The organism is Pseudothioclava nitratireducens (assembly GCF_029210495.1).
GTDB lineage: Bacteria > Pseudomonadota > Alphaproteobacteria > Rhodobacterales > Rhodobacteraceae > Pseudothioclava > Pseudothioclava nitratireducens.
On record NZ_JARGDK010000001.1, the window covers coordinates 321,801 to 377,699 of the forward strand.

General features: G+C 65.3%; 53 protein-coding genes (2 of these 53 running past the window's edge). 25 read left to right on the forward strand and 28 right to left on the reverse strand.

The window, feature by feature from the left end; all coding sequences use genetic code 11:
* Nucleotides 1-860: the 3' portion of a LysR substrate-binding domain-containing protein gene (locus P0X85_RS01585; protein WP_275807422.1), read on the forward strand. The gene continues 31 nt to the left of window position 1, outside the view; 860 of the gene's 891 nt are visible here — the last part of the coding sequence; its start codon lies beyond the left edge, outside the window; it ends in the stop codon at nt 858-860.
* On the opposite strand, the gene P0X85_RS01590 is transcribed toward P0X85_RS01585, so the two are convergent.
* On the reverse strand, nt 857-1,870 hold the full coding sequence (locus tag P0X85_RS01590) for an AraC family transcriptional regulator (RefSeq protein WP_275807424.1): 1,014 nt from the start codon (nt 1,868-1,870) through the stop codon (nt 857-859). The genes P0X85_RS01585 and P0X85_RS01590 overlap by 4 nt on opposite strands.
* Nucleotides 1,871-1,973: 103 nt before the next feature.
* Here P0X85_RS01590 and P0X85_RS01595 point away from each other — a divergent pair, with 103 nt between their 5' ends.
* From P0X85_RS01595 to metG, 4 genes are all read left to right on the forward strand, one after another.
* Nucleotides 1,974-2,741, forward strand: coding sequence for an SDR family NAD(P)-dependent oxidoreductase (locus P0X85_RS01595; protein ID WP_275807426.1), 768 nt, complete (start codon nt 1,974-1,976; stop codon nt 2,739-2,741).
* A 24-nt stretch (nt 2,742-2,765) separates the two neighbouring features.
* The gene (locus P0X85_RS01600; RefSeq protein WP_275807428.1) at nt 2,766-3,953 is read left to right on the forward strand and encodes an acetyl-CoA C-acyltransferase; all 1,188 of its coding nucleotides are present in this window, start codon (nt 2,766-2,768) and stop codon (nt 3,951-3,953) included.
* Nucleotides 3,953-5,080, forward strand: coding sequence for an acyl-CoA dehydrogenase family protein (locus P0X85_RS01605; protein ID WP_275807430.1), 1,128 nt, complete (start codon nt 3,953-3,955; stop codon nt 5,078-5,080). Before P0X85_RS01600 ends, P0X85_RS01605 begins: the two co-directional genes overlap by 1 nt.
* Before the next feature lie 611 nt (nt 5,081-5,691).
* The gene (metG, locus tag P0X85_RS01610; RefSeq protein WP_275807432.1) at nt 5,692-7,401 is read left to right on the forward strand and encodes a methionine--tRNA ligase; all 1,710 of its coding nucleotides are present in this window, start codon (nt 5,692-5,694) and stop codon (nt 7,399-7,401) included.
* Nucleotides 7,402-7,452: 51 nt separating this feature from the next.
* Here metG and P0X85_RS01615 read toward each other — a convergent pair whose 3' ends face one another.
* The 6 genes from P0X85_RS01615 to P0X85_RS01640 all read right to left on the reverse strand — a co-directional run bounded on the left by P0X85_RS01615 (nt 7,453) and on the right by P0X85_RS01640 (nt 14,479).
* A complete protein-coding gene (locus P0X85_RS01615) occupies nt 7,453-7,938 on the reverse strand; it encodes a holin family protein (protein ID WP_275807434.1) in 486 nt (161 codons plus the stop codon).
* Nucleotides 7,929-8,540 carry a holin-associated N-acetylmuramidase gene (locus P0X85_RS01620; RefSeq protein ID WP_275807436.1) on the reverse strand — a complete coding sequence of 204 codons (612 nt, stop codon included), beginning with the start codon at nt 8,538-8,540 and terminating at the stop codon, nt 7,929-7,931. Before P0X85_RS01620 ends, P0X85_RS01615 begins: the two co-directional genes overlap by 10 nt.
* Nucleotides 8,541-8,611: 71 nt before the next feature.
* The gene (ccmE, locus tag P0X85_RS01625; RefSeq protein WP_275807438.1) at nt 8,612-9,055 is read right to left on the reverse strand and encodes a cytochrome c maturation protein CcmE; all 444 of its coding nucleotides are present in this window, start codon (nt 9,053-9,055) and stop codon (nt 8,612-8,614) included.
* Nucleotides 9,056-9,119: 64 nt separating this feature from the next.
* Nucleotides 9,120-10,148, reverse strand: coding sequence for an N-acetyl-gamma-glutamyl-phosphate reductase (gene argC, locus P0X85_RS01630; RefSeq protein WP_275807440.1), 1,029 nt, complete (start codon nt 10,146-10,148; stop codon nt 9,120-9,122).
* 29 nt (nt 10,149-10,177) lie between these two features.
* On the reverse strand, nt 10,178-10,990 hold the full coding sequence (gene murI / locus P0X85_RS01635; protein WP_275807442.1) for a glutamate racemase: 813 nt from the start codon (nt 10,988-10,990) through the stop codon (nt 10,178-10,180).
* Between the two features lie 90 nt (nt 10,991-11,080).
* Nucleotides 11,081-14,479, reverse strand: a complete 3,399-nt coding sequence (locus tag P0X85_RS01640; protein ID WP_275807444.1) for an indolepyruvate ferredoxin oxidoreductase family protein — start codon at nt 14,477-14,479, stop codon at nt 11,081-11,083.
* Nucleotides 14,480-14,636: 157 nt separating this feature from the next.
* Here P0X85_RS01640 and P0X85_RS01645 point away from each other — a divergent pair, with 157 nt between their 5' ends.
* The 4 genes from P0X85_RS01645 (at nt 14,637) to grxD (ending at nt 18,911) form a co-directional block, all read left to right on the forward strand.
* Nucleotides 14,637-15,548 carry a LysR family transcriptional regulator gene (locus tag P0X85_RS01645; RefSeq protein WP_275807446.1) on the forward strand — a complete coding sequence of 304 codons (912 nt, stop codon included), beginning with the start codon at nt 14,637-14,639 and terminating at the stop codon, nt 15,546-15,548.
* Nucleotides 15,549-15,911: 363 nt separating this feature from the next.
* Complete coding sequence (gene purL, locus P0X85_RS01650) at nt 15,912-18,074, forward strand: phosphoribosylformylglycinamidine synthase subunit PurL (RefSeq protein WP_275807448.1); 2,163 nt, start codon at nt 15,912-15,914, stop codon at nt 18,072-18,074.
* Between the two features lie 157 nt (nt 18,075-18,231).
* Entirely contained in the window at nt 18,232-18,474 is a 243-nt protein-coding gene (locus P0X85_RS01655; protein ID WP_275807450.1) for a BolA family protein, read from the forward strand.
* 74 nt (nt 18,475-18,548) lie between these two features.
* Nucleotides 18,549-18,911: a Grx4 family monothiol glutaredoxin gene (gene grxD / locus P0X85_RS01660; RefSeq protein WP_420851758.1), complete on the forward strand. Its 363-nt coding sequence runs from the start codon at nt 18,549-18,551 to the stop codon at nt 18,909-18,911.
* Between the two features lie 58 nt (nt 18,912-18,969).
* Here the strand turns inward: grxD and P0X85_RS01665 are convergent, their stop codons facing one another.
* Nucleotides 18,970-19,308, reverse strand: a complete 339-nt coding sequence (locus P0X85_RS01665; protein WP_275807452.1) for a hypothetical protein — start codon at nt 19,306-19,308, stop codon at nt 18,970-18,972.
* 219 nt (nt 19,309-19,527) lie between these two features.
* Here P0X85_RS01665 and deoC point away from each other — a divergent pair, with 219 nt between their 5' ends.
* Together deoC and P0X85_RS01675 are read left to right on the forward strand one after the other, a co-directional pair.
* Complete coding sequence (gene deoC / locus P0X85_RS01670; RefSeq protein WP_275807453.1) at nt 19,528-20,484, forward strand: deoxyribose-phosphate aldolase; 957 nt, start codon at nt 19,528-19,530, stop codon at nt 20,482-20,484.
* A gap of 7 nt (nt 20,485-20,491) precedes the next feature.
* On the forward strand, nt 20,492-22,834 hold the full coding sequence (locus tag P0X85_RS01675) for an aldehyde dehydrogenase family protein (RefSeq protein ID WP_275807454.1): 2,343 nt from the start codon (nt 20,492-20,494) through the stop codon (nt 22,832-22,834).
* A gap of 12 nt (nt 22,835-22,846) precedes the next feature.
* Here the strand turns inward: P0X85_RS01675 and P0X85_RS01680 are convergent, their stop codons facing one another.
* The 8 genes from P0X85_RS01680 to P0X85_RS01715 form a co-directional block, all read right to left on the reverse strand.
* A complete protein-coding gene (locus P0X85_RS01680; protein ID WP_275807455.1) occupies nt 22,847-23,401 on the reverse strand; it encodes a hypothetical protein in 555 nt (184 codons plus the stop codon).
* Nucleotides 23,398-24,072 (reverse strand): DUF1523 family protein, encoded by a 675-nt coding sequence (locus P0X85_RS01685; protein ID WP_275807456.1) that lies wholly within the window; start codon nt 24,070-24,072, stop codon nt 23,398-23,400. The genes P0X85_RS01680 and P0X85_RS01685 overlap by 4 nt, the downstream gene beginning before the upstream one ends.
* Nucleotides 24,073-24,079: 7 nt before the next feature.
* Nucleotides 24,080-24,361, reverse strand: coding sequence for a hypothetical protein (locus P0X85_RS01690; RefSeq protein ID WP_275807457.1), 282 nt, complete (start codon nt 24,359-24,361; stop codon nt 24,080-24,082).
* Nucleotides 24,358-25,731, reverse strand: coding sequence for a DUF6638 family protein (locus P0X85_RS01695; protein WP_275807458.1), 1,374 nt, complete (start codon nt 25,729-25,731; stop codon nt 24,358-24,360). Before P0X85_RS01695 ends, P0X85_RS01690 begins: the two co-directional genes overlap by 4 nt.
* A gap of 9 nt (nt 25,732-25,740) precedes the next feature.
* Nucleotides 25,741-26,049, reverse strand: a complete 309-nt coding sequence (locus P0X85_RS01700; RefSeq protein WP_275807459.1) for a hypothetical protein — start codon at nt 26,047-26,049, stop codon at nt 25,741-25,743.
* Nucleotides 26,046-27,998 carry an AAA family ATPase gene (locus P0X85_RS01705; protein WP_275807460.1) on the reverse strand — a complete coding sequence of 651 codons (1,953 nt, stop codon included), beginning with the start codon at nt 27,996-27,998 and terminating at the stop codon, nt 26,046-26,048. Before P0X85_RS01705 ends, P0X85_RS01700 begins: the two co-directional genes overlap by 4 nt.
* A 75-nt stretch (nt 27,999-28,073) precedes the next feature.
* Nucleotides 28,074-29,210, reverse strand: a complete 1,137-nt coding sequence (locus P0X85_RS01710; RefSeq protein ID WP_275807461.1) for a hypothetical protein — start codon at nt 29,208-29,210, stop codon at nt 28,074-28,076.
* 51 nt (nt 29,211-29,261) lie between these two features.
* Entirely contained in the window at nt 29,262-30,338 is a 1,077-nt protein-coding gene (locus P0X85_RS01715) for a hypothetical protein (protein WP_275807462.1), read from the reverse strand.
* Nucleotides 30,339-30,486: 148 nt separating this feature from the next.
* Here P0X85_RS01715 and P0X85_RS01720 point away from each other — a divergent pair, with 148 nt between their 5' ends.
* Complete coding sequence (locus P0X85_RS01720) at nt 30,487-31,767, forward strand: acetylornithine deacetylase/succinyl-diaminopimelate desuccinylase family protein (protein ID WP_275807463.1); 1,281 nt, start codon at nt 30,487-30,489, stop codon at nt 31,765-31,767.
* Between the two features lie 152 nt (nt 31,768-31,919).
* Here the strand turns inward: P0X85_RS01720 and panC are convergent, their stop codons facing one another.
* Together panC and panB are read right to left on the reverse strand one after the other, a co-directional pair.
* Nucleotides 31,920-32,759, reverse strand: a complete 840-nt coding sequence (gene panC, locus P0X85_RS01725; protein WP_275807464.1) for a pantoate--beta-alanine ligase — start codon at nt 32,757-32,759, stop codon at nt 31,920-31,922.
* Nucleotides 32,756-33,580: a 3-methyl-2-oxobutanoate hydroxymethyltransferase gene (panB, locus tag P0X85_RS01730; RefSeq protein WP_275807466.1), complete on the reverse strand. Its 825-nt coding sequence runs from the start codon at nt 33,578-33,580 to the stop codon at nt 32,756-32,758. Before panB ends, panC begins: the two co-directional genes overlap by 4 nt.
* A gap of 210 nt (nt 33,581-33,790) precedes the next feature.
* Here panB and P0X85_RS01735 point away from each other — a divergent pair, with 210 nt between their 5' ends.
* Nucleotides 33,791-35,263: an ABC transporter substrate-binding protein gene (locus P0X85_RS01735; RefSeq protein ID WP_275807468.1), complete on the forward strand. Its 1,473-nt coding sequence runs from the start codon at nt 33,791-33,793 to the stop codon at nt 35,261-35,263.
* A gap of 67 nt (nt 35,264-35,330) precedes the next feature.
* Here the strand turns inward: P0X85_RS01735 and P0X85_RS01740 are convergent, their stop codons facing one another.
* On the reverse strand, nt 35,331-36,311 hold the full coding sequence (locus P0X85_RS01740) for a L,D-transpeptidase (RefSeq protein ID WP_338030510.1): 981 nt from the start codon (nt 36,309-36,311) through the stop codon (nt 35,331-35,333).
* A gap of 169 nt (nt 36,312-36,480) precedes the next feature.
* Nucleotides 36,481-37,686: an aminopeptidase P family protein gene (locus P0X85_RS01745; RefSeq protein WP_275807470.1), complete on the reverse strand. Its 1,206-nt coding sequence runs from the start codon at nt 37,684-37,686 to the stop codon at nt 36,481-36,483.
* Nucleotides 37,687-37,998: 312 nt separating this feature from the next.
* Here P0X85_RS01745 and P0X85_RS01750 point away from each other — a divergent pair, with 312 nt between their 5' ends.
* The 7 genes from P0X85_RS01750 (at nt 37,999) to P0X85_RS01780 (ending at nt 46,227) form a co-directional block, all read left to right on the forward strand.
* Nucleotides 37,999-38,943, forward strand: a complete 945-nt coding sequence (locus P0X85_RS01750) for an ABC transporter permease (RefSeq protein WP_275807473.1) — start codon at nt 37,999-38,001, stop codon at nt 38,941-38,943.
* Nucleotides 38,940-39,758 (forward strand): ABC transporter permease, encoded by an 819-nt coding sequence (locus P0X85_RS01755; protein ID WP_275807475.1) that lies wholly within the window; start codon nt 38,940-38,942, stop codon nt 39,756-39,758. The genes P0X85_RS01750 and P0X85_RS01755 overlap by 4 nt, the downstream gene beginning before the upstream one ends.
* Nucleotides 39,755-41,362 carry an ABC transporter ATP-binding protein gene (locus tag P0X85_RS01760; protein WP_275807478.1) on the forward strand — a complete coding sequence of 536 codons (1,608 nt, stop codon included), beginning with the start codon at nt 39,755-39,757 and terminating at the stop codon, nt 41,360-41,362. The genes P0X85_RS01755 and P0X85_RS01760 overlap by 4 nt, the downstream gene beginning before the upstream one ends.
* Entirely contained in the window at nt 41,340-42,785 is a 1,446-nt protein-coding gene (locus tag P0X85_RS01765) for an aldehyde dehydrogenase family protein (RefSeq protein ID WP_275807481.1), read from the forward strand. Before P0X85_RS01760 ends, P0X85_RS01765 begins: the two co-directional genes overlap by 23 nt.
* Nucleotides 42,786-42,859: 74 nt before the next feature.
* A complete protein-coding gene (locus P0X85_RS01770) occupies nt 42,860-43,600 on the forward strand; it encodes a glucose 1-dehydrogenase (protein ID WP_275807484.1) in 741 nt (246 codons plus the stop codon).
* A gap of 61 nt (nt 43,601-43,661) precedes the next feature.
* Nucleotides 43,662-44,651, forward strand: a complete 990-nt coding sequence (locus P0X85_RS01775) for a P1 family peptidase (RefSeq protein WP_275807487.1) — start codon at nt 43,662-43,664, stop codon at nt 44,649-44,651.
* A 97-nt stretch (nt 44,652-44,748) separates the two neighbouring features.
* Nucleotides 44,749-46,227: an NAD-dependent succinate-semialdehyde dehydrogenase gene (locus P0X85_RS01780; protein ID WP_275807490.1), complete on the forward strand. Its 1,479-nt coding sequence runs from the start codon at nt 44,749-44,751 to the stop codon at nt 46,225-46,227.
* A gap of 123 nt (nt 46,228-46,350) precedes the next feature.
* Here the strand turns inward: P0X85_RS01780 and P0X85_RS01785 are convergent, their stop codons facing one another.
* The gene (locus P0X85_RS01785) at nt 46,351-47,103 is read right to left on the reverse strand and encodes a DUF1013 domain-containing protein (protein WP_275807493.1); all 753 of its coding nucleotides are present in this window, start codon (nt 47,101-47,103) and stop codon (nt 46,351-46,353) included.
* Between the two features lie 132 nt (nt 47,104-47,235).
* On the opposite strand from P0X85_RS01785, the gene P0X85_RS01790 reads away from it, so the two are divergent.
* A complete protein-coding gene (locus tag P0X85_RS01790; protein ID WP_275807495.1) occupies nt 47,236-47,874 on the forward strand; it encodes a ribonuclease T2 family protein in 639 nt (212 codons plus the stop codon).
* Nucleotides 47,875-48,019: 145 nt separating this feature from the next.
* Here P0X85_RS01790 and P0X85_RS01795 read toward each other — a convergent pair whose 3' ends face one another.
* Nucleotides 48,020-49,009 (reverse strand): NAD(P)H-quinone oxidoreductase, encoded by a 990-nt coding sequence (locus P0X85_RS01795; protein WP_275807498.1) that lies wholly within the window; start codon nt 49,007-49,009, stop codon nt 48,020-48,022.
* Entirely contained in the window at nt 49,006-49,677 is a 672-nt protein-coding gene (locus tag P0X85_RS01800) for a COQ9 family protein (RefSeq protein ID WP_275807501.1), read from the reverse strand. Before P0X85_RS01800 ends, P0X85_RS01795 begins: the two co-directional genes overlap by 4 nt.
* A 105-nt stretch (nt 49,678-49,782) precedes the next feature.
* Here P0X85_RS01800 and rpsU point away from each other — a divergent pair, with 105 nt between their 5' ends.
* Entirely contained in the window at nt 49,783-49,989 is a 207-nt protein-coding gene (gene rpsU, locus P0X85_RS01805; protein ID WP_255330390.1) for a 30S ribosomal protein S21, read from the forward strand.
* A 75-nt stretch (nt 49,990-50,064) separates the two neighbouring features.
* Here the strand turns inward: rpsU and P0X85_RS01810 are convergent, their stop codons facing one another.
* Complete coding sequence (locus P0X85_RS01810; RefSeq protein ID WP_275807505.1) at nt 50,065-50,523, reverse strand: Lrp/AsnC family transcriptional regulator; 459 nt, start codon at nt 50,521-50,523, stop codon at nt 50,065-50,067.
* A gap of 150 nt (nt 50,524-50,673) precedes the next feature.
* Here P0X85_RS01810 and ald point away from each other — a divergent pair, with 150 nt between their 5' ends.
* Nucleotides 50,674-51,792, forward strand: coding sequence for an alanine dehydrogenase (gene ald, locus P0X85_RS01815; RefSeq protein WP_275807508.1), 1,119 nt, complete (start codon nt 50,674-50,676; stop codon nt 51,790-51,792).
* Between the two features lie 50 nt (nt 51,793-51,842).
* Here ald and mscL read toward each other — a convergent pair whose 3' ends face one another.
* Nucleotides 51,843-52,271, reverse strand: a complete 429-nt coding sequence (mscL, locus tag P0X85_RS01820) for a large conductance mechanosensitive channel protein MscL (RefSeq protein WP_275807511.1) — start codon at nt 52,269-52,271, stop codon at nt 51,843-51,845.
* A gap of 117 nt (nt 52,272-52,388) precedes the next feature.
* On the opposite strand from mscL, the gene P0X85_RS01825 reads away from it, so the two are divergent.
* Entirely contained in the window at nt 52,389-53,084 is a 696-nt protein-coding gene (locus P0X85_RS01825) for a glutathione S-transferase family protein (RefSeq protein ID WP_275807515.1), read from the forward strand.
* Between the two features lie 12 nt (nt 53,085-53,096).
* Here P0X85_RS01825 and P0X85_RS01830 read toward each other — a convergent pair whose 3' ends face one another.
* The 3 genes from P0X85_RS01830 to P0X85_RS01840 all read right to left on the reverse strand — a co-directional run bounded on the left by P0X85_RS01830 (nt 53,097) and on the right by P0X85_RS01840 (nt 55,617).
* Nucleotides 53,097-53,651 (reverse strand): hypothetical protein, encoded by a 555-nt coding sequence (locus tag P0X85_RS01830; protein ID WP_275807517.1) that lies wholly within the window; start codon nt 53,649-53,651, stop codon nt 53,097-53,099.
* Between the two features lie 115 nt (nt 53,652-53,766).
* Nucleotides 53,767-54,558 carry an inositol monophosphatase family protein gene (locus P0X85_RS01835; protein ID WP_275807520.1) on the reverse strand — a complete coding sequence of 264 codons (792 nt, stop codon included), beginning with the start codon at nt 54,556-54,558 and terminating at the stop codon, nt 53,767-53,769.
* A gap of 153 nt (nt 54,559-54,711) precedes the next feature.
* The gene (locus tag P0X85_RS01840) at nt 54,712-55,617 is read right to left on the reverse strand and encodes a LysR family transcriptional regulator (protein WP_275807522.1); all 906 of its coding nucleotides are present in this window, start codon (nt 55,615-55,617) and stop codon (nt 54,712-54,714) included.
* A 94-nt stretch (nt 55,618-55,711) separates the two neighbouring features.
* Here P0X85_RS01840 and metF point away from each other — a divergent pair, with 94 nt between their 5' ends.
* Nucleotides 55,712-55,899, forward strand: the 5' portion of a protein-coding gene (gene metF, locus P0X85_RS01845) for a methylenetetrahydrofolate reductase [NAD(P)H] (protein ID WP_275807525.1). 679 nt of this gene lie beyond the right edge of the window; only the first 188 of its 867 coding nucleotides appear in the window; it begins with the start codon at nt 55,712-55,714; the stop codon falls past the right edge of the window.

The following is a 55,899-nucleotide window of genomic DNA, read 5'->3' on the forward strand; positions in this document are numbered from 1 at the left end:
AACTCGAAGCCTTCACCGCCTGCGCGCGCGAAGGCACGACCGTGATGGCCGCGCGTCGACTCAACCTGACGCAAAGCGCGGTATCGCGCTCACTGGCCACGCTTGAGGACCGGCTGGGGGTTGCGCTGTTCAACCGGGTGCGGCGGCGGCTGGTGCTGGCGCCCGCGGGCGCAGCCTTTCTTGAACGCGCCGAGCGGCTTCTGGCAGACCTGAGCGACGCGACCGCCTCGGCCATTGCCTTCGGGGGCGAGCGCACCGTGCTGCGGATGGCGGTTTTGCCGAGCTTCGGGCGCAGTTGGCTGATCCCGCGCCTGCACCGTTTCGCCGCCGAGGCCCCCGAGGTGACCGTCGATCTTGCCGCGCGGCTGACGCCGGTCGATTTCGCCCACGAGCCCTTTGACCTCTCAATCATGCGCGCGCGTCATGAGGCGGCGGTCGCGGCCGAGCCGATCCTTGCCGAAGAGCTGGTGCTGGTGGCCGCGCCCGCGCTGATGGCGGGGCGGTCGGAACTCTCGCCCGAAGACGTGCTCCGCTTGCCGCTCCTCCAACAGTCCACGCGGGCGACGCTTTGGCTCGACTGGTTCCGCGAGACCGGGGCCGACGCGCGGCTGATCCTGCGCGGGGCGCGGTTCGATCATTTCGACATGATTATCGACGCGGCCGCCGTGGGTCTGGGCGTGGGTCTCGTCCCCGAAATCGTCGCGCGCGAGGCGCTGACCTCCGGGCGGCTGATGCTGGCCGCGCCGCGTCGGTTCCGCACCGGCGACGACTACGCGCTGTTCCTGCCCGAGCACAGCGCCCCCGCGCCCCATGTCACCGCCTTCCGCGACTGGCTCCTGCGCGAGATCGGCGCGGGCTAACCACCCAGCCGAAACGCGCCGGGGCTTTGGCCCGACCATTTGCGAAAGGCCCGGTGAAAGGCGCTCGGTTCGCTATAGCCGAGATCGGCGGCAATCTGCGCGACGGGGCGGTCGGTGTCCCGCAAGAGCCTTTGCGCCCGCACGAAACGCAACTCATCCTTGAGCGCGCCGTAACTCTGCCCCTCGGCGCGCAGACGGCGACGAAGCGTGGCGGGCGGCAGATGCCATTGCCGCGCAAGGTCGTCAAAGCGCGGCCAGTCCGTGGCAGGCAGGTCACGCAAGAGCGCGCGCAGACGGGCCGTGACCCCCTCGTCGTGACGATAGCGCACGAGGAAATTCGCCGGCGCCCCACGCAGGAAGACCCGCAGCGCCGCCTCGGTGCGGATCACCGGCAGCGCGAGATAGGCGGCATCGAAGGCCAGACGGCTTTGCGGCGCATCGAATTGCACGGGCGCGCCGAAGAACACCCGGTAGTCGGCCCGATGCGCGGGCGGCGGGCAGGCGAAATCGACGCGGCGCAGCGGAATCCGCCGCCCGACCAGCCAGCAGGCCAGCCCGTGCAGGATCAGCCAATAGGTCCGGTAGGCAAAGGCCCGGCGCGGCCCGCCTGCATCGCGCAGCCGGATTTCCGCCTGCCCGTCATGGGCCTCCAGAACCCCCGCCGGATCGTCGAGCACCACCCGCAGAAACCGCAGCGCCCGGTTCAGCGCCTGTTCGAGCGTGCGCGCATGCAGCACCGCATGACAGAGCAGCGCGAAGCTTCCCGGCCGCATGGCGCGCGCGGCGAGGCCGAAGAACTCGTCGTCCAACTCTTCCGCCATGGCGAGCCAGAGCGCGCCATATTGCTCGGCGGTGACCGGTTCCGTGATCGGATCGGGCAGGCCCAGCCGATGCAGAAAGGGCGTCACCTCCCGCCCCTGCGCGCGCAGGCAGTCGAGCGCATCCTCGACAAAACCCGGCGAAATCATGCGCCGCTCCATGGCCAGCACCTGCATTGCAAAACCGATCATTCTATTAGACCCGCAATGTCATTGTTTGCAATATGACGTCGGACTAGCACAGAAGGCGGAGGCCTCGCTAAGCTGAGGCGTGCGGATGCACTGGGAGGACAGGATGCAGATCAAGGATCGGGTATTTCTGATCACCGGCGGCGGCTCGGGTCTGGGCGCGGCCGTGGGGCAGATGGTGGTCGAGGCGGGCGGCAAGGCCGTGCTGCTCGACGTGAATGCCGAAGCGGGCGCGGCGCAGGCCGAAGCGCTTGGACCGAACGCGCTCTTTTGCAAAACGGATGTCACGAGCGATGCCGACGGACGCGCTGCAGTCGCCGCCGCGCAAGAGGCCTTTGGCCGGATCGACGGGCTCGTGAATTGCGCGGGCGTCGCGCCGGGCGCAAAGATCGTCGGGCGCGAGGGGCCGCATGCGCTCGACAGCTTCGCGCGGGCGATCTCGATCAACCTGATCGGCACCTTCAACATGCTGCGCCTTGCCGCCGACGCGATCTCCAGGCAGGCGCGCGCCGAGGGCGAGGATGGCGGCGTGATCGTCAACACCGCCTCCATCGCGGCCTTTGACGGGCAGATCGGGCAAGCGGCCTACGCGGCCTCCAAGGGCGGCGTCGCCTCGCTCACCCTGCCCGCCGCGCGCGAACTCTCACGGTTCGGCATCCGCGTCGTCACCATCGCACCGGGGATTTTCGGCACACCGATGATGTTGGGCCTGCCGCAAGAGGTGCAGGACAGCCTCGGGGCCTCGGTGCCGTTCCCGCCGCGTCTCGGGCGGCCTGCGGAATATGCGGCGCTGGTGCGCCAGATCATCGAGAACCAGATGCTCAACGGCGAGGTGATCCGCATCGACGGCGCGCTTCGCATGGCGCCGCGCTAAGGCGCCTTTCAGGGAGGATAAACCATGCAGGACGATCCGATTGTCATCGTGGGCAGCGCCCGCACGCCGATGGGCGGGTTTCAGGGCGATCTCGCCGGGGCGAACGCCGCCGAACTGGGCGCCAGCGCGATCCGCGCAAGCCTCGCAGGCGCGGGCCTGTCGCCCGAGGCCGTCGAAGAGGTGATCTTCGGCTGCGTGCTTCCCGCCGGTCAGGGTCAGGCCCCGGCGCGGCAGGCGGCGCTTGGCGCGGGCCTTCCGCTTGGCGCCGGTGCGACCACAGTCAACAAGATGTGCGGCTCGGGGATGAAGGCGGCGATGCTCGCCCATGACCTGATTCTTGCGGGCAGCGCCGATGTGATGGTCGCGGGCGGCATGGAGAGCATGTCGAACGCCCCCTACCTGCTGCCCAAGGCGCGCGGCGGCTACCGCATGGGTCACGGGCAGGTGATGGACCACATGTTCCTCGACGGGCTCGAAGACGCCTATGACAAAGGCCGCCTGATGGGCACCTTCGCCGAAGACTGCGCCGAGGCCTATCAGTTCACCCGCGAGGCGCAGGACGATTTCGCGATCACCTCACTGAAGCGCGCGCAAGCCGCGATCGAGGGCGGCAAGTTCACCGCCGAGGTCGCGCCCTTCACCGTGAAGACGCGCAAGGGCGACGTGCTGGTCGAGATCGACGAGCAACCCGGCAAGGCGCGGCTCGACAAGATCCCCGGCCTCAAGCCCGCTTTCCGCAAGGACGGCACCGTCACGGCGGCCAATTCCAGTTCGATCTCGGACGGGGCGGCGGCACTGGTGCTGATGCGCCGCTCCGAGGCCGAGAAGCGCGGCCTCACCCCGCGCGCGGTCATCCACGGCCACGCCACCTTTGCCGACAAGCCCAACCTGTTCCCGACCGCCCCCATCGGCGCGATGCGCCGCCTGTCGGAGCGGATCGGCTGGGCAATGGGCGATGTCGATCTCTTCGAGATCAACGAGGCCTTCGCGGTCGTCACCATGGCGGCGATGCGCGATCTCGACCTGCCCCATGACAAGGTGAACGTGCATGGCGGGGCTTGCGCGCTTGGCCACCCGATCGGCGCGTCCGGCGCGCGGGTGATGGTGACGCTGCTCGCCGCGCTGGAGACCTACGGTCTTTCGCGCGGGGTCGCATCGCTCTGCATCGGCGGCGGTGAAGCGACGGCCATCGCAATCGAACGGGTGTCCTGATGCTGCTGACCGAAACGCAAGAGCAGGTGCGCGACATGGTGCGCGCCTTCGCCGCCGAGCGGCTGGCGCCCGGCGCTGCCCAACGCGACCGTGACCACGCCTTCCCGCGTGCGGAACTGCGCGCGATGGGCGAGTTGGGCCTTTTGGGGATGCTGGTGCCCGAGAGCTATGGCGGCTCGGATCTGGGCGCGGTGGCCTATGCGCTGGCGCTTGAGGAAGTGGCGGCGGGCGACGGGGCCTGCTCGACCATCCTCTCGGTCCACAGCTCTGTCGGCTGCGCGCCGATCCTGCGCTTTGGCACCGAGGCGCAGAAACAGCGCTTCCTGCCGAAGATGGCGGCGGGCGAGTGGATCGGCGGCTTCGCCCTGACCGAACCGCAAGCCGGATCGGACGCCTCTGCGCTCAAGACCCGCGCGCGCCGCGATGGCGATCACTACGTCATCAACGGCGCGAAGCAGTTCATCACCTCGGGCAAGAACGGCGATGTCATCATCCTTTTCGCGGTGACCGACCCCGACGCCGGCAAGCGCGGCATCTCTGCCTTTATCGTGCCGACCGACACCCCCGGCTATGAGGTCGTCTCGGTCGAACACAAGCTCGGCCAGCATAGTTCGGACACCTGCGCGCTCTCCTTCACCGACATGCGCGTGCCGGTCGAAAACCGCCTGGGCGAGGAAGGTGAGGGCTACAAGATCGCGCTGGCGAACCTTGAGGGCGGGCGCATCGGCATCGCCGCGCAATCCGTCGGCATGGCCCGCGCGGCCTTCGAGGCTGCCCGCGACTATGCGCGCGAGCGGGTGACCTTCGGCAAACCCATCATCGAACATCAGGCCGTGGCCTTCCGCCTCGCGGATATGGCCACCCGGATCGAGGCGGCGCGGCAAATGGTTCTGCATGCGGCAGCGCTGCGCGAGGCGGGGCGTCCCTGTCTGCAAGAAGCCTCGATGGCCAAGCTCTTTGCGTCCGAGGCGGCCGAAGCCGTGTGTTCCGCCGCGATTCAGATCCATGGCGGGTATGGCTATCTCGCCGATTACCCAGTCGAGCGGATCTATCGCGATGTGCGCGTCTGCCAGATCTACGAGGGCACGAGCGACGTGCAGCGGATCGTCATCGCGCGCGGGCTTTGAACAAAAAACAACCGGGGCACGCGTCCGCCGCATGCCCCGGTCGGTTTGATGACAGCAGCCTTACGAGAAGGACAGGCAGTCGTCGCCCTTGCACTCACAGCCGTCGCCGTCGTGATGGCCGTCGTGGTGGCCGCCGCCGCCCCAACTCCACCCCCAGCCCCAGCTGGACCCCCAATGGGTCAGGTCTTCAAGTCTACCATGCCGCTGCAGAAGCGGCGCGGCATAAGTCTTCGCCGTTGCTTGCATGAGAAATCCCCCAAAGTCCCAGTAAAAATTCACTTTCACAGGCTTTAACTGTGCGGGGCATCACCCGATTCTGTCAAATCGCGGGGTGGATTTGGCTGGGTTCTAGCATATTTTCCCGGTTTAGACCCAGAAAATACACGCAAGGGTTGCACTATCTGCATGTCCTGCCAATATTTCAGGCATTCCCCAAGGTAAGCAACGCTGCCCTTTCGCACAGAATCGCTGGCCCCGGCTCTGCCGTGCTCCCATTGGTCGCGCCGAGAGACGGCAGGGCAACGCCACGCGGGGCCACTCCGCTCTGCCCTCTGGCCTCGGGGCCGAATCCCCTGTAAACCGCGCGCAACACAAGGCGAAACGGGTTTGACATGGCGCGGCATCTGATCACCTCGGCGATCCCCTACATCAACGGCATCAAGCATCTGGGCAATCTCGTCGGTTCCCAGCTTCCGGCGGACCTCTTTGCCCGCTATTGCCGGGCGCGCGGCCATGAGGTGATGTTTATCTGCGCGACAGACGAGCACGGCACCCCCGCCGAACTCGCCGCCGACAAGGCGGGCAAGCCGGTCGCGGACTATTGCGCCGAGATGCACGACGTGCAGGCCGAGATCGCACGCGGCTTCCGCCTGAGCTTCGACCATTTCGGCCGCTCGTCGAGCGCGCAGAACCACGCGCTGACCCAGCATTTCGCCAAGGCGCTCGCTGCGAACGGGCTGATCCGCGAAGTGACCGAGCAGCAGATGTATTCCAAGGCCGATGGCCGCTTCCTGCCCGACCGCTATATCGAGGGCACCTGCCCGAATTGCGGCTTCGAGAGCGCGCGCGGCGACCAATGCGACAACTGCACCAAGCAGCTTGATCCGGTGGACCTCATCAACCCGCATTCGGTGATTTCGGGTTCGACCGATCTGGAGATGCGCGAGACCAAGCACCTGTTCCTGCGCCAGTCGGCGATGAAGGACAAACTCGATGCGTGGATCGACTCGAAAACCGACTGGCCGGTGCTGACCACCTCGATCGCCAAGAAATGGCTGCACGATGGCGACGGCCTGCAAGACCGTGGCATCACGCGCGACCTGCATTGGGGCGTGCCGGCGCAATTCGAGGGCGCACCGTGGGAAGGCATGGAGGGCAAGGTCTTTTATGTCTGGTTCGACGCGCCCATCGAATATATCGCCGCGACCCAGGAATGGGCCGACAAGACCGGCGGCGACTGGGCGCGCTGGTGGCGCACCGACGCGGGCGCCGAGGATGTGACTTACACCCAATTCATGGGCAAGGATAACGTCCCCTTCCACACGCTCAGCTTCCCGGCGACGATCCTTGGCTCGAATGAGCCGTGGAAGCTCGTCGATTACATCAAGTCGTTCAACTACCTGAACTACGATGGCGGCCAGTTCTCGACCTCGCGCGGGCGCGGCGTATTCATGGATCAGGCGCTGGAAATCCTGCCCTCCGATTACTGGCGCTGGTGGCTCTTGAGCCATGCGCCCGAAAGCGCGGACAGCGAATTCACCTGGGAGAATTTCCAGGCCTCGGTGAACAAGGACCTCGCCGATGTGCTGGGCAATTTCGTCAGCCGCATCACCAAGTTCACCCGCTCGAAATTCGGCGAGGCGCTACCCGAGGGTGGCGCATGGGGCGCGCAGGAAGAGGCGCTGATTGCGGAGCTGACGACCCGTATCGCCGAGTACGAGCGGCACATGGACGACAAGGAAGTCCGCAAGGCCGCCAATGAGTTGCGCGCAATCTGGGTGGCGGGCAACGAATATCTTCAGGCCGCCGCGCCGTGGTCGGCCTTCAAGACCGATCCCGCGCAGGCCGCAGCGCAGGCGCGCCTCGCGCTCAACCTGATCCGGGTCTATGCGGTCTTGTCCGCGCCCTTCATCCCCGATGCGTCGGAAACGATGCTCGCCGCGATGAAGACCGACGATACGAGCTGGCCCGGCGATGTCCGCGCCGCGCTGTCCTTCCTGCCGGCGGGCCATGCGTTCGACGTGCCGGACAACCTGTTCCGCAAGATCGCCGACGAAGAGCGCGAAGACTGGCAGCAGCGCTTCGCCGGGACCCGCGGTTGAACGGGGGCGCGGCCCCGCACCCCCGGAATGTGAAGTTTGAGGAAAGGGCGGCTATTCAGTCGCCCTTATGCTTGCGCGCCATTCTTCAAGGGCGGGGTTCACCTCTTCGGGCAGGGTTTCCGCGCGCGGCGTCACTGTCGGCTTGGTGCGAAAGTAATAGGCCTCACGCGCCCCGAAATAGAAGCCGACAATCGCGCCCAAGAGCCACCAGAGCGGCTCGGGCACATAGTTGAGCCCTACCATACGCCGCGCGAACCCGACCGGCTCGATCATCGCATAGACGAAAAGGCCCAGCGTCCCGAAGGCCAAGAATGGGCGCGGCAGCCGGTTCAGACCGTTCACGAAGCGGTCGAAGAGGCCGGGGCGGATATGCTCGAACTCTGCCCCATGCTCGTCCATCGCCGCGATATAGGCGTCATGCGCAGCCTCCATTTTCTTGGTGGCGTTCGGGATGAAAACCTCGGCCAGACCGGTCGCGGCCTGCCCGAGCGCGCGGGTCGAACTCGCCCCTCCGATCAGCTTGTCGATCACGCCCATTTCGCCACCCGTGCGCGGTGCTCGGCCTCGGACAGGTGAAAGCGCGGCGAGATGAACTCTTCGGCGCGCTTGATCCAGCCGCCTTTGCCCCCCGCGCGGGTGCGCGCGTATTTGCGGCTGGCGGGGCGGGCGTCGGCGAGCGCGTAGTAGAAGTTGCGGCGCGCGATCCCGTAGGCATCCGCGAGATGGCCGGGCGCTTCGGCCTGTGCCGCGCGGGCGGCGGCGATGGTCTGTGGGCCGATGGCCCCGTCGACCGCTACCTCATGGCCCATCTTCCGCAAAAGCCGTTGCAGGATCACCACCGCGTTGGAGCCCGAATTCACATACATGTCGAAGACCGAGGCATGAAGCGCCTCGGGCAGTTCCGCGATCCGCGGGACCTCGAAATAATGTTTGACGAAGATTTCTTCGGCCTGCGCGCGCGAGAGCACCCGCACATCCATCTCGGTGATCGCGCCATCGCCGGTCATATCCAGACCAAGACGCTGCATCGTGCCTAGCGTCACGCCATATTTCGTCGCGCCGCCCGGATCGTCGGGATCGTTCACAAAGCCGCCCTCACGGGCGACGATTTCTCGTGCAATTTCAGTGACTGATTTCATCGCTCATTTCCCCAGCTCCCCCGGGGAAATGTGCGCGTGTCAGGTTAACGGTGCCGGAACGGGCCGAACGGTCAGGAGCTGGGCTCCTGATAAACGCCCTGCTCCTTGAGCGCGTCCACGACCTCTTTGGGCATGTAGCTTTCGTCGTGCTTGGCGAGGATTTCATCGGCGACGAACACCTCGCCCTCCATCACGCCCGTGCCGATCATGCCCTGATTTTCACCAAAGAGATCGGGCAGCACTCCAGTAAATTTCACCGGCACGACCGCGCCGCCATCGGTCACGTTGAAGGTGATGGTCTCGCCATCGCCGCGCTTGATGGAACCCGCCTCGACCAGACCGCCCAGACGGAAGACCTCGCCGGGCTGGGGCGGCTCTTCCATGACCTGGGTCGGCGCGCGGAAGAAGTTGATCCCATCCTGAAAGGCCATACCGATCATGGCAACCGACGCAAAAAGCGCGACCGCGGTCGCAAGCAGGACCTGAATCCGGCGTTTCTTCTTGAGGCTCTTCATCCGCGTTTCCTCCGCATTCCGACGTGGGCATACGCGGTTCGCGCGCGTTTCGCCCTGACTTATATCAAGGGAAAACCGGAGCCAGCATCAGACCCGCGGTTTCCTCAAGGCCGAGCATCAGGTTGGCGTTCTGGATCGCCTGCCCCGAAGAGCCCTTGCACAGGTTGTCGAGTGCGACCACCACCAGCGCCCGCCCGGGCAGCCGGTCGCCAATCACGCCGACATGAACGTAATTGGAGCCTGCAATCGAGCGTGTCGAGGGGAGTGCGCCAAAGGGTAGCACCTCGAGAAACACCTCATCGGCATAGCGCGCGGCGAGAGCGGCATGAATTTCCGCCGGTTCGCCCCGGACATAGACGGTCGCAAGGATGCCGCGATTGAACGGCATCAGGTGCGGCGTGAACTGCACGCGCACGTCGCGGCCTGCCAACTTACTGAATTCCTGATCGAATTCGCCAAGGTGGCGATGCGCGCCGCCCGCCGAATAGGGATGCGTGCCGCCCGACAGCTCAGCGTGGAGCAGGTTCTCCTTGAGCGAGCGCCCCGCGCCGGACACGCCCGCCTTGAGGTCGATCACAATCTCGTCAAGGTCGATGACACCCGCCTCGATCAGCGGGCGGATCGCGTATTGGCCGGTCGCCGCGTTACAGCCCGTGCCCGCCACCAGACGCGCGCCGCGAATCTCGTCGCGGTAGAATTCGGTGAGGCCATAGACCGCCTCTTTTTGCAATTCGACGGCCGAATGCGGCTTGCCATACCATTTCTCATAGGCAGCCGGATCACGCAGTCGGAAGTCCGCCGAGAGGTCCACAACCTTGAGATCGCGCGGCAGTTCCGCAATCACCGCCTGGCTCGTGGCATGGGGCAGCGCGCAGAAGGCCAGATCGACGGTGGCAAAGTCGATCTCCTCGATCTTGACCAGATCGGGCAGCTTCATGTGGCGCAGATGCGGAAACACATCGCCCATCGCCATGCCCGCCTTACGGTCGCCCGAAAGCGCGACGATTTCCATATCGGGATGGGTGGCGATGATCCGGGCGAGTTCCGCGCCGGTATAGCCGGACGCACCGAGGATCGCGATTTTCTTGGTCATGTGTCTCTCCATCGGGGGTCCTTGACGGGTCAGGCTTTCTCGAATGTCACCTTGCGGCGCATGAAGCGCGTCGCGTGGTTCGAAACCGTAGACGGATCACCCGTCGTCAGAAATTTCGGATCAGCGCCTGGACCGATCATCTCGGGATGGCGCTTGAGATAATCCTCAAGCGAAGCCGCCACCAGATTGGCCTGGCTGTAAACCTTCACATGGGCGCCCAGCGCCTCCTGGAAGGTCTCTTCCATGATCGGGTAATGCGTGCAGCCAAGGATCGCCGCCTCGGGCAGCGGCATCCGGCGCTTGAGCGCCTCGACATGCGACTTCACCAGCGCCTCGGCGAGGATCTCGTCACCCGCCTCGATTGCATCGACCACGCCACCGCAGGGCTGCGCCTCGACATCGACGCCGATTGCGCGATAGGCCAGCTCGCGCTGGAAGGCGCGGCTTGCCACCGTCGCGGGCGTCGCGAACAGCGCGACATGCTTGACCTCGACCTCGCGCGGCGGGGAGTTGTCGCCCCATTTGCGCTCGGTCAGCGCCTCGATCATCGGAACGAACACGCCCAGCACCCGCTTGTCCTTGGGCAGCCACGTCTCCTGCATCCGCTTGAGCGCCGCCGCCGAGGCCGTGTTACAGGCGAGGATCACCAGATCGCAGCCCTCGTCCCAAAGCCGCTCCACCGCGGCGCAGGTCAGGTTGAAAATGTCGTCCGCCGTGCGCACACCATAGGGCGCATGCGCGCTATCCGCGAAATAGACAAAGGGCACATCGGGCAAGCGTTTGGTCACGGCGTCGAACACCGTCAAACCGCCCAGACCACTGTCGAACACACCAACCGCCATCGCCTGCCCTCCGCACGCGCCACGACGCGCCATGCGTCGCGGCTTTGGCCCTATTATGCCCTAACGGCGCGGAAATAAACGGGGGATTTGCTACTCCGCAGCGAGTTGATCGGGGCTGCCGCCATCGCGCAACGCCGCCAGCAACGCCTCGCGCCGCTTGGCGGCCATCGTCTCAGAGGCCGTCTTGACCGGCCCATAGCCCCGGATCGAGAGCGGCAGTTCCGCAAGCTCCCGAGCGATCTGTTGCGTGGCGGGGCTGAGGCGTTCCAGAACCTCCGCCATGTCGCGCTCGAATTGCACGATCAGCGCGCGCTCCATCTTGCGCTCGGCGCTGCGCCCGAACGGGTCGAACGCCGTGCCGCGCAGCCCCTTCATCCGCGCCAGAACCTCGAAAACCCGCCCCATCCACGGTCCGAAAGCCCGCTTGATCGGGCGGCCATCCGCGCCCTCGCCCCCAAAGATCGGCGGCGCAAGGTGATAGGTCACTCGGAAATCGCCATCGAACTCGGCGCGCGCCTTGCGGGCCGTGTCCAGATGCATCCGGGCGACCTCGTATTCGTCCTTATAGGCCAGCAGCTTGTGATAGCCCTTCGCAACCGGCACCCGCAGGTCCTCCGGGAAGCGGGCCACGAAATCGCGGAACCGCTTGGCCAGCGCCGTATCCTGATAGAGTTCCAGATGCGCGGCGCGGGCTTCAATCGGATCGACCGACGCGACATCGGGCGCATCATCCGCCATCGCCTCGCGCGCCGCCTCGGGGAAGGCCACCGCCCAGCGCCCCAGTTCGAATGCCCGCTTGTTGGCCTCGACGCCCGCGCCGTTCAACTCGATCGCGCGCCAGATCGCGTCGTGGCTCAGCGGCAGATAGCCCATCTGCCACGCCGCCCCCAGCACCGCCATGTTGGAATAGATCGAGTCGCCCAAGAGCTTGCGCGTCATCTCCGAGGCATCGAAAAACGCGACCCGATCCTTCAGCCGCGCCTCAAGGCTCAGCCGCAACTGGTCTGTCGGCAGACGGAAATCGCGGTTTCGGGTGAACTCGCCGGTGACGATCTCATGCGCGTTGACCACCGCCCCCGTGCGCCCCGTCGTCATGAGGCCCAGCGTCTTCGCCCCCGCGCTTACCACCAGATCGCCGCCGATCACGCAATCCGCCTCGCCGACGGCCACGCGGATCGCGCTGATATCCTCGGGGCGGTTGGCGAGCCGTAGGTGGATATGCACCGCGCCCCCCTTCTGCGCGAGCCCCGCCATCTCCATCATGCCCGCGCCCTTGCCATCGACATGGGCCGCCATCGCCAACACCGCACCGATGGTGACGACCCCCGTGCCGCCCACGCCCGTGATGACCACGTTATGCGTGCCCTCGATCTCGGGCAGCATGGGCTCTGGCAGGTCCGGCAGTTCCAACGCCTTGGGCGCGGCTTTCTTCAGCTTCGCCCCTTCCAGCGTCACGAAACTCGGGCAGAACCCGTTCAGGCAGGAGAAATCCTTGTTGCAGCTCGACTGATCGACCGCGCGCTTCGTGCCGAATTCAGTCTCGACCGGCACCAGTGAGACACAGTTCGACTGCACCCCGCAATCGCCACAGCCCTCACAGATATCGGTGTTGATGAAGACCCGCTTGTCCGGGTCCGGGAAGGCCCCCCGCTTGCGGCGGCGGCGCTTTTCGGCGGCGCAGGTCTGCACATAGACGATCGCGGACACGCCCTCGGTCTCGGCAAGCCGCTTCTGCACCGCCATCAGATCGCGGCGCTCGACCTTCTCCATCTCGGGCGGAAAGGCCGACAGATCGATCTCTTCCTTCTCGTCATAGACGATGACGATGGGCTTCACCCCCATCGCCGCAATCTCGCGCGCAATCTGCGGCGCGGTCAGATCACCCTCGTTCTTCTGCCCGCCGGTCATCGCGACCGCGTCATTGAACAGGATCTTGTATGTGATGTTCACATTCGCCGCGAGCGCCGCCCGGATCGCCTGCACACCCGAGTGGTTGTAGGTGCCGTCGCCCAAGTTCTGGAACACATGCTTGCGCGTCGAGAACGGCGCCTCGCCCACCCAGTTCGCGCCCTCCGCGCCCATATGGGTAAAGCCCTGCGTGTCGCGGTCCATCCACTGCACCATGTAGTGACAGCCGATCCCCGCATAGGCGCGGCTGCCCTCGGGCACCTTGGTCGAGCTGTTATGCGGGCAGCCCGAACAGAACCATGGCGTCCGCGTCGCAAGCTCGGGCGCATTATCCGCGCGCCGCGCCTCGGCCACGCGGGCCAACCCCGCCTTGACCGCATCCGTGCCGCGCCCCTCTTCAATCAGGATGCCGCCGATCTTCTCAGCAATCCAGATCGGGTCGAGCGCATAGCGCGTCGGGAACACCTCTTCGCCGGTCAGGTCATGGCGCCAGCCGATCACCCGGCGGCCCTTGCGCTTGTCAAAGATCGCTTCCTTGACCTGTAATTCGATCAGCTTGCGCTTTTCCTCGACCACGACGATCAGATCGAGCCCCTCCGCCCATTCGGAAAAGCTTTTCATGTCCATCGGGAAGGTCTGCGCGACCTTATAGGTCGTCAGCCCCAGCCGCTCCGCCTCGGCCTCGCTGATGCCCAAAAGCGAGAACGCATGGACCAGATCGAGCCAGTTCTTGCCCGCCGCGACAAAGCCGATCTTCGCGCCCGGTTTGCCATGCACGCGCTTGTCGATCCGGTTGGCGCGGGCAAAGGCCTCGGCGGCAAAGCGTTTGTAGTCGATCATCCGCGCTTCCTGCGCGACCGGCGTATCGCCCAGCCGGATATTCAGCCCGCCCTCGGGCATCCTGAAATCGGGGGTGACGAATTGCATCCGCATCGGGTCGCCGTCGACCACCGCCGTCGCCTCGACCGTGTCCTTCATCGTCTTCAGGCCCACCCAGACGCCCGCAAAGCGGCTCAGCGCATAGCCGTAAAGCCCCAGATCGAGGATTTCCTGCACCCCCGCCGGGCTCAGCACCGGCATATAGGCATCCACCATCGCCCAGTCGGACTGGTGCAGCACGGTGGAACTCTCGCCGGTGTGGTCATCGCCCATCGCCATGAGCACGCCGCCATGCGCCGAGGTTCCCGCCATATTGGCATGACGCATCACATCGCCCGAACGATCCACCCCCGGCCCCTTGCCATACCAAAGGCCGAACACGCCGTCATACTTGCCCTCGCCGCGCAATTCCGCCTGCTGCGTGCCCCAAAGCGCCGTCGCCGCGAGGTCCTCGTTCAGACCCGCCTGAAACAGGATATCCGCCGCCGCCAGCTCCTTGGTCGCGCGCTGCATCTGAAGGTCAACCGCCCCCAGCGGGCTGCCTCGATAGCCGGTGACATAGCCGCCCGTGTGCAGCCCCGCCGCGCGATCCCGCGCCGCCTGAGCCAAGACAAGCCGCACCAAGGCCTGCGTCCCATTCAGCAGAACCGGGCTTTTGGTCAGGTCAAAGCGATCGGATAAAGTTATTTCCTGCCTGCCCATTAGGCACCTCCCGTTGCGGCGTGAGCATATCTTCATGATAGGTCAAAAAAGCTGACCTACAAAGGGAATTTTCCACTGAAACAGGTTTGTTAAGTTTACCGGATAAATGTATTGATCGTTGCGCGAACAGTTTGCCAGTAATGCGAAAGTGACCGGAATGGATTGGGACAAGCTCAGAATCTTTCATGCCGTGGCCGATGCCGGGTCCCTGACCCATGCCGGCGACGCGCTGCACCTGTCCCAATCGGCGGTGTCGCGCCAGATTCGCGCGCTTGAAGATGCGCTTGGAACCACGCTGTTTCACCGTCATGCACGGGGGCTGATTCTCACCGAGCAGGGCGAGTTGCTGTTCGAGGCCACCTCGACCATGGCGAAAAAGCTCGATTCCGCCGCCGCACGCATCCGCGATTCCGAGGAAGAGGTCTTCGGCCAGCTTCGCGTGACCACGACGACCGGCTTCGGGACGCTCTGGCTCGCGCCGCGCCTGACCAAGCTTTACGAACGCTACCCGGACCTGAAAATCGACCTCATGCTCGAAGAGCGGGTGCTCGACCTGCCCATGCGCGAAGCCGATGTCGCGATCCGTATGAAGGAACCGGCGCAGGCTGATCTGATCCGCAAGCGGCTCCTCAATATCCGCATGCGGCTTTACGCGACGCCCGAATATCTCGAACGCGCCGGGCGCCCCGCGACCATGGCGGACCTGAGCGCGCATCGCCTGATTTGTCAGAACCCTGCGACCCCGCAGGTTTCCGCAGGCGCGCAACTCGCCCAAGAGGTGCTGGGCTATGATATGGCCTCCACGCTGACGGTGAACAACTATTTTGGCGTGCTTCAGGGCGTATTGAACCATATCGGTATCGGCATCCTGCCCGATTACCTCACCCTCGACTTCCCCGGCATCGAGCTGGTCCTGCCCGAGGTGCAATCGGTCGAGGTGCCCGTCTTCCTCGCCTATCCCGAGGAACTGCGCTCCTCGCGGCGCGTCACCGCGTTCCGCGATTTCGTGCAGGAAGAAATCCTCGCCTACCGTCGCCAACAGATGGACGAAGGCGCCCCCGATCAGTGAGGCATGCGCGCAACGCATGGCGGGCATGTTGCACTTGCAGCATGTTTAGACTTGATGCGTTCGCAAACTGCCCATAAATCGAGCGTTGAAGGCGATGATCAGAGGAAACTCTCATCACCTTCTACCTCCCTGTTGGACTATGGCCGAGCTTTGTCTCGGCCTTTTTTTTCGCCCGCGCTAAACTCGCGCGCCGCCGATGATCCGACTCGCCGCCCCGCCACCGGCTCCGCCGCGCCTGCACACCCCCCGCGAAATCACCGTTTTCCCTGCGCGGACACGCGTGTTTTGCCCGTGCAGCCTCTTTCCCCGCGCGCGCTTCTGCCCTAAGAGAACGCAAACGCCGCGCCAGCCCAAGAGGACGCCATGAACGAGCCGCAGATCACCCCCGACCTGATTGCAGCCCACGGTCTCAAGCCCGACGAATACGAGCGCATCCTCGACATCATCGGCCGCGAACCGACCTTCACCGAGCTTGGCATCTTCTCGGCGATGTGGAACGAGCACTGCTCTTACAAATCGTCCAAGAAATGGTTGCGCACGCTGCATACCTCGGGCGAGCAGGTCATCTGCGGGCCGGGCGAGAACGCGGGCATCGTCGATATCGGCGACGGGCAGGCCATCGTCTTCAAGATGGAAAGCCACAACCACCCCTCCTATATCGAGCCTCATCAGGGTGCCGCGACGGGCGTCGGCGGCATCCTGCGCGACGTCTTCACCATGGGCGCGCGCCCGATCGCGGCGATGGACAGCCTCTCCTTCGGCATGCCCGACCACCCCAAGACCTCGCATATCGTGAAGGGCGTGGTCGAAGGCGTCGGCTCCTACGGCAACTGCTTCGGCGTGCCGAATGTGGGCGGCGAAGTCCGCTTCCATCCCTCCTATAACGGCAACTGCCTCGTGAACGCTTTCGCCGCCGGTCTGATCGACAGCGACAAGATCTTCTACTCGGCCGCTTCGGGCGTTGGCATGCCGGTCGTCTATCTCGGCGCGAAAACCGGGCGCGACGGTGTCGGTGGCGCGACCATGGCCTCGGCCGAGTTCGACGACACCATCGAAGAGAAGCGCCCGACCGTTCAGGTCGGCGACCCCTTCACCGAGAAATGCCTGCTCGAAGCCTGCCTCGAACTGATGGCCAGCGACTCGGTGATCTCGATTCAGGACATGGGCGCGGCGGGTCTGACCTGCTCGGCGGTCGAAATGGGCGACAAGGGCGGCCTTGGCATCAAGCTCAACCTCGAAAACGTGCCGCAGCGCGAAGTCAACATGACCGCCTATGAGATGATGCTTTCGGAAAGCCAGGAGCGGATGCTCATGGTGCTCAAGCCCGAGAAAGAGGCCGAAGCCCGCGCGATCTTCGAGAAATGGGACCTCGACTTCGCCATCGTCGGCGAAACCATCGCCGAGGACCGCTTCCTGATCCTGCATCACAACGAGGTCAAGGCCGACCTGCCGCTGTCGAAACTCTCCTCGACCGCGCCGGAATATGACCGCCCGTGGGTGGAAACGCCCGCCGCCGCGCCGATGGGCGATCTGCCCGCGATCGGCGCCATCGACGCGCTCAAGGCGCTGATCGGCTCGCCGAACTACGCCAACAAGTCGTGGGTCTACCAGCAATACGACACGCAGGTGATGGGCGACACCGTGCGCCGTCCGGGTCTGGGCGCGGGCGTCGTGCGCATCCACGGCACCGACAAGGCCGTGGCCTTCACTTCGGACGTGACGCCGCGCTATGTGCGCGCCAACCCGTTCGAAGGCGGCAAGCAAGCCGTGGCCGAGGCCTATCGCAACCTGACCGCCGTGGGTGCCCTGCCGCTTGCGACCACCGACAACCTGAACTTCGGCAACCCCGAAAAACCCGAGATCATGGGCCAGTTCGTGGGCGCCATCAAAGGCATCGACGCGGCCTGCCGCGCGCTGAACGTGCCGATCGTGTCGGGCAACGTCTCGCTTTACAACGAGACCGACGGCAAGGGCATCCTGCCGACCCCGACCATCGGCGCGGTGGGTCTGCTCACATCGCTTGACGCGCTGATCGCGGGCCTGCCCGCCGAGGGCGACATCGCGCTGGTGATCGGCGAGACCAAAGGCCATCTCGGGCAATCTGCCCTCGCCTACGAGGCCTTCGGGATCGAGGCGGGTGACGCACCCCATGTCGATCTCGACGCCGAGCGTCAGAACGGTGAATTCCTGCGTGCCAACGGCAAGCTGGTTCGCGCAGCGGCCGACCTGTCGGATGGCGGCATGGCGCTGGCGGCCTTTGAAATGGCGGAAGAGGCGGGTCTTGGCGTCACGCTCGACGCGGGCGACATCCCGACCCTCTTCGGTGAGGATCAGGCGCGTTACCTTGTTGCCGCTTCGCCCGAGAACGCGTCGGCTCTGGAAGCGGCCGCCAAAGCCGCTGGCGTCACCATCGCCCGCGTCGGCAGCTTCGGCGGCAGTGATGTGGCGTTTGGCGGGGCCTCGGCACCGCTGGCCGATCTCTCGACGCTGTTCCGCACGGCCTTTGCCGCCGCGGTCGAGGGCTAAGACAGGGCAAGGGGGGCGCTGCCCCCCTCTGGACCACGGTCCAGTCACCCCCCGGAATATTTCGGGTTTGATGAAACAGGCGGGGATGCGGCGCCGCGCGCCCTTGCAGCCTGTCCGCCACAGCCCTAGATTTGCCGTCAAAGGACAGGAGACCCCCATGCCGATGGAAGCCCATGATATCGAAGCCCTGATCCGCGCGGAATTTCCCGATGCGCAGATCACCATCACGGATCTGGCCGGTGACGGAAACCACTGGGCCGCCGAGGTGATCGACGAGAGCTTCCGCGGCAAGAACCGGGTGCAGCAGCAACGCATGGTCTATGCGGCGCTGAAAGGGGCGATGGACGGGCCGAACGGTGCGCTCCATGCGCTGGCGCTCACGACCAAGGCGCCCGAGTAAGGCCTGACTTTGGTCAAGCCCCGCGATCCCAATCTGTGCCACCAGAGCGTGGCAAAGCGCGAACAAAGGAACTCATGATGACGGCGAAAGACCAGATCCAGAAGGATATCACCGAGAATGACGTGGTGCTCTACATGAAGGGCACCAAGGAAATGCCGCAATGCGGGTTCTCCTCGCGGGTGGCGGGCGTGCTCAACTTCATGGGCGTGACCTACAAGGACGTGAACGTTTTGGCCGATGACGAGATCCGTCAGGGCATCAAGGAGTTCTCGGACTGGCCGACCATCCCGCAGCTTTACGTCAAGGGCGAGTTCGTCGGCGGCTGCGATATCGTGACCGAGATGACGCTCTCGGGCGAGCTCGACAAGCTCTTCGACGACGAGGGTGTCGGCTACAACAAGGAAGCCGCCGAGCAGATCCGCGCGGCAAACGCCTGAGTGATGGCCACATGACCGACAAAGCCCCGCCCGCGCGGGGCTTTGTCATATCTGACGCTCAGAGGCGCGCGAAGAACGGGTCCTGCTTCCAATAAGTCAGATAATCGCGCGCGGTCCCGCGCGGCATCCCCAAAAGCTCCATCGCGTAGTAATCCACGCTCAGCAGCGCCGCGAGCCGATAACCGCGCGCCGCCGCTTGGGCGGACGGACCCTCTCCGGTGAACGACCCCTCGATCGCCGCGGCGGCGGCCACCAGCGACATCGACAACTCCAGCGGCGGCACATCGGGCCAGCGCGCGACCATGTCGCGCACGAGCGCGCGCCAGGCATCGCCCGGCTCCATCAATTGCTCGATGGCGTAACCAATACGAAGATCAACATCACTCAGCATCATCATCGGGGGCGCCATCATTGCCCAAAGCGGGATGCTGACGAAAGAACAGAGTTACAGCAATAAGATAGCTAAGATTTGCATCAGTTTCGGCGCTCACACCAGCACAAGATTAACCTTTCTTACCGCAACGTCCCCCCCGGCAAGCCCATTGATGCCTTATCCGCCATTCGCTAGCCTGAGCGCCTCTCGCGCACCCCTGCGCGCCGCCATTCAGGACCGCCCATGAGCCCTTCCGATTTCGCGCGCAATCCCGGCACGGCCTTCGACCCGGACTGGTTCGAGGGCCACGCGGTGAATACACCCGCCGCCGAGCGCCGCGCCGCGCAACTGCCCGCGCGCCGCTCGCTTAAGAAGACCTATCAGGCCGCATGGCTCGTCAACGCGATCCGCTGCATGGACCTCACCACGCTGGCGGGGGACGATACCGAGGCGCGCGTCAAGCGCCTCTGCGCAAAGGCAAAAAACCCTCTCGCCGACCACATCCTGACCGGGCTCGGGCTGGAGCGCGTGACCACCGGCGCGGTCTGCGTCTACCCCACGATGGTGCGCGCCGCCGTGCGGGCGCTCGACGGTAGCGGCATCCCCGTCGCCTCGGTTGCAACCGGCTTCCCGGCGGGCCTCACCCCGATGAACCTGCGTCTGGCGGAAATCCTCTATGCCGTCGAAGAAGGGGCCGCCGAGATCGACATCGTCATCACCCGCGCCCATGTGCTGGGCGGCAACTGGTCCGCGCTCTACGACGAGATCGCCGCCATGCGCGAGGCCTGCGGCGACGCGCATCTCAAGGCGATCCTCGCCACCGGCGACCTCCAGACGTTAAGCAATGTCTACAAGGCCTCCATGGTCGCCATGCAGGCGGGCGCCGATTTCATCAAGACCTCGACCGGCAAGGAAGGCGTGAACGCGACCCTCCCCGTCAGCCTTACCATGGTGCGGGCGCTGCGCGATTACGGCGCGCGCACGGGGGCCAAGATCGGCTTCAAGCCAGCGGGCGGGCTCAAGACCGCCAAGGACGCGCTCAACTGGCAAATCCTGATGAACGAGGAGCTGGGCCGCGACTGGCTGCGCCCGGACCTGTTCCGTATCGGGGCGTCGTCGCTTCTGGGCGATATCGAGCGCCAACTCGAACACCATGTCACCGGACGCTATGCGTCCTCCAGCCGCCATGCACTGGCCTGAGGGAAAGATGCCGACCGTGAAAGAGATCCTCGACAGCATGGATTATGGCCCCGCGCCTGAAAGCAGCGCCGAAGTCATGGGCTGGCTCGGCGCACGCGGCGCGTTCGGGCACTATATCGACGGGGGCTTCACCACGCCTGCCGACACCTTCGCGACCGAGAATCCCGCGACCGGCGCGACGCTTGCGCAGATCAGTCAGGGCAGCGCCGAGGATGTCGCCCGTGCGGTGGATGCCGCCCGCAAGGCACAGCCGAAATGGGCGAAGCTCTCGGGTCATCAGCGCGCGAAATACCTCTATGCGCTGGCCCGCAGCCTGCAAAAACGCGCGCGCTTCCTCGCCGTGCTGGAAACCCTCGATAATGGCAAACCGATCCGCGAGAGCCGCGATGTCGATATCCCGCTCGCGATCCGGCATTTCTACCACCATGCCGGCTGGGCCGAGATGCTGGCGGACGAATTCCCCGGCCTCGCACCGCATGGCGTCTGTGGGCAGATCATCCCGTGGAACTTCCCGCTGCTGATGCTCGCATGGAAGATCGCCCCCGCGCTGGCCGCCGGGAACACGGTCGTCCTCAAACCCGCCGAACAGACGCCGCTCACCGCGCTCGCCTTTGCCGAAATCTGCGCCGAGATCGGCCTGCCCAAAGGCGTCGTGAACATCGTCACCGGCGACGGGCGCACGGGTGCTGCGCTCACCGCCGCGCCCGTGGACAAGATCGCCTTCACCGGCTCGACCGAAATCGGCCGCGAGATCCGCCGTGCCACCGCTGGCAGCGGCAAGGCGCTGACGCTTGAACTCGGCGGCAAGTCGCCCTTCGTGGTCTTTGCCGATGCCGATCTCGACGCCGCCGTCGAAGGCGTCGTCGATGCGATCTGGTTCAACCAAGGCCAAGTCTGCTGCGCGGGGTCGCGCATCCTCGTGGCCGAGGCCGTCGCCAATACCTTCACCGAACGTCTGCAAACGCGGCTCTCGAAGCTCCGCGTCGGCGACCCGCTCGACAAATGCACCGATATGGGGCCGATCGTCTCGGCCACCCAACGGCAGCGCGTGGCCGCGCTGGTCAGCGCGGGCGAGGCGGCGGGCGCGACCCTTGTCCAATGCGAGGGGCAACTCCCCGCCGCGGGTCATTTCTTCGCCCCCGGTCTTTTGATCGGCGCGGACCCGGCCAACCCGGCGAGCACCGAGGAAATCTTCGGCCCCGTCGCCACGCTCACCACCTTCCGCACCCCCGAAGAGGCCGTGCAACTGGCGAACAACACCCGCTACGGGCTGGCCGCCTCGATCTGGTCCGAAAACATCACCCTCGCCCTCGACATCGCGTCGCAGGTCAAGGCGGGGGTTATCTGGATGAACGGCACCAACCTTTTTGATGCGGGCGCAGGCTTTGGCGGCATGCGCGAGAGCGGCTTCGGGCGCGAAGGCGGGCGCGAGGGGATGCTCGCCTATCTGCGTGGGCCTTCGCCCAAACCCCGCCCCGAGGCGCAGGCAAGCTTCGACGCCGCCCCCCATCCCGGCGCGCCCGGCAAGGGCGATCCGGCCATCGACCGAACGCCCAAGCTCTATATCGGCGGCAAGCAGGCCCGGCCCGACAGCGGACAATCCTATCGCGTGACCGCCAAAGGCACCGAGATCGGCCTCGCGCCGCTCGGGTCTCGTAAGGATATCCGCAACGCGGTCGAGGCCGCGCACAAGGCGTCCGGCTGGGGCAAAACCACCGGCCACAACCGCGCGCAGGTGCTCTATTACCTCGCCGAGAACCTCTCCGCCCGGCAGCGCGAGTTCGAATCCCGTCTGCGCGAGATGGGCGCCAACCCGGCCGAGGCCGAAGCCACCATCGCGCGCGCTTTCTACTATGCCGCATGGGCCGACAAGTTCGACGGCGCGGTGAAATCGACCACGGGCAACATGGTGACGCTTGCGATCAATGAACCCTTCGGGGTGATGGGCGTGGTCTGCCCCGATGACGCGCCGCTGCTGGGCTTTGCCTCGCTGGTGCTACCCGCGATTGCGATGGGCAACCGGGTCGTGGCCGTGCCCTCGGCCTCGATGCCACTGGCCGCGACCGATCTCTATCAGGTCTTCGACACCTCGGACCTGCCCGGCGGCGTGGTCAATATCGTGACCGGCCCCAAGGACGAACTGGCCAAGACCCTCGCCCAGCACGACGACGTGGCCGCAGTTTGGTATTGCGGCGAGGCCGAGGGTCGCACCATGGCCGAGGCTGAAAGCGCCGGGAACCTCAAGGCGACATGGACGATGAGCAACCGCGACTGGACCGACGCCCAAGGCCGCGATTTCCTCACCCGCGCCACGCAGGTCAAAACGATCTGGGTGCCCTACGGCGCATAAAGCAGCACGCCGCTAGCTACGCGGCGTGCAATACTCCTTCACATAGGTCTCGTAGTCCTGAACGAGCCCCGCGACTTTCGGCTCAAGCTCTGGCCCCTCGAAGGCAAAGATAAATTCGTCCCGCCATTCGTAGTAATGGGTCGTGCCATCGTTGCGCGGAGAGGGCTGTGTCTCGCCCGATGGCGGGCGCAGGATCGAGCGCTCTTGCCGGACCCGAGCCCCCTCGCGCATCTCGAACCCGATGATCGCGAAGCCATGGCCCTCCGGCCCCTTTGCCAGCGGCGAATAGGCGTATTTCATCCCCGGCCGCAGCTTGTCCTCGCGCGGGCTGGCATCGGCCATGTCGAACTGAAACACGGTCCACAGCACCCAGCCCTGCTCGGGCAGATCGCGCCAGCGATAGGTCGTCATCTGGCAGCCCTCGACCTCGGCCTCCAGACGCTCATCCTGATAGGCATGCTTCACGCCCGCCTCGATGGCGCGCGCCAGATCCTCTTGCGGACCCGCCAGCGCGGACCCGCCGCCGACCCCCATCAGCGCGGCGGCCACCCAAAATACCGCTTTCATTTCCGGGGTTTCCCCTTCCACGTGCCAAGCCAGCCCTTGAACCGGCCCCAGACGCCCCGCACCTCGTCGCCCGCCGCGTCAGCCCGGCTTTCGACCTCGTCCCAAGCCTCGCCCATATCCTCCAGAACCGGGTCGATGGAGCGTTCCTTGAACTGGCGCAGCATGGCGCGGATGGTCAGAATGATGACCAGCAGGATCACCAGCAGGATGATGTTCACCCACGGGATGATCGTCACATCCGGCCCCTCGACCTCACGGATGCCAATCGCGTTCGGGAAAATCGAGAACAACTCCGAGCGCCAGCCGTAATGCGTCACCACCGCCCAGACCGGCGCCTCGCGCGAGGAGCGCAGGTCATCCGCCTCGGTCTGAAGGCTCGCCGTGTCGAACTTGAAATAGGGCGGCCAGCCCCAGCCGGTATCCTCGTTGCGATAGACCATCGGATCGCCATTCGCGCGCACCGTCTGGATGAACTGCACGTCGCGGTTCACCAGCGTGCCCGACTGATCGTCCGGCGAGGACCAGAAGATCCGCGTCCAGTCGCCCAGATCCTGCCGCTCCTGATACGTGCCGACGACGCGCACGATGTCATGCTGGGGCAGCGTGTAATGCAGGAAGCTGCCCACGATGAGCACGATCAGCGCCAGAAAACCCCATTTCACATATCTCATGACAGCCTCACGAACTGAAATTCATCACATAGAGCAGAATACCGAACAGACAGATCGGCACGATCACCACAAGCCAGATCAGCTTGCGCCTCAGGCTGCCCTCATAAGCGGCCAGCCCATCCTCGACAAAGGCCTCGCGCGGGCCGGGTTGCTGCCCCTCCGCAACCGCCTTGTCCCAGTCCTTCTCCAGCGCCTCGCGGCGCAGCGAACGCATGTAGATCAGCATCAGCCAATAGGCGAGCGTCAGCCCGATCAGCCCCACGATCATCAGCCGCGCAAACCCGATCATCGCTGCCCCCCGATCCGGCCCCACGGGCCCACGATATCCACCACATCGCGCGACGGCTTCACCTGACGCGCGGGCCGCCCGCCCGCCTCGGCGGCTTCCATCGACGGTTCGGGGCCAAACAGCGCCTCGCGCGTGCCCGCCTTGTCGATCTGATATTCGCGCTCAAGGAAGTCCGCGACATAGGCGCGCTTGGCATCGGGCCAGGTCGCGTAAAGCCGGTAGAACAGCTCCTTGTGACAGATAAAAAGCTGGCGCACATCGAGCGGGCTCAACTCTGCCAGAAGCATGTTCACAAGGTCCTTCTGCGGCGTCTGCGCGGCGCGCAGCGTGTAGAAGTAAGCCGGGTGGCGGCTGTCGATCCGGGGCCACGGCCCGCCCGCCTCTTTCCAGCGCAACAGCGCCGCAAGCGCGTGGAACTCGGCAGGCAGCCGCTCGCCCAGACGCTGCGCCACCATCCGCAGGTCGCGCCGCGTGCCCGCACCGGTCTCAAGACCCAGTTCCGCCGCCGCCTCGACCAGAATGAAATCCATCTTCTGACGCAGGATCGCACCCACATCAGCCCCGCCCGCGCTCACGATCGGCTCGACCAGCCCGTTCAACTCAAGGAATTTCGCAATCTCGTTGCGCTGCGTGCCGCTGAACACATAGCGGATCGGCAACGCACCCAGCACCTCGCGCTCGCCCATGCAGATCGCCGCCGGATGCGGCACCGAGCGGAACAGATAGACCCCGCCGAAATGCGCGGTCCAGAAATCCTCGGTCTCGAACCGGGTCGAGCGCAGCGTGACCGGGTTGCGCGTCACATCGCCCGTGCGCTTGGCCAGCGAAATCATGTCCGCGATCAGCACATCGTCGAACCACGCGTCCGGCTCTGCGCGGAACCGCTCGATCAGCCCCGTGAGCTTCTCCGACTCCGCCACATGATTGCCGGTCGTATCGGCCACCACCACCATCCGGTGAATGTCAAAGAGCCGCCGTGGATCGCTCAGGTCATAGACCGTGTCCTCCAGCTCTCCGGCCACCGCATCGCGCGCCGTGAGGCTGAAAAGCTGCGCCTCATTGGCCTCGATGAACGCGCGCAGGATCGCCCGCTCCATCGAGAATTTCGCGTTGAGCAGCGGGCTGTTCTTCTGCTCGGTCGAGAGCAGGATGAACTGCCGGTTCACGCCATTGGGGTTGAGATAGAGATGATCGCCCAACTCGTCGCCGATCTCGGGGCTATAGCCCGAAATGTCGATATGGAACTCCGTCTGCGCGGTCCGGGGCTTGCCAAGATGCGCCAGCGCCCGGTTATAGCGTTCGACCAGCGCGGGCGCATCCACCCGCACCAGATTGCCGAACATCAGTCCCTTTTCGATCAGGCGTTTCATCGCGTCCCGTTACGCCCCTTTCTTCTTCTCAGCCCAGACCCGGCCCAGCTTGGCCAGCACCGAGAACACCAGCACCGGCACGAAGGACAGGATATAGATCGCTCCGAACACTTCCCGCGGGGTGTTGCCGCCCCGGCACTCGCCCTGCCCGAAGAAGTCGAGCATGAACCCCAGCCCGCAATTCGTCGCCGCCCCGTAAAAGGCGGGCACCAGAACGCCCAGCGGGATCACCACCAGCATCTTGCCCCAGCTGTTCTTCGACAACCAGAACCCGATCAGCAGGCAGATGATAAGCAGAAAGGCCAAAAAGGAATTCATGTCTTGCTCTCCAGATAGCGCCGCCGGGCTTCCTCGGTGCGGCCCATGTCGCGCACCATGCCCTCGATCGCGGCCTCGTCGGATTTGTCCGCGTAGCGGAACTCGCTGTCGGCATAGCGGTTGATCTCCTGAATGACCATCTCGACCGTGATCGGGCGGCGCAGCTCCGAGATCATCGCGGCCTTCTCGTCATAGGGTTTGAACAGGAACAGATCCGGGTTCTCCATCCACTCATCGGGCAGCTCGAAATCCATCGCGCGCACCTTCACCGCGTCCGTAATGTTCTTGATCGCGCGCCCCGTGAAGCGCTCATCCGCCTCCTGGATCGCCTTGAGATAGGCGCCGAGCCTGGCGATCGTATCAAGCGGCCCGACACGCTCCTGCACCGCGTCAAAGACCCGGATCAGCCCACCCTCCTGCGGGCGGTTATGCCCCTCGAAGCTCTTGGCGACCGCGCGCTGGATCTGCTGCGCGGCGTATAGCTCGTGATCGCCCAGCGGGATGTCGTGCTTCTTGCCCAAGAGCAGCGCGAGGATGTCGATGTAATCCTCGCGGCTCTGCGGCCCGTCCACGAGGAACCGCGCCCCCGCCCGCTGACGCAGCGCATCGTCCACATTCTCCGGGTAGTTCGAGAACATCCCAAAGGTGCAGTTCCCGCGCACCACCGTATTCGCGCCCGCAAAGGCCTCCATGAAGACCGCCGTCACCTCCTGCTGCCCCGCCGAGGACTGCCGGTCGCCGCGCTTGCCCGCGATCTGGTCGATATCGTCAATCGTGCCAAACCCGATCACACCCGGATCAAGCACATTCTGGATAAACGCCTTGGCGTTCTGCCCCGACTTGCCCTGATAGCTGTCGATATTGTCGATGCCGAAATTCTGGTAGCGGAACGGATAGCCCGCGACCTGACAATAGTCGTTTAACAGCCCCGCCATCATCTGGATCAGCGTGGTCTTGCCGGTACCGGGCTTGCCGTCGCCCATGAAAGTAAAAATGAACCCGCCCAGTTCCGCGAACGGGTTCAGCTTGCGCTCGAAGTCATAGGCCATGAGCATCTTGGCCAGCCGCATCGCCTGATATTTGGCGATATGGTTGCCGACCACCTCATGGGGCTTCTTGAACTGCATCGTCAGCGTCGTGCCGCGCGCCTTGCGGGCGGGCGCAAAGCCCGCGATTGGCAGGTCATCCGCCTCGACACGCCACGCCGCGCCAGTGAACGCCCCGATCCGCGGCGCCGCCTCGCCCCGCAGCCGGACCTTGTCCATCAGCGCCTCGGCATAGGCCAGAACCACCGCCACCAGCGTCTCGTCACTATCCGCCAAAAGCGCCACGTCCTGATCGAGTTCCCACAGCGCGCCATGCAACGCAAGGATCGGATTGTCGGTCAGAACCTCCTCGACCTCACCGATCTCGACCGAGACCTCACCCGCATGAGGCGCCAGCAAGAACGCCGTCGCATTGCCGAAAACAGACAGCACCGCCAACGCCTCGGCACTCAGCAACTCGCCGAATTCCGCGCGCTTCATATCGGGCAGACGCCCCTCCAGATTGGCGCGCTTCAACTCGACCAGCCCGGTCGCCTCCGCCACCGCCTCGCCCACCGCCAGCGCAATCGCAATCGCGCGCCGCAGGCTTTGCAACACCACCGCCTGCGCAGGCGTCGGCAGATCGTCCGCGCCCACCGCCTCGATCCGGTCGGCCAGCCGCACCCCCTCGGGCCGTGCGGTCGAACGTGTCACCAGCCCCGGCGTGGTCGAGCGGAACCGCCGCCCCGTCGCCGTCACACCGCCTGTGCTCACACCGGGCGAGCGCTCCTTCGGCGGCTCCACCGCCTGTGCCTTGGCCAGACGCGGCGCATGATCCACCCCCGACAGCATCCCCGCGGCCGCCGCGTAATGCGCCCGGATCGCCTCTTCCCGCAATTCCATCTCGTCGCGCGGTGCACTCATCCGCCTTCACCCTTTCATCAAACGCCCAAACCTCTCGCGCGTCCGGGGGCAGACAGCCCCCGGCGCACCGGGCGCCTATCCGTAAACCATCACCCGCTCATGCGCGCCGACCACGAATTTGCGCACATCCCTGAAACCGGCCGGGTCCTTTTCCGCCAACACCTGAAACGGGCGCTGCGGCAGGATGATCGCACGGCTCATCCGCGTGGCCCCGGTCTCCGCCGCCCGTGCGCCCAGCGGGTCGAGGTCGAACACCTCCCGCTCGGTCGCACTGAACCAGCCCTTCTCCATCTCGACACGGGTGCTTTCCAGCTCCTCGACGGTCCATGCGAGCGCCCAATCCTCGCCCACCGGCGCCTTCGCCTCGTCAAGCACCTCGCGGATCGGCCCGGTCTGAAGCGTGAACGCGTTGGAATACATCGGCCCCAGATGGATGCGCCGCAGCCGTTTCGGATGCAGATCGTCGAAATCCGTATCGAACCCCTTGCCAATAGTAATGAGCTTCAGCCCCCCCACCGACTGCGCCATCAGATGCGCCTTGACCCGCTCCCAGCGCCCCTCGTCGCGCGGCAGCGCGCGGCGCCCGCTGTCTTCCAGCTCCATGATATAGACCACGGGCACGTTGAGTTGCGTGTCGTAGATCGCCCAATGGATCACAAAGCGCCGCCGCTCTCCCATCTCCGGCCCCGGCAGCGCCACCGGATGCATCTGCGCCCAGAACAGCCGCTGCGGATCATGCGCCAGCGCCTCGTAATAGAGCCGCTGACTCATCGCATATTGCAGGTCCGTCGGAATCTCGCGCGCGCCGACGATCTGGCGCACCATCTGATCGCGCAGCTCGTCCGCGCTCGCCATGCCGGCCAGATGCTGATGCGCCTGCGCCGCGTCATTCGCCATCGAGACCAGCTCCTGATAGATCGGAAAGCCGCTCTCATGGAGGTCAATCGTCAGGTGCCGCCGCGCAGGGCCAACAACCCGGCCCGAAACCAGATACTTCATCGACAGTGCCTTGAAGCTCCCGGCGATGGCGTTGAAATAGCCCATCAGGATGCCCGCATCGCTGGAACTCAGCGCGCGGTCCATCTCCATCTCCTGCGCCACATGGCCAAGGATCCGCGTGATCCGCTCGAACTTGGCGAAGTAACGCCGCGCCGCCAGATCGTCCTTGATCGCATGATGGTCCTTGGTCAGATCGACCTTGGCGTCACTCATCGGCCCGTCCTTTCAGCCCGGAACCGGGGCGCACCGCCGCGCCCCGCCCCGTCAGCCGCCATAGAGGTTCTTGTCGTGCTTCTCGACAATCGCCTGAAAGCGCCGCGCGAACCGTTCGTCGGCCTTGGCCTTCTGCTCCAGAACCTTGCGGGCAAAGACCATGTGGCCCTCATGCGCCTCCAGCATCTCGGCCATCTTCGCATTGGTCGCGGCCCCGATGCCCGCCATGGCGGTCTGCGCCTCCTGGTCGGTCTGCACCCCGATCTCGTTGATCCGGTGCGCCACATCCTGCTGCTGCGCGGTTTTCAGCGACTTGGTCAGCGCATCGTAAAGCACCACGCGCTGCTGCGTATCGGTGCGCAGCTTGTTGATCAGCACCATCTGCGTTGCCGCCTGGTTTTGCAAACTGTCGACCCAGGTCTTGCCCTTCTCGATATAGCGCTCCAGCGTCTGCGACTTGGCAAGCTTCACCTGCTCGTCCTGCACCAGCGCGTTATATTTCACGTTCAGATCGGCGAGCTCGGTTTCCAGCTTGGTGCGCGCCGCCGCGTCCTGCTCGACCGCGATCTTGTTCTCCAGCTCGATGATCTTCGGGTCCATCCCAAGGATCTCCGCACGCAGCCCCTCCAGATCGCCGACCGTGAACTCACGCTCATCAAGCGTGCCCTTGAGGTTCGTCTCGACCTTGACCTTCTGCTCCTCCAGCACCGCCAACTGCCCTTCGAGCAGCTTCACGATGGTGTCCGATTTGGCGATCAGGTCCTGCAATTTCGTGTCGATCGAGGCCGCCCGCAGACGCTCCGCCCGCATCGATTCCGACTTCCCCTTGGCGAAAATGCCGACAAAGCTCTCCCAACCGGTTTTCGACCGCAACTCATCGAAATCCTTGGAGAACCCCGCCGTCACATCGTCGAGCCCCATGATCAGTTCCGCGATGTTCGCGTTCATCGCCTCGGAATGGGCCTGCACATCGGCAAGGCTCGCATTTTCGATATCGAGCGCGATGTCCTGACCCGCATCCATCTTGCTTTTCGCGGCCTCGATGCGGCTGGTAATCTCGGAAATCCGCGCCTGTGCCTCGGCAACCTGCTTCTGGCTCTCGGCGATCTGGGTGTCAAAACCGGCCATCGGGCCCTCCAATGTTAATCCTATTTACTATCTGGGAAGCCCTCACCCGTTTGTGAAGTCCCATCTTGCGAAAAAGCTAACCAAATCATGCGCGCAGCACCACTGCTTTCGCATGGACGGCGCGATTTCGGGGCGCTAGCCTCACCCAATGGATTTGAACGACCGCATCCGGCACGAAATAGAGGCGCGGCGCGACGATCTGATCGCGCTGACGCAGGACCTGATCCGCATCCCGACGCTGAACCCGCCGGGGCGGCACTATCACGACATCTGCGCCTATCTCGAAACGCGCCTGCTCGCGAGCGGCTTCGAAACCGAGATGATCCGCGCCCATGGCGCGCCGGGCGATGCCGAGGCAACCCCGCGCTGGAACCTCGTCGCCTGCCGCGAAGGCCGCGCGCCCGGCGAGTGCGTGCATTTCAACTCGCATCATGACGTGGTCGAAGTCGGCCATGGCTGGACCCGTGACCCCTTCGGCGGCGAACTGGACGGCGACCGCATCTACGGGCGCGGCGCGTGCGACATGAAAGGCGGGCTCGCCGCCTCGATCATCGCCGCCGAAGCCTTCATCGCCGCCTGCCCCGACTATCGCGGCGCCATCGAAATCTCTGCTACCGCCGACGAGGAAACCGGCGGCTATGGCGGCGTCGCCTATCTCGCGGAACGCGGCTATTTCGACCCGGCCCGCGTGCAGCATGTCATCATCCCCGAACCGCTCCACAAGGATCAGATCTGCCTCGGCCATCGCGGCGTGTGGTGGGCCGAGATCGAAACCCATGGCCGCATCGCCCATGGCTCGATGCCGTTTCTGGGGGACTCCGCCATCCGCCACATGGGCGCGGTGCTGGCCGAGATGGAAGAAACCCTGTTCCCGCTCCTCCTTGGCAAACGCACCGAAATGCCGGTGATCCCCGAAGGCGCGAAACAAAGCACGCTCAACATCAATTCGATCCATGGCGGCGAGGCCGAGCAGGCGCCGGGCTATACCGGCCTGCCCGCCCCGGTGGTCCCCGACCGCTGCCGCATCGTGATCGACCGCCGCTTCCTGATCGAGGAACAGATCGACGAGGTCAAAGCCGAAATCACCGCGCTCATGGAGCGCGTCAAGGCGCGGCGCCACAACTTCACCTACGAGATCCGCGACCTGTTCGAGGTCCAGCCCAGCATGACCGACCGCGACGCCCCCATCGTGCGCTCCACCGCCAGCGCCATCGAAGCCGTGCTCGGGCGCGAGGCCGCCTATGTCGTCAGCCCCGGCACCTATGACCAGAAGCATATCGACCGGATCGGGCGGCTGAAGAACTGCATCGCCTATGGGCCGGGCCTGCTCGCCCTCGCGCATCAGCCCGACGAATGGGTGGGGGTGCAGGACATGCAGGACAGTGCCCGCGTGATGGCCTTGGTGCTGGCCGAACTGCTCGGCCTCTAGGGGCGCTGCCCCTCGGCGCTTGCGCGCCTCACCCCGGGATATTTGAAGCGATTGGAAGCGCAAACCGTCTTGGGTTCCAATCGCGCGAAATATCCTCGGGGGTGAATTGGCGCCAGCCAAGAGGGGGCAGACAGCCCCCTTCGCTCGCGTTGTCACACGGCGATATTGTCGATCAGGCGCACATCGCCCAGCCAAGCGGCGGCCAGAAGTCGTGCGGGTTCCGAGAGGTCGGTGGCGGGGCGCAGCCCATCCACCGTGCGCAGTTCGAGATATTCGACCGCGCCAAAGCCGCCGGCCGTGATCGCGCGGGTCGCGGCCTCCAGCGCCACGGCCACCGGGGTGCCCGCGCGCATCGCCTCTGCCGCCTTTTGCATCTCGGCATGGAGCACCGGCGCCTGCGCGCGTTCCGCCGGGCTGAGCCGCACATTGCGCGACGACATCGCCAGCCCGTCCTCCTCGCGGATCGTCGGGCAGCCGATGATCCGGGTCGCAATGTTGAGGTCCTCGACCAACCGTTTGACGACCTGCAACTGCTGCCAGTCCTTTTCACCGAAGAAGGCGCGCCCCGCCTGCGTCATGCCGAAGAGCTTGGAGACCACGGTCGCCACCCCGTCGAAATGGCCGGGCCGCATCGCGCCTTCCAGCGGTTCCGAGACGCCGCCGACCGTCACCTTGGTCGCAAAGCCCTCGGGATAGACCTCATCGACGCCCGGCGCGAAGAGCACATCGACGCCTTCGGCCTCAAGAAGCGCCAGATCATGCGCCTCGTCGCGCGGGTATTTGTCGAGATCGGAGGCGTTGTTGAACTGCATCGGGTTGACAAAAATGGTCACGATCACCCGGTCCGACTGCCCACGCGCGGCCCGCGCAAGGCTCAGGTGCCCGTCATGGAGCGCCCCCATCGTCGGCACCACACCCACCAGCATTCCCGAGCGTTTCCACGCCGCCACCTTCTCGCGCAGCTCGGCGGAGGTCCGGATCACTTCGGTCATTTTTTCACCTCATCGGCAAAGACATGTTCGGGCGCCGGAAACGTCCGGGCGCGCACTTCGGCGGCATAGGCGGCAATCGCGGCCTCGGCCTGCTCGCCCAGCGTGCCGAAGCGTTTGACGAATTTCGGTTTGAACGCGGTGAAGAGGCCAAGCATGTCATCAACCACCAGCACCTGCCCGTCGCAGCCCGCACTCGCGCCAATGCCGACCGTCGGGATCGCGACCTCGGCGGTTACCCGATCCGCCAACCCCTGCGGCACCTTTTCCAGCACCACCGAGAACGCGCCCGCCGCCGCCACGGCCTTGGCATCCGCCATCAGCCGCTCGCCATCGGCACCGCGCCCCTGCACCTTGTAGCCGCCCAGCGTGTTGACCGACTGGGGCGTCAGACCCACATGCGCCATCACCGGGATACCGCGTTTGACGAGGAAGGCGATGGTCTCGGCCATATGCTGCCCACCTTCGAGCTTGACCGCCCCCGCGCCCGTCTCGCGCATCAGCCGCGCGGCATTGCGAAACGCCTGCTCGGGACTTTCCTCGTAGCTGCCGAAGGGCATGTCGATGACCATCAGCGCCTGTTTGAGGCCCCGCGCCACCGCCTGCCCGTGCAGGATCATCATGTCCATCGTAACGCCCACGGTCGAGGGCAGCCCATGGAGCACCATCCCCACCGAGTCCCCCACCAGCACCAGATCGACATGCGCATCCATCATCGCTGCCATCGGCGTGGTGTAGGCGGTCAGGCACACGATCGGCGCGCCGCCCTTCCTGGCCAAGATATCCGCGGGCATCAGCTGCCGCGCCTGTCCGGTTGCACTCATCAGCGCCTCCTCTCTCCCTTGGGCACAGGCATAGCCGCCCGGCCCCCATGACGCAAAGATAATTACGCCGCAGCGCAGCACCACGGGGGAGATTTGCGCGCCCTTTCCCCCTTTTCGACGCAGCGTCATTTGCCTTGATCCAAGGGGGGATCGGGTCAATCATGTGATCCGACAGGCTGTTACGCCCCATTGCCACAGGGAGGCACACCGATGACCTATCGCCTTTGGACCACCGCCGCAGCGCTTGCGTTTCTGGCCGGCCCCGCGCTGGCCGCGCAGGACAGCATCACGCTTGGCATGGTGCTGGAGCCGCCGAATCTCGACCCGACCGCAGGGGCCGCCGCCGCTATTGACGAGGTGGTCTATGCCAATCTCTTCGAAGGCCTGACCCGGTTCGGCCCCGATGGCTCGGTGCGCCCGGCGCTCGCCGAAAGCTGGGATCTGAGCGAGGATCAGCTCACCTATACCTTCCATCTGCGCACGGGCGTCACCTTCCACGATGGCACGGGCTTCGATGCGGAGGACGTGAAATTCACGCTCGACCGCGCCCGCGCCGAGGACAGCGCCAACGCGCAGAAGGCGCTCTTTGCGGGGATTACCGATGTGCGTGTGGTGGACCCGCAAACGGTCACCGTGACACTCTCCGCGCCCGATGGCGCGTTTCCGTTCAAGATGGCTTGGGGCGATGCCGTCATCGTCGCACCCGAAAGCGCCGCCGATCTTGCGACAAAACCCGTTGGCACCGGCCCCTTCACCTTCGCAGAGTGGGTGCAGGGCGATCATGTGACCCTCTCCGCCTATGAGGGCTATTGGGGCCAGCCGCCCGAGATCGCCACCGCCACCTTCCGCTTCATCTCGGACCCGACGGCGGCCTTTGCGGCGATGATGGCGGGCGATGTCGATGCCTTCCCGAACTTCCCCGCGCCCGAAACCCTTGTGCAATTGGAGGCCGATCCCCGCTTCAAGGTGATCGTCGGCTCGACCGAGGGTGAGACGATCCTCGCGATGAACAACCGCCTCGCGCCGCTCGACAACCCGCTCGTCCGGGAGGCGGTTGCGCACGCGATCAACCGGCAGGACGTGATCGACGGGGCGATGTTCGGCTATGGCACGCCGATCGGCACCCATTTCGCCCCGCACAACCCCGATTACGAAGACCTGACCGCGCTTTCGGCCTATGACCCCGACAAGTCCCGCGCGCTTCTGGCCGAGGCGGGGGTAACGGACCTCAAGCTGCGCCTCGCGCTGCCGCCCCCCACCTATGCGCGCCGGGGCGGCGAGATCATCGCCGCCCAACTGGCCCAAGTCGGCATCCAGACAGAGATCACCAATCTCGAATGGGCCGGCTGGCTGGAAACCGTGTTCAAGGGCCGCGATTTCGACCTCACCATTGTGAGCCATACCGAACCCGCCGACATCAACATCTACGCCCGCGATGACTATTATTTCGGTTATGCGAAGCCCGAATTCGTGGCGCTGATGGAAGAACTCGGACGCACCTCCAATGCCGAACAACGCTCGGCGCTCAATCGCACCGCCCAGCGTATGATCGCCGAGGATTTCGTGAACGGCTACCTGTTCCAGCTTGCGAAAACCGGGGTCGCCAATGCCAGGATCGAAGGGCTTTGGGAAAACGCGCCGACGCAGGCCAATGACCTGACCGCCGTCAAATGGGTCGAGTAACCGCCTGACAAACGAAAAGGCGCGAGGGCCACCCCTCGCGCCTTTTTTCATGCCTGAGCGCGTGGCCTCAGCTGCCCTGAAGCGCCGCGTCCCGCGCGGCCTGTGCCGCAGGCGAATTCGGGTCCGCCCAATAGGCCGCCTCCGCCGCCTCCGCCGCGGCCTCGATCTCCATCGGGCTCAGCCCCGCAGCCTGCGCCTCAGCCGCCGCAACATCGCGCGCATGCTCCGCCGCCTCGACACGCGCGCGATCCGGAATGCGGCCTGCCTCGAACGCGGCCTGATCGGCTTCGATCGCGGCCGTATCCGTTTCCGGCACCACATAGCCCGAATGCAACTCGACCATCCGCCCTTCCATCTCAAGGCTCTCCGAGCGCGAGCGCACCTTCACCCGCGCGCCGATCTCCATCTCGTCGTACAGGTCGATGATGTCCTGATTGAACAGCCGGATGCAGCCCGCCGAGGTCGCCTTGCCGATGGAACTCGGGTCCATGGTGCCGTGGATGCGGTAATAGGTGTCGCGCCCGTTACGATAAAGATAAAGCGCCCGTGCGCCCAGCGGGTTGTCGAGCCCGCCCTTCAACCCGCCCGCGAGCGGCCCGTAAAGATCGGGATCGGTGCGAATCATGTTCTTGGTGGGGGTCCAGCTGGGCCATTCCTTCTTCACACGCACCACCGCGTTGCCCGAAAAGCCCCGGCCCGCCTTGCCGACCGCCACGCCAAAACGCATCGCGCGCCCCGGTCCGGTGACGTGATACAGCACGCGCGCATAGGGATCGACGACCAGCGTATTGGCCTCTTCGAACCCGTTGTAATCGACCCATTGGCGGCGGTTGCGCCCCTGCAAATAGACCGGGTTCACCGCCGGAATCACCCGCTCGCCATCTTGACGCGCGCGGTATTCCCAGCCCTGCCCCTTGGTGGACGCACTCAGCCCCGGCCCCGAATCCGGCATGTTCGGATCGCAGGCGGCCAGCGCCCCCATCGACAGCATCCCCAGCATCACGCCCCGGCGCGGCAGGGCGATGGATTTCGGTTTGGCATAGGGCACAGCAGCAGTCTCCCAGAACAGTCACGACCCCGGCGGGCAGATCGCCGGGCATCCGCGCATGAGTCCGGGACAGCCGCCCGGAGTCAACACCTGCCAGAACGTTCTTCGCGCTATCTGGTTCCCGCGCCACGGTTTTCGGGCCGCCGCGCGGGAGTTCGCCGATCCCGGCTCAGCCGACCACGTTGAACGCGGGGCCGTAGGGGTAGCCGGTGATGTTCTCGCTGCTGTCTTCCCCGATCACCAGAATGTCGTGCTCGCGGTAACCGCCCGCACCCGGCATCCCCTCGGGCAGCGTGAGCATCGGCTCCATCGAGATCACCATCCCCGGCTCCAGCACCGTGTCGATATCCTCGCGCAGCTCCAGCCCCGCCTCGCGCCCGTAGTAATGGCTCAATACTCCGAAGGAATGCCCATAGCCAAAGGTGCGATATTGCAGCAGATCGCGCTCGGCAAAGAAGTCATTGATCTTGTGGGTGATTTCAGAGCAAACCGCGCCCGTTTTGAGCAGGCTCATGCCATATTCATGCGCCGCGACATTGGCCTCCCAGATCTTCAGGCTCGCCGCATCCACCTCGCCCACGAACATCGTCCGCTCCAGCGCCGTGTAATAGCCCGAGATCATCGGAAAGCAGTTCAGCGACAGGATGTCCCCGCGCTTCAGCTTGCGCCCGGTGACCGGGTTATGGGCGCCATCGGTGTTGATCCCCGACTGGAACCAAACCCAGGTGTCACGATATTCGGCATCCGGGAAACGCCTGGCGATCTCCGCCTCCATCGCGTCGCGGCCCGCCATCGCCACGTCGATCTCGCGCACGCCCTCGCGCACCGCGTCCTTGATCGCGTAGCCCCCGACATCGGCCACCGCCGCGCCATGCTTGATCAGCACGATCTCGGCCTCGGACTTGACCATCCGCTGCGCCATGGTGCCGGGCGCGATATCCACCCCGCGCTTGGGCTTGAGGAAGGCGTTGAACTTCTCGGCATTGAGCATGCTCAGGTGATCGGCCTCGCAGCCCACCGCCTTGCCGGTCCCGATCACATGCACCACCGCGCGCCAGAAATTATCCCGCGCCCAGTCGGTATAGGTCAGCGCTTCCCCGTGGCAGCGCCGCCATGGCTGGCCCGCGTCGATCCCCGCCGAAATCACCACCGAGCGATCTCGCGTTACCACCAGCCCGTAGGGCCGCCCAAAGCTGCAATAGAGAAAGCCCGAGTAATAGGCGATGTTATGCATCGACGTCATCAGGCAGGCGTCGAGATCGTGCATCTCCATCAAATCGCGCAAGCCCGCGAGCCGCGCCTCATATTCCGCCGCACCGAAGGGCAGCGCGGCCTTGGCGCCATTTTCACACGTATAGAATTCGGGTCTGGTCATTGTCTGAGGTCCCCTGAACGAAGCCCCGGCGTACAGGGCGACAGCGGCTCTCGGGGAACCTCCCGGCAGCGACGCCATCGCTGCGGCCGCGTTCAGATTGCCGCAATCCCGGCGCCCGCGCAATCCCCCGCAGCGCGCGCGGGCGGCGCCTGCCGGGTTGCCTCCGGCGGGGATATTTTTGGCAGACTGAAAGAGCCTCCTGTCAGTCTGCCCAAAATATCCTCGGGGGTGAATGGCCGCAGGCCAGAGGGGGCGGACAGCCCCCGTCTTCCGACTTGACCGCGCCGCCCGCGCGGAGGAACCTCGGCGCGCATGGCACGGTATTTTCTCAAACGCCTCGCGGCGCTCTCGCTCAGCCTGATCGTGGCGAGCCTCGTCATCTTTGCGCTGATCGAGGTGACGCCCGGCGATCCGGCGAGCTTCATGCTGGGGCTCAATGCCGCCCCCGAAACCGTCGCGGCGCTGCGCGAGCAGATGGGCCTCGATCGCCCGCTCCCGCTGCGCTATCTCGGCTGGGTCGCGGGGATGCTCAGCGGCGATTTCGGGCAGAGCTATACCTACAAGATCCCTGTCGCCGATCTGGTTGCCGCGCGGCTCACCGTCTCGCTGCCCCTCGCCCTCCTCGCGCTCGCCCTGGCCGTGATCGTGGCCGTGCCGGTCGGGCTGATCGCGGCGGCGCGGCGCGGGCGGGCCACGGACGCGGCGATCATAGCGGGCACGCAGGTCGGCATCGCGGTCCCGAATTTCTGGTTCGCCATGCTGCTTGTCCTGCTGCTTGCGGTGAAATGGCGGCTTTTCCCGGCGGGCGGCTTTCCCGGCTGGTCCGACCCCCTCGCGGCACTCCGCGCCCTTACCCTTCCGGCCATCGCGCTGGCGCTGCCGCAAGCCGCGATCCTCGCCCGCGTGCTCCGCTCCGCGCTGATCGAGACGCTGGGCCAGGACTATATCCGCACCGCCCGCGCCAAGGGCCTCTCGCGGGCTCAGGCCCTGACCCGCCACGCGCTGCGCAACGCGCTGATCCCGGTGCTGACCATCCTCGGCATGCAGTTCTCCTTCCTGCTCGCGGGCGCGATCATCATCGAGAACGTCTTCTACATCCCGGGGCTCGGACGGCTGATCTTTCAGGCGATCTCCCAGCGCGACCTGATCGTCGTCGAATCCGTGGTGATGATCCTCGTCTTCGCGGTCATCCTCGTGACCTTCCTGACCGACCTCGCCTATGCGCTGGTCGATCCCCGCCTGCGGAGACGCGCATGATCCGCCCGCTCCTGATCCTCGGCGCGGCACTGTCGCTGACCGCCCTCGCGGCGGCGCTCCTGTCGCTCGTCTGGACGCCCTACGACATCACCCAGATGGCCATCGCGCAAAAGCTCCGCCCGCCCAGCCCCGCGCATTGGGCAGGCACCGATCATTTCGGGCGCGACATCGCCTCGATGCTGATGGCGGGGGCACGCACCTCGCTCGCCGTTGCACTGGTCGCGGTGGGGATCGGGATGGGCGTGGGCGTGCCGCTTGGCCTTGCCGCGGCGGCCCGGCGCGGGTCGTGGATCGACGAGTTGATCATGCGCGGCAACGACCTGATCTTTGCTTTCCCCTCGCTCGTCATTGCGATCCTGATCACCGCCGTTTTCGGCCCCTCCGCGCTCAACGCGATCATCGCCATCGGCATCTTCAACATCCCCGTCTTCGCCCGCGTCTCCCGCGCTGGCGCGCTCTCGCTCTGGACGCTCGATTACATCCGCGCAGCCCGTGTCGCGGGCAAATCCCGCACCCGGATCTCGGCCGAGCACATCCTGCCCAACATCGCCAACCTGCTGATCGTCCAGGGCACGATCCAGTTCTCGCTCGGCATCCTCGCCGAAGCGGGGCTGAGCTATGTCGGCCTTGGCGCACAACCCCCGACCGCAAGCTGGGGCCGGATGCTGGCCGAGGCCCAGACCTTCGTCACCCTCGCCCCCCATGTCGCACTGGCGCCGGGGCTGGCCATCGTCGCCACGGTGCTGGGCCTCAACCTGCTGGGCGACGGGCTGCGCGATGCGCTCGACCCAAGGCTCCGGGGGCGTGTCGCATGACGCTACTCACCCTCGACCAGCTCTCCGTCACCATCGGCGCGTCGCACATCCTCGACCGGGTGACGCTCACCCTGACCGAAGGCGAGATCCTCGGCCTCGTCGGCGAAAGCGGCTCGGGCAAATCCATGACGGCGCTTGCGATCATGGGGCTTCTGCCGCATCGCGCCTCGGCCACGGGCAGCATCCGCCTTGGCGAGACCGACCTCCTGCGCCTGTCCGAGCGCGATCTCTGCGCGCTGCGTGGCAATGAGATCGGCATGATCTTCCAAGAGCCGATGACGGCGCTCAACCCGCTGATGACCATCGGCGATCAGGTCGCGGAAACCCTCATGGTGCACCGCAAGATGCCCCGCACCGAGGCCCTCGCCATCGCCCGCGAACGGCTCGACCGGGTGGGCCTGCGCGCGCCGCGCTTTCCGCTGACACTCTATCCGCACGAGCTTTCGGGCGGCCAGCGCCAGCGCGTCGCCATCGCGCTCGCCATCGCGCTGCGCCCGCGCCTGCTGATCGCGGACGAACCGACCACCGCGCTTGACGTCACCACACAGGCCGAGGTGCTCGACCTGCTGCGCGACCTCGCCCGCGACGAGGGCATGGCGCTGATCCTGATCACCCATGACCTCGCCGTCGTGGCGGGGATGGCCGACCGCGTGGCGGTGATGAAATCGGGCCGAATCGTCGAAGACGCCGCCACCGAACCCCTCTTCCGCACCCCCCGCGAAGGCTACACCCGCTCGCTCCTTGCCGCCTCGACCCACCGCGCGCGCCCCGCGCCCCGCGCCACCGCCGCGCCGCTTCTGAGGGTCGAGAACGCCACCCGCATCTACCGCCTGCCGCGCCCCTCGGCCTTTGCGCCCCACCCCGAACTGCGCGCGGTCGATGGCGTCTCCTTCACCGTGCAAGCGGGCGAGTCCCTCGGCCTCGTCGGAGAATCCGGTTGTGGCAAATCCACCCTCACCCGCGCGATCCTCGGCCTCGATCCCTTGCAAGCGGGCAGCATCCATCTCGGCGGCCACCCGGTCTCGCCCGAGATGCCCCCCGCCCTCCGCGCCGATGTGCAGGTCGTGTTTCAGGACCCCTACGGCTCGTTCAACCCCCGCCAGCGGGTCGAGCGCCTCGTGGCCGAGCCCTTCCACCTCACGGGCCGCCCCGCCGATTGGCGCGACCGCGTGGCCGAGGCCCTGCGTGAGGTCGGCCTCTCCCCCGATGACCGCCACCGCTTCATCCACGAGTTTTCCGGCGGCCAGCGCCAGCGCATCGCCATCGCCCGTGCCCTCATCATCCGCCCCAGGCTGATCGTGCTGGACGAGGCGGTCTCCGCCCTCGATGTCCGCGTGCGCGCGCAGGTGCTCGACCTGCTCGCCGCGCTTCAGCAAAGCCACGATCTGGCCTATCTTTTCATCTCGCATGATCTCTCGGTGGTGCGTAACGTGACCACGCGCTGCCTCGTGATGGCGCATGGCAAGCTGATCGAGGACGGCCCGACCGAGACCCTCTTCGATGCGCCCCGCCACCCCGACACGCGCCGCCTGATCGAGGCCGCGCCGCACATACCGCCCGAATGGATGGAGGACCATTCCCATGACCCTGCCGCTCTGGTTTGACCCGACCGAAATGCTGATCGGCGGCCAATGGCTGCCCGCGCCCGACCGCCTCCCCGTCGAAAATCCCTCCACCGGTCAGGAGATGGCCGAGATCGGGCGCGCGGGCGCCGCCGAGGTCGATGCCGCCGTCCATGCCGCGCAAGACGCGCTCGAAGGCGACTGGGGCGCGCTCACCGCCGCCGAACGCGGGCGCGTGCTGATGCGCATGTCGCAACTCGTCCTCGACAATGCCGAGGCGCTCGCCACCGCCGAAGCGCTCGATGTTGGCAAACCCCTCAGCCAGGCCCGCGCCGATGTCACGGCGCTCGCGCGCTACCTCGAATTCTACGGCGGCGCGGCGGATAAGGTGATGGGCGAGACCATCCCCTTCCAGAACGGCTACACCGCCTACACGCTGCGCGAACCGCATGGCGTCACCGGCCATATCGTGCCGTGGAACTACCCGATGCAGATCATCGGCCGCTCGGTCGGCGCGGCGCTCGCCATGGGCAACGCCGCCGTCCTCAAACCTGCCGAAGAGGCCTCGCTGACCGCGCTCGCCTTCGCCCGCATCGCGACCGAAGCAGGCCTGCCACCGGGCGCGCTCAACGTGGTCCCGGGCCTTGGCGAAGAGGCGGGCGCGGCGCTCTCCGGCCATCCCGGCGTCAACCACCTGAGCTTCACCGGCTCCGTGGGCGTGGGCCAGATGATCCAGACCGCAGCGGCCCGCAACGTGGTTCCCGTCACACTCGAACTCGGCGGCAAATCGCCCCAAATCGTGTTCCAGGACGCCGACCTCGCCCGCGCGCTCCCCTTCCTCGTCAACGCGGGCATCCAGAACGCGGGCCAGACCTGCTCCGCCGCCTCGCGCATCCTCGTCGAACGCAGCCGCTACGACGAGGTCGTCGCGCTCATGGCCGCGCGCTACAAAACCCTGATCGCGGGCCCCGCGCTCTCCGACCTCTCGCTCGGCCCGCTTATCTCCGCCCGCCAGAAAGAGATCGTCGAAGGCTACCTCGCCCTCGCCTCCGACCTCGAAATCGCAGCCCTCGGCACGATCTCGCCGGACGCGCCCGAGACCGGCCATTACGTGACGCCCACCCTGATCGCGGGCGGTCACGGCGACCACCGCCTTGCGCAAGAGGAAATCTTCGGCCCCGCGCAACTGGTGATCCCCTTCGACACCGAGGAAGAAGCCATCGCCATCGCCAACGGCACCGATTACGGCCTCGTCGCCGCCGTCTGGTCCGAAAGCGGCCCCCGCACCATGCGCATGGCGCGCAAACTGCGCGCAGGCCAGGTGTTCCTCAACAATTACGGCGCAGGCGGGGGCGTCGAACTGCCATTCGGCGGCACCGGCAAATCCGGCCATGGCCGCGAAAAGGGCTTCGAGGCGCTCTACGGCTTTTCCGCCCTCAAGACCGTCGCCGCTTGGCACGGCTGACCGTTCATTCTGCTCTAAATATCCCGGGGGTCCGGGGGCAGCGCCCCCGGCCCGGCCACCAAGGACACAGGCCCATGAGACTTGAAAACAAAACCGCCATCGTCACCGGCGCCGCCTCGGGCTTTGGCGCCGGCATCGCGCGCCGCTTCGCCGCCGAAGGCGCGCAGGTGATGATCGCCGACATCAACGCCGACGCCGCCCAAGCCCTTGCCGCCGAACTCGGCGCGCTTGGCTGCGCCGTCAATGTGGCCGAGGACGCTTCGGTCGCCGCCATGGCCCAAGCCGCCCTCGACGCGTGGGGCCGGATCGACATTCTCGTGAACAACGCGGGCGTCACCCACCTCCCCGGCCCGATGGAGGAAATCCCCGAAGAGGATTTCGACCGCGTGCTCGCCGTGAACGCGAAGTCGGTCTACCTCACCGCGCGCCATATCCTCCCCGCGATGAAGCGCGCGGGCTCGGGCGCGATCCTCAACGTCGCCTCCACCGCAGGTGTCAGCCCGCGCCCGCGGCTCAGCTGGTATAATGCCTCCAAGGGCTGGATGATCACCGCCACCCGCGCCATGGCCGTGGAACTCGCCCCCGAGGGCATCCGTGTGAATGCGATCAACCCCGTCGCGGGCGAGACACCGCTTCTGAAAAGCTTCATGGGCGAGGACACCCCCGAGATCCGCGCGAAGTTCCTCTCGACGATCCCGCTGGGGCGGTTCTCGACCCCCGAGGACATGGCGAACGCCGCGCTGTTCCTGTGCTCGGACGAGGCGTCGATGATCACCGGGGTTGCGCTCGAAGTGGATGGCGGGCGCTGTATCTGAACCCGCGCGCCGGGGGTTTTGCACCCCCGGACCCCCGCAGGATATTTGGAGCGATTGGAACATGAAGCCGGGACCGAGAAACCTGATTACCGATGTAGCGGGCCTTCGGGTCGGCAATGCCGAGGATGGGGCGCTGCGCAGCGGGGTGAGCGTGCTTCTGGGCGAGCGGCCCTTCGTGGCGGGACTGCATGTCATGGGCGGCGCGCCCGGCACCCGTGAGAGCGATCTTCTCGCGCCCGACAAGCTGGTGCAGGAGGTCGATGCGCTGGTGCTTTCGGGCGGATCTGCCTTTGGGCTTGCGGCGGCGGATGGGGTGATGGCGGGGCTGCGCGCCGCCGGTCGCGGCTTTGCCGTGGGCGAGATGCGCGTGCCGATCGTGCCGGGCGCAATCCTGTTCGACCTGTTGAACGGGGGCGCAAAGGACTGGGCCGAGAACCCGTATCCCGCGCTTGGCCGGGCCGCTTGCGAGGCGGCGGATGCGGCGTTCGAGATCGGCACGGCGGGTGCGGGCTTTGGCGCGATGACCGGAACGCTCAAGGGCGGGCTCGGCTCGGCCTCGGTGGTTCTGGAGAGCGGCATCACCATCGGCGCGCTGGTCGCGGTGAACGCGCTTGGCTCGGTGACCGTGGGCGAGGGGCCGAACTTCTGGGCCGCGCCGTTCGAGATGGGGGCGGAGTTCGGCGGGCTGGGACTTGGGTCGGGCCATGATCCGGGTGCCGAACCCGAGCCGATGAAGCGCGCGGGCGAGGCCACGACCATCGCCATCGTCGCCACCGATGCGGCGCTCACACAGGCGCAATGCTCGCGGCTGGCGGTCGCCGCGCATGACGGGATGGCCCGCGCGATCGTGCCGTCCCACACGCCGCTCGACGGCGATCTGGTCTTTGCGGCGGCCACCGGCGCGCGGGCGTTGCGCGACCCTTTGCGCGACACGTTCCAGATGGGGCACGCCGCCGCCTGCTGTCTGGCGCGGGCGATTGCGCGCGGGGTTCATGCCGCCAGCGACCTGCCCGGCGACCCGCAGCCGACATGGGCCGCACGCTTCGGCTGAGCCTTGTCCGGCGCGCCCCTTGCGCTAGCTGCGAGGCCAAGGATGGACAAGCGGCCCGTGCCCGGCGATGCTGCGCCAAAGCCAATGGGAGGCCATGATGCTCGACACGAAATCCGACCTGAAATCCCTGCTCAAGGACCCGTCGCTGCTCGAAACCCGCGCCTTTGTCGCGGGCGAGTGGGTGGGGGCCGATGACGGCGCAACCTTCGAGGTCACCAACCCCGCGCGGGGCGACGTGATCTGCACCGTGCCCGATCTGGGCCGCGCCGAGACCGCGCGTGCGATTACAGCCGCCAAGGAGGCAATGAAGGACTGGGCCGCGCGCACCGGCAAGGAACGCGCCGCCGTCATGCGGACATGGTTCGACCTGATGATGGAGAATCAGGACGATCTGGGCGCGATCCTGACCGCCGAGATGGGCAAGCCGCTGGCCGAGGCCAAGGGCGAGATCGCCTATGGCGCTGCCTTCATCGAGTGGTTCGGCGAAGAGGCCAAGCGCGTCTATGGAGAGACCATCCCCGGCCATCAGCGCGACAAGCGCATCACCGTGATCAAGCAGCCGATCGGCGTGGTCGGCTCGATCACGCCGTGGAACTTCCCGAACGCGATGATCGCACGCAAGGCGGGCCCGGCACTCGCGGTCGGCTGCGGCTTCGTCGCCCGCCCCGCCGCCGAGACGCCCCTGTCCGCGCTCGCCATGGCGGTGCTCGGCGAACGCGCGGGCCTGCCCAAGGGCATCCTCTCGGTCGTCACCTCGACGAAATCCTCCGAGATCGGCAAGGAGTTCTGCGAGAACCACGACGTGCGCAAACTCACCTTCACCGGCTCGACCGAGGTCGGGCGCATCCTGCTGCGTCAGGCCGCCGATCAGGTGATGAAATGCTCGATGGAGCTGGGCGGCAACGCGCCCTTCATCGTCTTCGACGACGCCGATCTGGATGCGGCTGTCGAAGGCGCGATGATGTCGAAGTTCCGCAATAACGGCCAGACCTGCGTCTGCGCGAACCGGATCTACGTGCAGGCGGGCGTCTACGATGCCTTCGCGGCCAAACTCGCCGCCGCCGTCGAGAAGCTCAGGATCGGGGACGGGCTCGAGGCCGACACGACGACCGGACCGCTGATCTCCGACAAGGCCGTCGCCAAGGTCGAAGATCATATCGCGGACGTCATCTCGGGCGGCGGGCAGATCGTGACGGGCGGCAAACGCCACGCGCTCGGCGGCACGTTCTTCGAGCCGACCGTGCTCACCGGGGTCACGCAGGAGATGAAAGTCTCGACCGAGGAAACCTTCGGCCCTGTCGCGCCGCTGTTCAAATTCGACACCGAGGAAGAGGTCATCGCCAAGGCGAACGCGACCATCTTCGGCCTCGCCAGCTACTTCTACGCCCGCGATATCGGCCGCATCACCCGCGTGCAGGAGGGCCTCGAATACGGGATCGTCGGCGTCAATACCGGCATCATCTCGACCGAACTCGCCCCCTTCGGCGGCGTCAAACAATCGGGGCTGGGCCGCGAAGGCAGCCATCACGGCATCGAGGATTACCTCGAGATGAAATATATCTGCCTCTCGGTCTGAGCCCGGCGGAGGGGCGCCGCCCCTCTTTGCCGCCGGCCCATTCACCCCGGCATATTCCAGGTTTGAGGACATGCAAAAGGCCGCCCCGAAAGGCGGCCTTTATCCTTGGGCGGGAGGGACGACTTATTTGTCGTCCTCGTCCTCATCCTCGTCCGCATCGGGCAGGTTGAAGAAGCTGTCCGCGTTCGAGAAGTCCTTGGCGTCGTGATCCTCGTCCTTGTCATTCGACAGGGTGAAGTTCTCGAGGCCCGCAATCGCGGTCGGCAGGCGCGGCTCGTCCGACATGCCCAGCGACTGCTCGGTCGAGACCAGCTTGCGACGCTCGTCATCCGACATCACGCCTTCGGCGGCGCGCTTCTTGGCGGCTTTCTGCACTTCGCTATCCAGTTCAGACTGGCGGCACAGGCCCAGCGCGACCGGGTCGATCGGCGTCATGCTCTGGATGTTCCAGTGGGTGCGCTCACGGATCGACTGGATCGTCGGCTTGGTGGTGCCCACCAGACGCGCGATCTGCGCATCGGCCAGCTCGGGGTGGAACTTCACCAACCACAGGATCGCGTTCGGGCGGTCCTGACGCTTCGACAGCGGCGTGTAGCGCGGGCCACGGCGCTTGTCTTCGCCAAGTGCCGCCGCGTTGAACTTCAGCTTGAGCTTGTAGAGCGGGTCAGCCTCGCCCTTCTCGATCTCGCCCTGGTCGAGCTGGTTCGAAGCGATCGGGTCGAACCCCTTCACGCCAGCCGCCACGTCACCATCGGCGATACCTTGCACTTCCAACTCGTGCAGCCCGCAGAAATCCGCGATCTGCTTGAAGCTGAGCGTCGTGTTGTCGACCAGCCAGACTGCGGTCGCTTTGGCCATCAGGGGCTTGTTCGTCATCGGAGCCATCCTTTACAAATCTCTCCCGGGCCGAGAAATCGGCTGCGGCGCGGGAATTCCCTGCCGCGGTCCATTTCTGGAAGGGGAATTGGCGGTGTATATAGTGCCGAACGCGGCGAGAGGAAAGAGAAAATGAAACCTGTAACGATTGCGGCCCTGCTTGGCCTGACGGCTGGCGCGGCGCTGGCCGAGGGCGAGCGCGCGGGCGATTTCGACTATTATCTCCTCGCGCTGAGCTGGTCGCCAACATGGTGCGCGCTCGAAGGCGACGATCGCGGCTCCCCGCAATGTGATCCCGCCAAGGATTACGCCTTCGTCCTGCACGGGCTTTGGCCGCAATACGAAGAGGGCTGGCCAAGCTATTGCCGCACCACCCAACGCGACCCTTCGCGCGGGCAGACGGCGGCGATGGAGGACATCATGGGGGCGCCCGGCACCGCGTGGTATCAGTGGAAAAAGCATGGCCGCTGCGCAGGCCTCAGCGCAGACACCTATTTCGAGACCGCGCGCGAAGCTTACGAGAGCATCACCGTGCCGCCCGTCTTCGCGCAGATGGTCAAGGATTACAAATTGCCCGCCGCCGTGGTCGAGGAAGCCTTTCTCGAGGCCAACCCCGGCCTTACGCGCGACATGCTGACGGTCACCTGCAAGGCGGGCCGAATCCAAGAGGTGCGCGTGTGCCTGACCAAGGATCTGGAGCCGCGCCGCTGTGGCGCGGACACGATCCGCGACTGCACGATGAAGGGCGCGCTGATGGAGGGCGTGCGCTAGCGGAGGGCGCGCGAAGGGGGGCGCTGCCCCCCTCTGGGCTTCGCCCATTCACCCCCCGGGATATTTTGGGCAGCGTGAGGGCGGCGGGATTTTTGCTGGCGCGAATCCAGCGCAAAACCAGACGAAAGCTGGCTTTGAATCTGGCCTAGCCGCCGACCTTCAGGACGATCTTGCCGATATGCGCGCTGCTCTCCATCCGGGCATGGGCCTCGGCGGCCTCGGCAAGCGCGAATTCGCTGTCATGGACCACCCGGAGCCGCCCCGATTCGACCATTGGCCAGACCGTCGCGAGAAGCTCCTCGGCGATGCGCGCCTTGGCGACATCCGATTGCGGGCGCAGCGTGGAGCCGGTGATCGTCAGGCGGCGCAGCATGATCTGGGCGAAGTTGATCTCGGCCTTGGGGCTTTCGAGAAAGGCGATGAAGACAAGCCGTCCGTCATCAGCCAAGGCTTTGATATTGCGCGGGATATAGCTGCCGCCGACCATGTCGAGGATCAGGTTCGCGCCGCCTTCCGCGCGCAGGATCTCGACGAAATCCTGCGTCTTGTAGTTGATCGCGGTGGCGCCAAGCTCGGTGCAGGCCGCGCATTTTTCATCCGATCCGGCGGTGGCAAAGACGCGTGCGCCCAGCGCCGCGGCGATCTGGATGGCGGTGGTGCCAATGCCGCTTGAGCCGCCATGAACGAGGAACCGCTCCCCCGCTTTGAGGCCCCCCCGCTGGACGATATTCGACCAGACGGTGAAGCAGGTCTCCGGCAGGCAAGCCGCTGATTTCATGTCGATTTCCGCCGGAACCGGCAGCGCATGCGCCGCCGGACACGTGGCGTATTGCGCATAGCCTCCACCCGGCAAAAGCGCGCAAACCCGGTCGCCCACCTTCCAGGTTTCGACCCCCGGACCCAGCGCCGCGATCCGCCCCGAGCATTCCAGCCCCGGCAGGTCCGACGCCCCCGGAGGTGCGCGATAGGCCCCTGCACGCTGCAAAGCATCAGGGCGGTTCACGCCCGCATAGGCGATCTCGATCAGGATCTCTCCATGCCCCGGCACCGGAACCGTCCGGGTCGTCATGCGCAACACCTCGGGCCCGCCGGGCGCACTGATCTCCACGGCGGTCATCTGATGCGGCAGGCTCATGCGCGGGTCTCCTTGCCGGGCAGGTCGGTTTCAGTCTTCGGCGCGCGGATCGAGCCGAGCAGCGAGGTCACGAAAGGCAGCTTGGTCAGCGTTCCCTTCACCTTCTCGAACTGCATGACATCGCCGATCCGGCGGTCGAGGAAATTCCACGTCTCGACATGGTCCTCACTCTCGTCGCCAATCCAATAAAGCACGACCGAGCTATAGACGCCCGAGAGGGTCAAGCGCTTGGAATACCAGTTATAATCCTCGCTCGTGTCACCCAGAACGCGCCAGATCCGGTCGCTCGTTTCCCAGATCAGCTTGCTGCCTGTGGCAACATTCTGCGGCAGTGCGAAGAGGCTCGCCCCCCGCCGCACCAGTTCCTTGTCCGCCGCCTCAAGACGCAGCCGAACCGCGAGCGCGACCTTCTCGCGGAACTTCAGACCGGTCATGTCGGCCGCTGCCAACGCCTCTTCCATCGCCGCGTCCCCCGCCCGGTGATAGGCCACCGCAAGGTCCACCGCGCCGCGCGGCAACACCACGCGCACCAGCGCCGGGTCAATCCCGAGATCGGCAATCGCCGCCTGAAGCGCGGGCTCCGACCAGCCATCGAAAGGCACATGCGGCACAATCGCCGCCAACAGGTCCGCCGTCATCCGCGCCACATCCAAATGGTCGTTTTTCATGGCATTTTCTCCCGCTGGCAAAGGTAGACAAACCGTCTGGCCTTTGCTATATGGCCGCTTCCTGCAATCTGATGCAACTTTAACTTAGGAAGGTGGTGACACCACATGCAGGTCAGCGTTCGCGACAATAACGTCGAACAAGCGCTTCGTGCCCTGAAGAAAAAACTTCAGCGCGAGGGCGTGTTCCGCGAAATGAAGCTTCGTCAACATTTCGAGAAACCGTCCGTGAAGAAAGCGCGCGAAAAAGCTGAGGCCGTCCGCCGTGCCCGTAAACTGGCACGCAAGAAGGCCCAACGCGAAGGCGCTCTCTAAGCGTTTGAAAATGCTGGCGGGCTTGCCCGCACCGGGAACCCCCATGGCTCGCCATCGGGGGTTTTTTGGTGCCCGTCAGACCGGCAGCGCCGTGGTATTCGACACCGAACGCAGCGAAAAACTCGACTGCATCTGCGCCACGCCCGGAAGCCGCGCAAGCTTGGCCCGGTGAATGCGTGCGAAGTCTTCGGTATCCTCAGCCACGACCTTGAGCAGATAATCCGCCGTCCCCGCCATCAGGTGACATTCCAGCACATCAGGAATCTTGCGCACCTCGCGCTCGAACGCGTCCAGAACCTCATCCGCCTGAGTCGACAGCGTTATCTCGACGAAGACGGTCGTCGGGCGACCCAGCTTGCGCGGGTCCACCAATGCCACGTAGTCGCGGATGTAACCCTCTTCCTCAAGCCGCTGTACCCTGCGGTGGCAGGCCGAGGCCGATAGGTTCACGCGTTCCGACAGGTCCGCATTCGAGATTCGGCCCTGCTTTTGCAAGACTGTCAAAATGCGGCGATCCGTGGCGTCCAATGTCATGGTTTCCGATTTTTCTTCTCTGCTTTCGCCATTAAGCGCACAATAATTGCACAGTATCCCGATTTCCAAGAGGAATTTTCAATCCGTCATCATCCAAAGGCGCGCAAACTGAGAACCATAAAGGTCCGCAAGCGCCCAAGGGAGGAAGTTATGAAAGTCGGATGCATCAGGGAAATCAAGGCGCAGGAGTTTCGGGTCGGACTCACACCCGGGGCGGCGCAAGAGGTGATTGCGAATGGCCATGATGTGGTGATCGAGGCGGGTGCGGGGGTTGGCTCCGGCTATCCGGACGACGATTACCGCGCGGTTGGGGCACAGATCGCGCCCACGGCGCAGGCAGTTTTCGATCTCGCGGAGATGATCGTCAAGGTGAAGGAGCCGCAGCCTGCGGAACGCGCGATGCTGCGTCCGGGCCAGGTTCTGTTCGCCTATCTGCACCTCGCTCCAGACCGCGCCCAAACCGAGGATTTGATCAAGTCGGGCGCTACATGCATCGCGTTTGAAACCGTGACCGACGCCAATCGCGGATTACCGCTTCTGGCGCCCATGTCCGAGGTGGCCGGGAAACTGGCCCCCCAAATGGGGGCTTGGACGCTTCAAAAGGCGAATGGCGGGCGGGGTGTTCTCATGGGCGGGGTTCCCGGCGTATCGCCCGCCCGTGTGGCGGTCATCGGCGGCGGGGTCGTCGGCACGAATGCCGCGCGTGTCGCGGCAGGTATGGGGGCGGACGTCGTTGTCCTCGACCGGTCGGTCGCGCGGCTGCGCTATCTCGATGAGGTTTATGCCGGGCAGTTCCGCACGCTGTATTCCTCGAGCGCCAATCTCGCCGAGCAGATCGCATCGGCGGATATGGTCATCGGTGCGGTGCTGATCCCCGGTGCGGCGGCACCGAAACTCGTGACGCGCGCGATGCTGGCGACAATGAAGCCGGGCGCGGCGATCGTGGATGTCGCTATCGATCAGGGCGGCTGCTTTGAAACCTCGCACGCCACCACCCATCAGGACCCGATTTTCGAGGTCGATGGCATCTTGCATTACTGTGTGGCCAATATGCCCGGCGCGGTCGCGCGCACATCCACGCAGGCACTTGGCAATGCAACGCTGCCCTTCGTGGTCGCATTAGCCAACAAGGGCTGGCGGCAGGCCTGCCGCGACGATGCGCATCTGCGCGCGGGGCTAAATGTGCATGCCGGGCAGATCACCTGCCCGCCCGTCGGCGAAGCTTTGGGCCTGCCCGCGATCACGCCCGAGGCAGCCCTCGAGCTGTGACCAAAAAAGGCCCGGGGAACACCCGGGCCTTTTCGTTTGATCTTATCTGCTTACTTCTTCAAAGCGTCGCGGATCTCGAGAAGTACGTCGAGTTCGCTCGGACCGGTCGCAACCTCGGGGGCGACTTCCTCGGGCTTTTCGGCCGCTTCCTTGACGCGGTTCACCATCTTGACCAGCATGAAGACAACGAAAGCGATGATCAGGAAGTTGATGATCGCCATCAGAAAGGCCCCATAGGCAAAGACCGAAGCCCCGGCTTCGCGCGCGGCCTCAAGGCTCGCCCCTTCGGGCACATCGCCCGACAGAACAGCATAATTGTTGGTGAAGTCGATGCCACCCGTGAACAGCCCGATGATCGGATTGATCAGGTCGGCAACAAGCGAACTGACAATCGCGGTAAAGGCCGCACCGATGATGATACCAACGGCCATGTCCATGACATTGCCTTTGGCGATGAAATCTTTGAACTCTTGGATCATATTCCGTCCCTCGTACTCTGCCCGGTTTGTTTCCGGCATGGTAACGTTATCATAAGGGTAGAGGGACGAAACAGTCCTATTCGAAATCGACGACGCAAAGACAACCTGGAGCATACCTTGGATACACTTTCCGACTTTCCGATCACACAGCGTTGGCCGGCCACCGATCCGACGGCCATACAGCTCTACTCGCTACCCACGCCGAACGGGGTCAAGGTGTCGATCATGCTGGAGGAAACCGGGCTCGCTTATGAGCCGCATCTCGTGAAGTTCGACACCAACGATCAGATGACCCCGGAATTCCTCTCGCTCAACCCCAATAACAAGATCCCGGCGATCATTGATCCGAATGGCCCCGATGGTGCGCCATTGGCCCTGTTCGAAAGCGGCGCGATCCTGATCTATCTGGCCGAAAAGACCGGGCAGCTTCTGCCACAGGCACGGCGCTATCAGGTGCTGCAATGGCTGATGTTCCAGATGGGTGGCGTCGGGCCGATGTTCGGACAGCTTGGGTTCTACCACAGTTTCGCGGGCAAGGAGATCGAGGACCCACGCCCGAAAGAGCGTTACCGCGCCGAAGTCGCGCGCCTGCTTCGCGTGCTCGACGGCACACTGGAGGGGCGGGAGTGGCTGGCCGAGGATTACTCGATCGCCGATATCGCCACGGCACCGTGGTTGCGGACGTTGCGCGACTTTTACAAGGCGGGGGATATCACCGGCTGGGCTGAGCTGCGCAACGTGCCCGCCTATCTTGATCGGTTCCTGGCCCGGCCAGCCGTGCAACGCGGCCTCGTGATCCCGAAACGGGACTGAGCCGCACCGCCCTCAGGCCCAATCCTCCGGAGCAAGAACGGGGGCGGTTGCGATCCGCGCGCTGGCCTCTGCCCGGGCGGCGGCCAGAATATCGTCGGGCCCGCGTGACAGCGCGGTCTCGACCCGCTCGATGGCCTCGTCCAGCGTGAGCAAAGGATCGAAGGCGTTCTCCCGCGCGGCCGGATCGATCAGAAAGCGGCGCAACCGATCCTGCGCATCGGTGATCCGGACCCGCAAGAGATCGCGCTGATCGGCGCGAAAGGCGGTTTCAAGCGGCAGCGTTTCCTCAAGGCTCGCCAACTCCTCGCGTAAAGTGTCGATGGTATCGCTGAGCCGCTCAAACGCCTCACCCTCACGGTGCGACAGCTCGTCCTCGCAGCCAACGATCATCTGGCGCAGCATCGCGACCCGATCGCGCGCGATAACTTCCGCCGCTTCGACAAAAGCCGCATCGCGCACCGCACGGCCAATATCGTCCATCGCCGTCTCGACCGGATAAAGACCGCTATCCTCGCCCATAGGCAGGAAAAAACCACCAACTGGCGCCCAGTTCGATTGTCGCAGCATCACATTACTCCCCGCATGTCTGACCGAGAGAACGGTGACATATCAGGGTGAACAAGTTGTGAACGAGCGCCAGAATGTTCCCAATCCGTTCCGAAGACGGAACGACTGGTAGGCCTTAGGCCGGCTGACGCAATATCTTGGTCAGCGGATCGAACATTTCGGCGTTGGTCGCAATCACCGAACCCGATTCGAAGATCTCGCGGCCTTCGCGCACAGCCCCCACGAACCCACCGGCTTCCTTCACGAGAATCAGCCCCGCCGCCATGTCCCACGCGTTGATGCCACGTTCCCAATAGCCGTCGTAGCGCCCCGCCGCGACATAGGCGAGGTCGAGCGCCGCAGAGCCGAAACGGCGCACGCCCGCGCAGACCGGCATCAGCCGCGCGAGGTCTTGCAGCGTTGCGGGGAGCGTCGAGCGCCCACCAAAAGGCACACCCGTCGCAAAAATAGCCTCGATCATGTTGCGTCGTCCCGACACGCGCAGACGGGTGTCGTTCATATAGGCGCCAAGGCCTTTCTCGGCGTAGAAGAGTTCGTCCTTGGCGGCGTCAAAGATCACACCGGCGACAACCTCGCCCTTGTGTTCGAGCGCGATCGAGACCGCCCAATGCGGCAGGCCGTGCAGGAAGTTGGTGGTGCCGTCGAGCGGATCGACGATCCAGCGACGCGTCGGGTCTTCGCCATCCGCCTCGCCGGTTTCTTCGCCAAGCCAGCCATAGCTGGGGCGCGCCCCGCGGAGTTCGTCCTTGATGATGCGTTCGGCTTCACGGTCGGCACGGCTTACGAAGTCGCCCGGGCCTTTCGCCGAGACCTGAAGGTTCTCGACCTCGCGGAAATCCTTCACGAGCGAACGGCCCGCCTTACGGGCGGCCTTGATCATCAGGTTGAGGTTTGCGCTGCCTTGCATGCCGGGGCTCCTTCGGTTCAAGCGCGTGCCTTACACGCGCGCGCATGGGATTCCAAGAGGTTTAGGCATGGTGGCACGCTGGGAAAGGGGGCTGCCTGCCCCCTTGGTGCGCTGCGCGCACCTACCCCCGGGGATATTTGGCGCGATTGGAGGTCAACTGCGCTGAAGCTTGACCGGCTCGGTCCGCGCGAGGCGCAGGAAATGCGCCATGAAGGGCTGTGTCGCGTCTTCGCTGCGGGTGGCCGCATAGAGCCGTTTGGTCAGCCCGCCTTCGGTGACCGGGCGGGTGATGTAATCGGGTTGGTATTTCACCTCGCGCAGAACCCAATCGGGCAGGACCGCGACGCCGCGATTTGAGGCCACGAGCATCAGGATCACGGCGGTCAATTCAACTTGGCGGTGCGCCTTGGGTTCGACCCGCGCGGGGGTCAGAAGCTTGGTGAAAATGTCGATGCGCCCGCGATCCACCGGATAGGTGATAAGCGTCTGATCGGCGAAATCCTCGGCCTCGATGAAGGGCTTCTCGGCCAGCGGATTGCTGGCGGCGGCGACGAAGGTCGGGTGGTAATCGAAGAGCGGATTGAAAGTGACGCCGGGCAGGTCTTCGGGATCGGAGGAGATTACCAGATCGACCTCTTCACGCATCAGCGCGGGTAGTGCATTAAAAGCGAGCCCCGGCCGAATATCCACGTCGATATCGGGCCAAGCGCGGCGGAACTGTTCGAGGACCGGGAAGAGCCAATCGAAACAGGCATGGCATTCGATGGCGATATGCAGCCGCCCTGCCCGCCCCGAGCGCAGCGCCGCGAATTCCTCTTCGGTGGCTTCGATTTCCGGCAGGATGCGTTCCGCAAGACGGAAGAGTTTCATGCCCGCCGAGGACAGCTTCAGCGGCTTCGAGCGGCGCACGAACAGCTCGACCCCGGCTTGATCCTCTAGCCCCTTGATCTGATGCGAGAGCGCACTTTGCGTGATGTGAAGGATATCGGCCGCCCGCGCGAGCCCCCCGGCGTCATGGATCGCTTTGATCGTGCGGAGATGTCGGAACTCGAGATGCATCTTGTGGTTGGGCTCATAACAATCTTGAGGATTATGAGTTTGTCTCACATTGCGATTTTTGGCACAAGGGGTGCAACGAAAGGACACCATCATCATGACGACGCCCAATGTCAGCTTTGAGTTTTTCCCGCCGCAGACGCTCGATGCGTCCTTCCGCCTGTGGGAAACTGCGCAGATGCTTGCGCCGCTCAAGCCGAACTTCGTCTCGGTGACCTATGGCGCTGGCGGCACCACCCGCAAGCTCACCCATGAGGCGGTCGGGACCATCCACCGCAATTACGG

What these genes read in the sequence shown, in the direction of transcription:
- P0X85_RS01590 (WP_275807424.1), bottom strand. Translation starts at nt 1,870, where the DNA reads ATGATCGGTTTTGCAATGCAGGTGCTGGCCATGGAGCGGCGCATGATT.
- P0X85_RS01595 (WP_275807426.1), top strand. Translation starts at nt 1,974, where the DNA reads ATGCAGATCAAGGATCGGGTATTTCTGATCACCGGCGGCGGCTCGGGT.
- P0X85_RS01600 (WP_275807428.1), top strand. Translation starts at nt 2,766, where the DNA reads ATGCAGGACGATCCGATTGTCATCGTGGGCAGCGCCCGCACGCCGATG.
- P0X85_RS01605 (WP_275807430.1), top strand. Translation starts at nt 3,953, where the DNA reads ATGCTGCTGACCGAAACGCAAGAGCAGGTGCGCGACATGGTGCGCGCC.
- metG (WP_275807432.1), top strand. Translation starts at nt 5,692, where the DNA reads ATGGCGCGGCATCTGATCACCTCGGCGATCCCCTACATCAACGGCATC.
- P0X85_RS01615 (WP_275807434.1), bottom strand. Translation starts at nt 7,938, where the DNA reads ATGGGCGTGATCGACAAGCTGATCGGAGGGGCGAGTTCGACCCGCGCG.
- P0X85_RS01620 (WP_275807436.1), bottom strand. Translation starts at nt 8,540, where the DNA reads ATGAAATCAGTCACTGAAATTGCACGAGAAATCGTCGCCCGTGAGGGC.
- ccmE (WP_275807438.1), bottom strand. Translation starts at nt 9,055, where the DNA reads ATGAAGAGCCTCAAGAAGAAACGCCGGATTCAGGTCCTGCTTGCGACC.
- argC (WP_275807440.1), bottom strand. Translation starts at nt 10,148, where the DNA reads ATGACCAAGAAAATCGCGATCCTCGGTGCGTCCGGCTATACCGGCGCG.
- murI (WP_275807442.1), bottom strand. Translation starts at nt 10,990, where the DNA reads ATGGCGGTTGGTGTGTTCGACAGTGGTCTGGGCGGTTTGACGGTGTTC.
- P0X85_RS01640 (WP_275807444.1), bottom strand. Translation starts at nt 14,479, where the DNA reads ATGGGCAGGCAGGAAATAACTTTATCCGATCGCTTTGACCTGACCAAA.
- P0X85_RS01645 (WP_275807446.1), top strand. Translation starts at nt 14,637, where the DNA reads ATGGATTGGGACAAGCTCAGAATCTTTCATGCCGTGGCCGATGCCGGG.
- purL (WP_275807448.1), top strand. Translation starts at nt 15,912, where the DNA reads ATGAACGAGCCGCAGATCACCCCCGACCTGATTGCAGCCCACGGTCTC.
- P0X85_RS01655 (WP_275807450.1), top strand. Translation starts at nt 18,232, where the DNA reads ATGCCGATGGAAGCCCATGATATCGAAGCCCTGATCCGCGCGGAATTT.
- grxD (WP_420851758.1), top strand. Translation starts at nt 18,549, where the DNA reads ATGATGACGGCGAAAGACCAGATCCAGAAGGATATCACCGAGAATGAC.
- P0X85_RS01665 (WP_275807452.1), bottom strand. Translation starts at nt 19,308, where the DNA reads ATGATGATGCTGAGTGATGTTGATCTTCGTATTGGTTACGCCATCGAG.
- deoC (WP_275807453.1), top strand. Translation starts at nt 19,528, where the DNA reads ATGAGCCCTTCCGATTTCGCGCGCAATCCCGGCACGGCCTTCGACCCG.
- P0X85_RS01675 (WP_275807454.1), top strand. Translation starts at nt 20,492, where the DNA reads ATGCCGACCGTGAAAGAGATCCTCGACAGCATGGATTATGGCCCCGCG.
- P0X85_RS01680 (WP_275807455.1), bottom strand. Translation starts at nt 23,401, where the DNA reads ATGAAAGCGGTATTTTGGGTGGCCGCCGCGCTGATGGGGGTCGGCGGC.
- P0X85_RS01685 (WP_275807456.1), bottom strand. Translation starts at nt 24,072, where the DNA reads ATGAGATATGTGAAATGGGGTTTTCTGGCGCTGATCGTGCTCATCGTG.
- P0X85_RS01690 (WP_275807457.1), bottom strand. Translation starts at nt 24,361, where the DNA reads ATGATCGGGTTTGCGCGGCTGATGATCGTGGGGCTGATCGGGCTGACG.
- P0X85_RS01695 (WP_275807458.1), bottom strand. Translation starts at nt 25,731, where the DNA reads ATGAAACGCCTGATCGAAAAGGGACTGATGTTCGGCAATCTGGTGCGG.
- P0X85_RS01700 (WP_275807459.1), bottom strand. Translation starts at nt 26,049, where the DNA reads ATGAATTCCTTTTTGGCCTTTCTGCTTATCATCTGCCTGCTGATCGGG.
- P0X85_RS01705 (WP_275807460.1), bottom strand. Translation starts at nt 27,998, where the DNA reads ATGAGTGCACCGCGCGACGAGATGGAATTGCGGGAAGAGGCGATCCGG.
- P0X85_RS01710 (WP_275807461.1), bottom strand. Translation starts at nt 29,210, where the DNA reads ATGAGTGACGCCAAGGTCGATCTGACCAAGGACCATCATGCGATCAAG.
- P0X85_RS01715 (WP_275807462.1), bottom strand. Translation starts at nt 30,338, where the DNA reads ATGGCCGGTTTTGACACCCAGATCGCCGAGAGCCAGAAGCAGGTTGCC.
- P0X85_RS01720 (WP_275807463.1), top strand. Translation starts at nt 30,487, where the DNA reads ATGGATTTGAACGACCGCATCCGGCACGAAATAGAGGCGCGGCGCGAC.
- panC (WP_275807464.1), bottom strand. Translation starts at nt 32,759, where the DNA reads ATGACCGAAGTGATCCGGACCTCCGCCGAGCTGCGCGAGAAGGTGGCG.
- panB (WP_275807466.1), bottom strand. Translation starts at nt 33,580, where the DNA reads ATGAGTGCAACCGGACAGGCGCGGCAGCTGATGCCCGCGGATATCTTG.
- P0X85_RS01735 (WP_275807468.1), top strand. Translation starts at nt 33,791, where the DNA reads ATGACCTATCGCCTTTGGACCACCGCCGCAGCGCTTGCGTTTCTGGCC.
- P0X85_RS01745 (WP_275807470.1), bottom strand. Translation starts at nt 37,686, where the DNA reads ATGACCAGACCCGAATTCTATACGTGTGAAAATGGCGCCAAGGCCGCG.
- P0X85_RS01750 (WP_275807473.1), top strand. Translation starts at nt 37,999, where the DNA reads ATGGCACGGTATTTTCTCAAACGCCTCGCGGCGCTCTCGCTCAGCCTG.
- P0X85_RS01755 (WP_275807475.1), top strand. Translation starts at nt 38,940, where the DNA reads ATGATCCGCCCGCTCCTGATCCTCGGCGCGGCACTGTCGCTGACCGCC.
- P0X85_RS01760 (WP_275807478.1), top strand. Translation starts at nt 39,755, where the DNA reads ATGACGCTACTCACCCTCGACCAGCTCTCCGTCACCATCGGCGCGTCG.
- P0X85_RS01765 (WP_275807481.1), top strand. Translation starts at nt 41,340, where the DNA reads ATGACCCTGCCGCTCTGGTTTGACCCGACCGAAATGCTGATCGGCGGC.
- P0X85_RS01770 (WP_275807484.1), top strand. Translation starts at nt 42,860, where the DNA reads ATGAGACTTGAAAACAAAACCGCCATCGTCACCGGCGCCGCCTCGGGC.
- P0X85_RS01775 (WP_275807487.1), top strand. Translation starts at nt 43,662, where the DNA reads ATGAAGCCGGGACCGAGAAACCTGATTACCGATGTAGCGGGCCTTCGG.
- P0X85_RS01780 (WP_275807490.1), top strand. Translation starts at nt 44,749, where the DNA reads ATGCTCGACACGAAATCCGACCTGAAATCCCTGCTCAAGGACCCGTCG.
- P0X85_RS01785 (WP_275807493.1), bottom strand. Translation starts at nt 47,103, where the DNA reads ATGACGAACAAGCCCCTGATGGCCAAAGCGACCGCAGTCTGGCTGGTC.
- P0X85_RS01790 (WP_275807495.1), top strand. Translation starts at nt 47,236, where the DNA reads ATGAAACCTGTAACGATTGCGGCCCTGCTTGGCCTGACGGCTGGCGCG.
- P0X85_RS01795 (WP_275807498.1), bottom strand. Translation starts at nt 49,009, where the DNA reads ATGAGCCTGCCGCATCAGATGACCGCCGTGGAGATCAGTGCGCCCGGC.
- P0X85_RS01800 (WP_275807501.1), bottom strand. Translation starts at nt 49,677, where the DNA reads ATGAAAAACGACCATTTGGATGTGGCGCGGATGACGGCGGACCTGTTG.
- rpsU (WP_255330390.1), top strand. Translation starts at nt 49,783, where the DNA reads ATGCAGGTCAGCGTTCGCGACAATAACGTCGAACAAGCGCTTCGTGCC.
- P0X85_RS01810 (WP_275807505.1), bottom strand. Translation starts at nt 50,523, where the DNA reads ATGACATTGGACGCCACGGATCGCCGCATTTTGACAGTCTTGCAAAAG.
- ald (WP_275807508.1), top strand. Translation starts at nt 50,674, where the DNA reads ATGAAAGTCGGATGCATCAGGGAAATCAAGGCGCAGGAGTTTCGGGTC.
- mscL (WP_275807511.1), bottom strand. Translation starts at nt 52,271, where the DNA reads ATGATCCAAGAGTTCAAAGATTTCATCGCCAAAGGCAATGTCATGGAC.
- P0X85_RS01830 (WP_275807517.1), bottom strand. Translation starts at nt 53,651, where the DNA reads ATGCTGCGACAATCGAACTGGGCGCCAGTTGGTGGTTTTTTCCTGCCT.
- P0X85_RS01835 (WP_275807520.1), bottom strand. Translation starts at nt 54,558, where the DNA reads ATGCAAGGCAGCGCAAACCTCAACCTGATGATCAAGGCCGCCCGTAAG.
- P0X85_RS01840 (WP_275807522.1), bottom strand. Translation starts at nt 55,617, where the DNA reads ATGCATCTCGAGTTCCGACATCTCCGCACGATCAAAGCGATCCATGAC.